Consider the following 45,180-nt stretch of genomic DNA (forward strand, 5'->3'; position numbering starts at 1 on the left):
GCCCTTGTGTAGCGACACAACGCTTCCCACTTTCAATTTTGAGTGGAAGTCTAGAAAATGCATGAACAAATGCCTCGAAGACAATAGCTGCCCACGTGACTCATGAGAGAAGGCTAGTGGATCACCATACTGCGAAGCGCGTCGTTGAAAACCTCAACAAGGCCATCGTTTCCCTGAACGAAGGTATACAGGTTCTCATGAGTCAAGGTTCTGAAAGCGAAGTGCGTGCTTTCAGACGAGGTGTTGGTCATACGATGGCCGAGATCTACGATAGGCTTGCCGATCCAATATTTCGGGAACACCCGGCTCTTGTTCCAGATGATGCTGACTACGAACCGGAGCCAGGACCAATTCTCGCCGAACTTGGTAGCGACATTGGTGAGCCCTAGCCCCGTGTGACCACGCACCGCCTGTCCAGACGCCCGACGTGGCGGTCGCCTACAGCCGCGATCTGCTCGGTCGCATCGTCGAGAGCTGGGCAGACGGCGATGGAGCTGCCGGATGGGCGGATGATGCGCTGGTCGCTGGCGGCGGATCCGGTGTTCGGGATGCTCGCGCCTTACCGGAAGCAAGAGAGCGTCACCACGCCAGGGGGTCGGACGCTCACGGTGACGCGCTCGCACAGTGCCACGCTGTCGAACCCTGCCGATCCATCGAGCGTCATTGCCCTTCAGGACATGACGAACATCAACGGAAAGTCGTTCGTCGACGTATATGCACGAGGCACACGGACGACGACACGCACGACACCGGCAGGTCGGAGCTTCGTCACGACGACGGATCTGTAAGGCCGGGTCGAGCAGATCGTGGTAGCAGGAATGCATCCCGTACAGCTCACCTACGGGCCCCACGGACGCCTCGACGCCATGACACAGGGGATGCGCACGATCTCGCATGCCTACTTTCCGCACGGGTTTCGACGCAGCACGACCGAATCCGCGACCGTGCCAGCTTCGCAATCGCCTCGCACCCCGAGCCCCTGGTGGCTCCGTACCGCCCCGCGCGCGCACCTCCTCGCACAGGTGTCACGCTTCCACCGGGCCATCTTTGCCGCCCGGTGGGTGTCGACCGTGCCTGGACGCGGCAGCGCCGACCTGTCCCAATAGCTCGCTTGGACTCCCCCCTCTCCTTCCAGGAACTGCACCGTGACGAGAACCGACACCGCTGTCTCGACCTCGTCGCAGACCTCGCGGGCGTGACACCCGACCGGCTGGACCCGACGCAGCCTTTCGAGGCGCTCGGGCTGCGGGTCGAGCGGGTGCTCCGCGCCGTCGAGGAGGGGCTCGGGGTGCTGTTCCAGGACGGCGTGGAGGCGTCCATCCCGACGGTGGGTGCGCTGCTCCAGGCGGTCGAGGTGCTCTCGACGGAGCGGCTGTTCCTGTGGCCGGACCCGGGCGCGAAGGGCGATGTGCCGGCGTGGCGGCGGTCGGTTCGAGGGTGCCTGGCGCAGCTCGATCGCAGTGGACGGGTGGCCGATGCGCTGGGGGCGCCGGAGACGACGTCTCCGCGCGTGGTGCTGTCGCACGGGAAGGCCGAGACGGTGCGCCTCGATGGCCCTTGCACGCACCAGGAGGGGGTGCCGACCGTCGAGGGGATCGCGTTGATCGGCTTGCCGGAAGAGGTCGTTCTGGAGGCAGGGGCGAGGTACGAGGTCGAGGGGTGGCTTCGCCTCGAGCCCGACCAGGTGCCGCGGCTGGAGGTGTTCTCGGTCGCGCGGCGGGACAGGGCCGAGCGCGCCTTCGGGGCGTGGCGGCTGTCGGCGTTCGCGTCGCTCGGGGCAACCGATCGGGACGCGCACGCGGGGTTCGAGGTGCTGAGCGCGACGCTGGGAGGGCATGCGGCGGTGTCCATGGTCCGGAGCGTCGGGAAGCGGGCGGAGCTCACGCAAGCCGAGCTGCGGGGGCTCTGGACGCGGCTCGGAGAGACGGAGGGGGATGGGTCGATCTTCGACGTGTGGGACGAGGTGAAGCGGAACGTGGCGGCGATGGACGCGGACGCGCTGTCCGAGCTGCCACGCGAGCGCACGGCGTTGCTCGTGGAGCTGGAGCGGCGGATGACGCGCGCGTCCGATCCGCGGGACAAGGGGCTGTTCACCGGGGGCTGCACGCTGGTGCTCGCGGAAGGGAGCGCGCGGGGGTCCATCGTGGGGCTGCACCGGGTGGTGCTGGTGCACGAAGGGCGGGCGGCGATCGTCGGGTGGGAGCACAGTGCGCGCCGGGAGGCGGCGCGGACGCACGGGGAGGAGATGGCGCAGGGGGTCCCCGGGAACATCTCGTGCTCGTCGTTCGAGCAAGGGTACGAGGAGAAGCCGCCGCCGTTCGAGGTCGCGATCCCGGAAGGGGCGCGGCTCTTGCTCGTGTCGGGGGGATGCCTGGAGGCCGAGCTGGGCGCCTTCGAGGCGGCCGTGGTGCTGGGTGAGCCGCAGCGGATCGCCGAGGCGCTGGCGTCGCTGTCCGCGCCCGTGGGGCGGCCTTCGGGGCTGGTCTGCATCGAGGCGGCGGCGGTGCCGCGTCCACTCGTGGCCGTGGCGCGAGGGGCGCGGGCGTACGGAGCTGGGTGCGCGGGAGGGCTGCGCGATCGGTACGTGCGGGAAGGGCTCTTGCCGCGCTGGGCGAAGCCGACGCCCTCGCACGTGGCGCGAAGGCTCCCCCTGCCGGGCTGGGTCACGGTCGATGCGCGCCACGCTGAAGGAGCCCACTTCGAGGATCCGCGCTTCGATGGGATGTTCCTGCGGGGTCCAGGCAGCGCGGCGTGCGAGGAGGGGGAGCTCTACCGGGTCGAGGGCTGGATCGAGGCGTCGTTCCCGTCGAGGCGGGTGAACGAGCTGCATCCCGTGGCGGTGGAGGCGCGGCGGGCAGGGCCGGTGCGCGTCACGCCGCACGTGTCGGTGCGGGCCCATCGAGGCCGGATGCGGCGCCGGACGCACCTCGACGAGACGCTGGTGGCGCCGCCCATCGCGCGCTTCGATGCGCTGCTCGTCGGGGACGCGCGGTCGACGACGCTGCTGGGCGTGGCCACGGACGAGGAGGACACGCCGGTGCTGGAGCGCTTGCGGGACGCGTTCCGGTCGCGGGGGCGAGGGGCGAGGCCGCCGTCGCTGTTCACCGTGCTCGATGACGCCGACGCGCCGTGCGCAGGGGGGCCGATGGATCTGGGCTCACCGGGCGCGCCGAGGCGGCGGGCGCTGGCCGCCATGGCGCTGCAGGAGGCAGCGGCGCTCGCGGTGGTGCGCTTCCAGGGGGGTGGGGTGCGCGCGTCGTGCGGGCCGGACATGCGGCTCGGGCGCGTCGGCGGCAGCGAGATCACGTGGCTCGATGCGGATCCCGAGCGCGCGCCCGAGACGCCGCTCGACCCTGGCGCGGTGCTGGTGCTGGCCTGGGGCGGGGTGCTGGCGCTGCCTTCGAGCGTGCTGGCGGAGAGCGCGGCACGCGGGGAATCCGCGCTCGCGCACGTCTGCGAGACGTGGCCGGCACTCGACACGGGGGACTGGGGGTTCGTCTGGATCGTGGTTGGTGGCTCAGGCTGAGGGAGCAGAAGGCGAGGTGTGCGGTGCGTCGTTCGCGCACGCTGTGGGGCGCACCTCATCTCACTCACGAATCGCAGGCGGAGAGGCTCTTCCGAACATGCAGATGTATGGGCCTCCGTTACGCGACGTACTCCGGGGACTTTCCGAGGCAGGCCCAGGCCTAGGGGCTCCCGAGCTGTAACAGCGTCTTTTGCGCCCCTCGTGCGTTTGTGGGGATGGGTCCGCCCGGGGAGGACTTGCGGACCAACTCGGACGCACGATGCACGACGAGCACGTCCAACCAGCAACGCCTTGACCCATCACTGAACAGGCGATACCGCATGCGCATGCGTGCGAAGCCAACGCGACAGGTGTCGCTGCCCTACGCCGACGGCGACGGCAGTGTGACGCCTTGGACGCGCGGTCCGATGAAGACCGTTGGTCTTTTCGCAGGGGTGGGCGGGCTGGAACGCGGCCTTGCACGCTCAGGGCACACGACCGAACTCCTGTGTGAGATCGAGGTCGGGGCTCAGGCCGTACTCCGAGAGAAGTTTCGTGACGTGAAACTGCACGACGACGTCACGACATTGCGCAAGCTACCGCGCGACGTCGATCTGGTCGTCGGAGGCTTCCCCTGCCAGGATCTCTCACAAGCCGGCAAGACTGCAGGCATCGAGGGAGCGAGGTCTGGCCTCGTCGGCGAGGTGTTCCGCCTCCTGAAGCGTCACGACGTGCCCTGGGTCGTGCTCGAGAACGTCCCGTTCATGCTCCAGCTGTCGAAGGGCCGTGCGATGGAGGTCATCGTCACCGCGATCGAGGCGTTGGGTTACAAGTGGGCCTATCGCGTCGTGGATTCCCGAGCGTTCGGAGTACCCCAGCGACGTGAGCGCGTGTACCTCGTGGCGACGCGCGACGGAGATCCGCGGGATGTGCTCTTCGTCGACGACGTCGGCGAACCTCCGACGGAGGTCGTCTCCTGGCGCCGTGCGAACGGCTTCTATTGGACGGAAGGAATCCGCGGGCTCGGGTGGGCCAACGATGCGGTACCGACCTTGAAGGGAGGCTCCACCCTCGGCATCCCGTCCCCCCCTGCGATCATCTTGCCGAACCGCGACCGCGACATCGTCACGCCGCACATTCGAGACGCGGAGCGGATGCAGGGATTCGAAGCCGGTTGGACCGAGGCATCGGAGAACGTCATGAAACGCGGCCACCGATGGAAGCTCGTCGGCAACGCCGTCACGGTCGACGCGGCGGAGTGGTTGGGCCGCCGCCTCCGCGCTCCGGAGAGCAGAGGACGAGACGTTGCGAGCAAACCGCTGATGCGTACCGGTGCATGGCCACGGGCGGCTTTCAACGTCGGTGAAGGCCGACATTGCGCCGAGATTTCGGCTTGGCCCGAGAGACGCGAACGGGAGCCGATGCACACCTTCCTCCAGCATCCGCCAAAGCTGCTTTCAGAGAAGGCGACGGGGGGATTTTTCAGTCGCACGGCAAGGAGCGCATTGAAATTCCCCGATGGGTTTCTCGAGCGCATTGAACACCACTACGAACGAATGAAGAGTGGTCACACGTCGCTCGAACAGGCAGCGGTATGAGTCGAAGGTGCCAAAGCCGAGACTGAAGGTCGACGCAAAGACGTCTGCACGCCTCGGGGCCATCCGCCAGCATGGGACGGCGGCAGAGCTCGCGGTACGGGCAGCATTGAATGGTCTGGGCATTCGCTTCCGGGTCCAGAACCGCGACCTTCCCGGGTCGCCCGACATCGCCAACCGCAGTCGCAGATGGGCGATCTTCGTGCACGGCTGCTTCTGGCACCGGCACGAAGGCTGTAAGCGCACGACGACGCCCACGAGAAACCGCGAGTTCTGGTTGGCCAAGTTCGAGACGAACGTCGCCCGGGATGCCCGAGTCGTCGATGAACTCAGGCAGCGCGCCTACGCCGTCCTCGTCGTATGGGAGTGCGAAACACGCCAATCGGATGCGCTTCAGGAGATCCTGGCAGAGTTCTTCGCATCTCAGGTCGTAAGCGCCGAAAGCCGATCTCCGAGGTCGCGCAGTCGATCACGCACCTGATTCGGCTCGCCGTCTGGATCGAGCGCGAAGACGTGGATCTCCGGTCCACCGTTCCTGACGATGAACGTCTCCTCGTGCACGGACGCATACACGAGAGCCCCCCGCCGAAGCCCGAGCGCCTGACAATACGCAGCAGCCTGATAGACGTCGTCGTGTCGCGCCGTGGGCACCCTCTTGTACTTCACGTCGAACACCACCCGATTTCCATGAGCCGGCTCCCAGACGACGTCTGGAAGCAGTCGAAGGCGCGCCCCCTCGTCGAGCCAGACATCTCGAGGCTGGCGGACCCACCGCTCTCGTGGCTGACCCATCGCCTCGCGCAGTCCTTCGGTGACGAAGTCCTCGAACAGGACGTTCATGTCGACCAGCATTCCGACGCTGTCGGTCAAGCCGTCTCGCAGCTCGATCGAGGAGTTGCGTAGGATGATCTCGGCCAAACTGAGAGCCGGCTTGTAACGATCGAAGCGAGGATCGAGTCGAGGGAGACGAGTATCCCACCTCGTGTCGCGGAGTTCCGTGACGTCCGCGAGGTGCTGGCAGAGTGCTGCGAGCCGCCATCCGGCTGGACCAGCGGCAGCACCAGCCCGAACCAACACAACTGCAGCCGCGAGCAGGCGTCGGTTCGCTTCGTTGTCTGGTGTGAACTCGTCGAATTCGCACACCAAAGGAGGAAAAACGCCAAATCGCCGCGTCACGAGATCGGCGTAATCGATACGACCCCGGGGCGCGCGGAGATGGTCACGCCGACGTTCGTACATGTTCAGCGCACCATCACGGAGGGCGCGCTCGAGCGCATCCGTATAGACGAGCGCCATCGCACTCAACGTATCGGGTGCGACGTCGAGCTCCGTCGGAGCCGTGAAGGCTGGCGAACTCATTGCATGGCCGAGTAGGAACAGGAGGCGCCGGATCGGAATCTTTGGCTCGATGACGACACGCAGCCCGTGCGCAACGACCGTACCCACGACCTGCGCAGCCTCGATGTCGTACGTCCCATCGGTTCGCGCGATCGTCACCAGGCGCGCACGTGGCTCTGTGAGCGTCACCAGATCCTGATGCGTCAGAGACACGCCTTGGAGCCGTCCGTGTTCACGGAGGCGCAGAGTTCTATGTGCGGTTGCCACTGGGAGCCCTGCCACGCAGACGCTCCATGTCGAGCTCCTCCAGCTCGCGCTCGCGTCCCAGGAATTGGTCCTCGATGCTCGGCAGCACCGATGTACGCCAGATCCGCCTGACAGCGGCCTCGTCGAGATCGGCTCGCATGAAGTAGCTCGGCCCGATCTGCACATTGCGGTCGAGACGCTCATTGGCACGGTCGACGACGTCGGCGACCCACGTCAACCTCCCGTCAGGGTAGTGCGCAGCGAGATACCGGCGAAGCATGCCAGCCACGGGGGGTCGATCAGGGAACATTCCCACGAACTCGAACCGCCGCCTCAGAGCCTGGTCGAGGGCGATCACGGAACGGTCCGCGGTATTCATCGTGGCAATGAACAAGAGGTTCGGCGGCAAGGAAAACTTCTCATCTGCCGAGTACATCAAGCTGATCGCCTCATCACGGTACTCGAGCAGGAAGTAAAGCTCGCCGAAGACGCGAGGCAGGTTCCCACGGTTGGCCTCGTCCATGACCAGCACGGCAAGCTCCCCAGGAGCCATCCGTGCGTGATCGGCGATACGGCGGAGCGGCCCCGCCCTTTTCTCGAGTGCGAGCCCTTCGGTTGCCACCGCGGGTCGATAACCCTCGAAGAAGTCCTCGTATCCGTAGCTCGGGTGAAGCTGTACGAAACCGCTCATCTCTGCACGCATCGCCAGATATCGCGCCAACCGACGAGCCAGAAATGTCTTGCCTGTACCTGGTGGACCATAGAACACGATGGATCGGGGTCGTGGATTCCCTTCACGATCTCGGCGCAGTACGGACGCCATGACGTCGTGCAGCCAGTCCGCCGGCTCGATGAGGAGTTCACGCGCGAGGGCGTCGATGTCGAGGCCCGAGGGTGGTGGAACCGATTTCGGCTGTTCGACGCGTGCGCGAGGGAGCGGCGGCACGTCGACGGGTCGATGGCTGGCGTGCGGGAACGTCGCACAGCAGCGCGCGAAGACCTCGGAGTCAGCTGGACCGATTACATACTCGACGCGCCAGTTTTCCTTGCTACCGACACACGCGACGACGACCTGGAGCCGTGGCGCCCACTCCACGACCGAGGCCAGCTTGTCGACGTAGGAAGAGCCATCACGCGTCGTCAGTTCGAAGGACTCGGGCGAAAGCAGAAGCAAACCGTCGGGACGTTGAACGAGCGCCTGACCGACGCGCGCCGTGTACTGCTTCCCGAGTGAGCTGAGATAAGTCGTCTGGACCTTGATGCCGAGCGCCTGCTCGAACCACTCCTCGGAGGGGCCGTAGTTTCCGGCGTCAGTCCGCTCCTGAAGGCGGAGGATGAACTGGTTTCCGTCGACGATGGGGTAATCCGCCACGTGGCGAGCTTCGCTCGAAACGGTGCCATTGGCCCAGATTCTGCCATTTGCGGTGGCAGGAGGCGCGCGCTCGGCGACGACCCCCTTTGACGTCGCCCCATCGGAACCGATGACACGCCCGACTCGCCCATTCCCGTTCACACCGATGCATGTCCGGCCGACCAGCAGCATGGCAGCCAGACAGCTCACAAATCAACACGAGGTTCGACGTCAGGCGTCCGCGGCGGGGCCTCCCTCCGCGGCGAGCGCGCGGATCGGGCGTAGCTCGGTGGTGCCGTACAGCTTCGCGTAGCCGCGGCGGATGCCGAAGCACTGGGCGGTGAGTGCGCAGGTGCCGCAGGTGTCGTCGGGCTTCAGGAACTCACCCGGGGCGACCTCGGTGGAGGCCTGGGCGAGGGCGAAGTAGCGGGCCAGATCCGCAGGGACGAGGCACAAGGGGATGCCGCACATGGACTCGAAGCCGGTGAGGGTGACGCCGCGCTCCCGGGCGAGGTGGACGCCTTCGGCGAGGTAGGGGAGCACGTCGCCGTAGCGGGGGAGGATGTCGGGGGTGAGCGGGACGAGGTCGGTCGAGGCGGCGACGAAGGAGACGGTGATCTCGGCGCGGGGCCAGCGGTCGGCGGTCAGGGCGACGAGGGCGGGGAACTCTTCCTGGTTCTGCTCGCAGAAGACGAAGTTGATGCGCACGAGGACGGAGGTCTTGGCCAGCTCGTCGAGGCCGCGGACGGTCTTGTCGAAGGTGCCTGGAGCGCCGGTGATGCGGTCGGAGACGGCGGCCTGGGCGGCGTGGAGGGAGACGAAGGCGACGTCGAGGCCAGCGTCGGCGAGGGCCCGGGTGAGCGCGGGATCGGCGAGGCGGGTGGCGTTGGTCTGGAGCTCGATCTCGCGGGCGCCGAGCTGCTTGCCGAGGGTGACGTAGTCGACGACGCGGGGGTTCAAGGTGGGCTCGCCGCCGGAGAGGGTGAGGACGCCGCCGGCGCGGGCGATCTCGGTGATGGCGTCCTCGATGAGGGGCTCGGGGGCCATGGGGAGGTGGGTGGAGACGAAGCAGAAGCGGCAGACCTGGTTGCAGTGAAAGTTGATGCGGACGATGTGCTCGCGGACGGTGGTGCCGTCGGCGAGGCGGCGGACGTCGCGGGTGCAGAGTTCGCGGCGGATCTGGTCGTCGATGCTGGAGACGACGGTGAGGCGGCGGCGGGTGCGCTCGTCGCGGATGGGGCGCAGGGCGAGCTGGGGGTCGCGGCGGAGGGCTTCGCGGGGGACGCCAGGGCAGATGGAGCGGGCCTGGCAGGTGGTGCAGGCGTCGGGGTGGTCGAAGTCGGGGCGCGCGGCGCCGCCCGGGGTGAAGGTGTAGAGGTGCGCGGCGCGGTTGGGGTGCTGGAAGAGGCAGGGGGGGATGAGGGCGCCGACGTCGAAGCGGGCGGGGATGCCAGCGCGGCGGGCGGCAGCGTCGACGGCCTCGGCAGCGCGCGCGACGTCCGGGAGCGTGGCGAGATCGGCGGGGTCGGGGGCCGTGACGGGAACGGTGAGGACGAGGGCGCGAACGGGGAGGCCGGCGGCATGGAGGGCCGTGGGGATCTCGGGGGCGGTGGCGAGGGTGCGGAGGACGAGGGGGATGGAGACTTCGAGGGCGACGCCCGCGGCGGCGAGGGCGTGGAGGCCCGCGAGGGTGCGGGCGAAGCCGCCGTCGTCGCGGGTGATGGTGTCGAGGGCGTCGCCCCAGCGCGGGAGGTGAACGCGGGCGACGTCGAGGCCCGCGCGACGGAGGGCGTCGGCGCGCGCAGGGGTGATGAGGGCTCCGTTGGTCTCGAGGAGGACCTGCGCAGGCTGGGCGCGGGGGTCGTCGGGGAGGAAGTCGCCAGGGCGTGCGCTCGCGTCGAGGGCTCTGCGGGCGCGGGTGACGAGGGCGGGCAGGTCGCGGCGGAGGGCGGGCTCGCCGCCGGTGAGCACGAGGGTGCGGGCGCCTCCGCGAGCCGCCGCGTCGATGCGGGCGAGGACGGCGCCGGCAGCGGCGACGTCGGGGCGCTCGGCGGGGCGGCGGGCGTGGCAGAAGGCGCAGTTGTGGTTGCAGGTCTCGTTGGTCATGACCTGCACCACGGAGTGCGTGGACCCGCCAGGGGACATGCGCGGAGACTACCGCAGAACGGGGAGCGGGGTGGCCGCGGTGCCAGGGACGTGGAAGCCGCGCTGCGACGCCGCGTCAGGCGGGCCGGTGTGCCCGGTGTGCAGTGGACGGGCTGGCCGGGCCGCGTAGGATGGGCGGGGATGGCGTTCGGCTTCCCTGTGCGGGCGTGGATCCTGGCCAGCGTGTGCTTCGCTGCGGGGTGCGCGTCCTCCACGCCGCACCACGGCGACGGCTTCCGTCAGCGCCTCGTCCAGGGGTGCGGCGATGCGGTGACGTGCGAGCAGCTCCTGGTGATCGCCGAGTCGCGGGCCGCTGCGTGCGCGGCGCAGGGGGGCGAGGAGGCTCGGTGCCAGGCGCTCGCGGAAGACGTCGTGCTCGCGCGGCTGATGCTCGCGCGGGCCGCGGACACGGAGCGGCACGCCCAGGAGCGACGGCTGCAGATCGCCCGGGAACAGGATGTCGCGCAAGCGCTACGGGATCAGGCCACGGAAGCGCGACGGCGTCAGGAGCAGCAGGGCCTCGGGGTCACCGAGCAGGACCGCGAGGCGGCCGAGGAAGCAGCCCGTGAAGAGGCAGCATGGCAGGCCCTCGATCTGCCGGCATGCGTCGGGGGCGCCGATGGGATCGCGTGTGGCCAGATCGAGCGGTTCGTCCGGGAGCATCCGCAGAGTCGGCACCTCGAGGCGGGACTCCAGGCGCTGCAACGAGGACGCGACGCGATGCGCGCTCGTGCGCACCGCGAGCCGCCTGGTGAGGAGGAGCCAGCGGAAGCGCCGGGCGGACGAGGAGGGAGGCCGACGTCTCCCGGTCCTGCCAGCGCGGGCGTCGTGTGCTGCTGCGATGGGACGATCTCGCCGACCTGCAAGCAGGTGAAGCGGGGGTGCTGTTCCCATCACGGTGGGGTCTGCGCCTGCGAGTAACCTGGCGCTGCGCCTGCAGGTGGCGCTGCGTCTGCGAGGTAGCGCTGCGCCTGCGGATAGCGCTGCGCCTGCGGGTAACGCAGCGCTGCATCTGCGAGAAGCCACGATGTTCGGGCGTGCGTGCTGGGGCGAGGATGTGCTCGGGCGAGGGACGAAGGGCGCCTCACAGAGCATGGTGCGCTCGATCGGCGCTCCTTTCGTACCCTCGGCGCTCCAAGGAGACGGTTCACGACCCGAGGAGACCGTCGGCCGAGCCGATCCCCTTTTCCCGGGCCGCAGGGGGCCGTATACAGCTCCCCGCCATGGACTTCGCCTTCACTGCGGACCAGCAGCGCGTGCGGGATGCAGCGCGCAGCTTCGCCGAGCGCGCGCTCGCCCCGATCGCTCAGGAAGTGGATCGTTCGGCGCGCTTCCCCGAGGAGATCGTGCCGGCCCTCGCCGAGCAAGGGTGGCTCGCACCGACGGCGCAGCGCAGCGAGGGCGGAGCCGAGCTGGACACGGTGGGGTTCGCGGTGCTCGTGGAAGAGCTGAGCCGTGTCTGCGCGACCGCAGGCACGCTCGTGCGCGCCCACGGGGCGCTGTTCTCCGAGATGGTGCTGCGGTTCGGGGAGCCGGCGCTCCGGCGAGAGGTGCTCGCCGAGGCGGCCGCGGGTCGCGCGCTCGGGGCGTCGGCGCTGGGCTTCGTGCCCGAGGTGCCGGGCGCAGGGGTGACGGCGACGCCGCTGGGAGACGGTGGTTACCAGCTCCAGGGGGCGACGTCGGTGGTGCTGCTCGGGCCAGTGGCCGCGCAAGCGATCGTGGTCGCGGCCGAGGGGGGCGATCCGTCGCGCACCACGGCGCTCGTGGTGAAGCGCGACGAGGGGCTCTCGGTGGAGGCCGGCGAGGCGCGGCTGGGGCTGCGCGGGGTGCCGGTGGGGGTGCTCCGGCTGGAGGGAGCGCGGGTGCCTCCGGGGCGGGTGCTGGGGGAGGTCGGTGAGGGGGACCGGGTGATCGCGTCGGCGCGGGCGCTGTCGTGCATCGGGGTGGCGGCACAGGCCCTGGGGATCGCGCGGGCCGCGTGTGACGAGGCGGTGAGCTTCGCGAAGGCGCCCCGGCAAGCGGTGGGTGGAGCAAGCGCCGGGGCTCCAGGGGCGCCGCTCTCGGAGCAGCAAGGGGTGCAGTTCCTCGTTGCCGACATGGTCACCGAGCTCAACGCGGCCCGGATGCTCTTGCTCAGGGCGGCGGCGCTGAGGGACGGAGGGAAGCCGTGCCTCCCGGAGGCGGCCGCGGCGAAGCTGTACGCAGCGGGCATGGCGAGCCGCGCGGCGCAGCGGGCGCTCCAGGTGCTCGGGGCGGCTGGCTGGGCCGCCGGTGCAGGGCCGGATCGGCACGCGCGGGATGCTCGGCTGATCGAGATCGATGAGGGTTCGGACGACGAGCAGCGCAAGATCGTCGCTGGAGGGATGCTGTGATCACCAAGGTGCAGGGGTCTCTGGGGTGGATGCTCGTGGTCGCCGCGTTCGCGGGTTGCGGGGGGACGCAGCCGCCGGCGGAGGTGCCGGAGGCGGAGGGGTCCTCGTCGACGGCGCGGCGCGGTGGCTCGGGCATGGGCATCTCGGCCGAGATCGGGGCGCTCGACGAGGCCGACACGCAGGCGGTCTTCGAGAAGGCGGCCGGGAAGCTGATGCGCTGCTTCGAGCAGGGGATGCGGCGGGTGCCGTACCTGGGCGGCGAGGTGCGGCTGGCGGCGCGGGTGACGGAGTCGGGCGGGGCGCGGTGGGTCTACGTGAAAGACTCGACGCTCGGGGATCGACAGGCCGAGACTTGCATGGTGGAGACGCTGCGCGGGGTGAGCTGGCCGAAGCCGGTGGGCGGTGAGGGGCTCGCCGAGAACTCGTACCACTTCGACCCGAGCGCCGACGAGCGGCCGCCGGTCTCGTGGTCGGCCGACGCGCTGGGCGCGCCGTTCCAGGATGCGCTGCCTCGGCTCACGTCCTGCCGGAAAGACGCCGGTACCGGGGTGATGAAAGCCACGCTGTACGTGGACCCCGACGGCAAGGTGGTGAGCGCAGGGGTTTCGGGCTCGGACGATCGCGCCGAGGCCGCAGCGAGCTGTGTGGTCGACGCGCTGCGCGGGGTGACGTTCCCCTCCCCGGGGAGCTACGACGCCAAGGTCAGCGTGACCATCGACTGACCGGCGCGCGTCGATTCGCTCGACGCGCGGAGCTGCCATCGCACGCGAGCGAACTCGGTCGATTTCGATTCGCTCACTCCCAGTTCCCCATTCAGCGATTTCCATTCGAGCGACAGCGGCGCCGCGTTCCATTGATCCCGCATTCGAGGCCTCCTTGAATCCGGGCGCGCCGAGAAGGCCTTGCCGTTGCTCTGACACGCACGTCACCTGCGTTCTCTGGCCATCCACGGTCCACGCTCGTCCGACAACGATGTTCATTCGTCATGCCCAATGAGTGGCTCGCGTGTCCTGAGCCTCCGCCCTCCTGTCGAAGTCCGAGGGATGGGTCCGGATCCAGGGCCGAGCGTGGGCTTCGGATCGAAAACGCAGGAGTCGAGGGGCCAAGGGTGCGACGAATCACATCAGCTGAATCCGTGAAAACAGATGCCCTGAACGGCATCAATTCCTCTCCCGCCCGAACGTCTGCCGTGATAGCAGCGTCGAAGCTGGCCTCCCGCATGGCGCGCGGCGCTGGCGACGTTGGCTTTACGCATGCGAAAGGACGCGCGAATGCACCGAGTTCTCCTCTGTCTCCCCTTGATGATGGCCTCTTCGCTTCTGGGCTGCGCAGGCCCCGAAGGCGAGCCGGGAGCCCCCGGTGCCGACGGGGTGAACGGAGCGGAGGGAGCAACCGGTCCGACCGGCCCCGAAGGTCCCGAGGGCCCCGAGGGCGCTGAAGGTCCTGCGGGTCCCGAGGGCCCTGAAGGCCCCGAGGGTCCCACGGGTCCCACCGGCGCTGATGGCAATGGGAATGGTGGCGGTGCCACGGGTCCCACTGGTCCCATGGGCCCTGCAGGTCCCCCCGGCGCTGCTGGCCCTGCTGGCCCTGCCGGCCCTGCCGGAGCCATGGGTCCCGCGGGTCCCACGGGTCCTGCTGGCGCGGCGGGCGCTGCGGGTCCGACCGGTCCTGCGGGTCCCGCGGGCGCGGCGGGTGCCGCTGGCCCCACGGGTCCTGCGGGCGCTGCGGGCGCCGCGGGTCCTGCCGGCCCCACCGGCCCCACCGGCCCTGCCGGGAGCGGTGGCGTCCTCGCCATCCGTGATTTCGATGGTGACTGGTCGGGCACCACGATGGTCAACCAGCAGTACAGCGTCCCGACCGTGTGCCGGACGGCGACCTACACGCCGACGAGCGCCAACGAGGTCGCGATCATCACCATGAACGGGCTCGCGTCGCCGACCACCGCCAGCGAGGTCCTCTACCTCGACGTGATGTCCTCGCAGAACGGGGGCGCCTTCACCTACATCACCACCAACTCCAGCGCGAGCGAGCTGGTGACGGGCATCGGCACCGTGTCCATCACCAAGCGCGTCAACCTCGTCCAGGGGACGTCGTACGTGTTCGCTACCGGCTTCGTGACGGTCCCCGTCGCGAACATCGACGTCGGCACCTGCCACGGCACCGTGCTGATCGTTCGCCCCTGAGCGTCTCCCCTCGCCTCTCGGGCGCTTGATGCCAGGCGCCCTCCCTCCCCTCCACAACACCTTCGACCCACCACCTCCGGTCCTCTCGGGGACGAGCGGCGCTGCACGCGCGTCACCTCGGCGTCGAGTTCACCAAGCTCGGTCGGCCACCGCCTGGAGCGCCGGCGTTCGGCGCGTCGGTCCACGTCATTCCGTCGTGTCTGCACCCGCAGCGCGCGCGCCATCGGCACGCAGCCCGTCTGCACGCGGTCTCCCCGGGATCACCACGGTCTCGCCCTGTGCGTCGCCCCACGCTCCGGGTTAGATGGGGGCATGCCGAAGCCGAAGTCGAAGGTCGCCATCCTCCGCACCTCCCCCGCGACGGTCCTCGAGGACTACCACCGCCTCATGAACCTGGCCGGCTACCAGGACGTCGTGGCGAAGGACGCGGACACCGCGCTCAAGGTCAACATCTCCTGGCACTTCTTCTATCCGAGCGCGTCGACGACGCCCTGGCAGCTCGACGGGGTGATCCGGGCGATGAAGCAGGATGGCTACGCGAGCGACCTGATTCACGCTTGCCACAACCGGACGGTGGTGATCGACGCACACCTCGGGGAGCGCGAGAACAAGCAGATCGACGTGGTCGAGGCGCACGGGCTGCGGAACGTCCACCTCTACGAGGGGGAGGAGTGGCTGCACATCCAGGACGCGGTCGGCGATCTGACGAAGAAGTTCCTGTGCTTGAACGAGGTGTACCCGAAGGGGTTCTCGATCCCGAAGCGGTTCATCGGCGAGAACATCATCCACCTGCCCACGGTGAAGACGCACATCTTCACGACGACGACGGGGGCGATGAAGAACGCCTTCGGCGGGCTCTTGAACGAGCACCGGCACTGGACGCACCCGGTGATCCACGAGACGCTGGTCGATCTGCTGATGATCCAGAAGAAGATCCACCGCGGGGTCTTCGCGGTGATGGACGGGACCTTCGCCGGAGACGGGCCAGGGCCGCGCTGCATGGTGCCGCACGTGAAGAACGTGATCCTGGCGTCGGCGGATCAGGTGGCCATCGACGCGGTGGCGGCGAAGCTGATGGGCTTCGATCCGCTGGCCGATCTGAAGTTCGTGCGGCTGGCGCACGATCTGGGGTTGGGCTGCGGGGACGTGCGCGACATCGAGATCGTGGGCGATGTGGACGCGGCGAGCGAGCGCTGGAACTTCGACGGGCCGTTCAAGGAGATGACGTTCGCGTCACGGAACCAGCACCGGATCTACTGGGGGCCGCTGAAGAAGCCGGTGGAGTGGTCGCTGAAGACGTGGCTTGCGCCGTGGGCCTACGTGGCGTCGGTGACCTACCACGATCTGTTCTGGTACCCGCGCTATGCGCGGGCGAAGATGGCGCCGGTCCTGGAGAGCGACTGGGGGCGGCTGTTCGCGAACTGGGGCAAGGTGCAGCCGGATGCGGCTGGCCGGGGCTATCCGGAGGTGGGGGAGCCGAGCGCGGAGCTGGTGCGCTCGGGGGCAAAGCACTTCCTGGAGGGGGCTCGGCTGGTGGGGATGGCCATCGCAGAATCGCCAGAGGTGCTGTCCCGGAAGCGAGGTCGCGGGCCCCAGTCGACACACGCTGGCTAGTCCTGCGTACCCCAGATCAGGGGCCTATCGGCCCCCACGCTCCCGATGGTCGCTACCCCTGCTTTCTTCGCAGATCGCTTGGCCAAGGACCCAGGACGAACTTGGGGAACCGAGTACTGGTTCTGCGTCCCCCTCGTCGGGCGCCGGTCGCGGCGGGGTGGGCGGCGCATGGCTGGATGGCCCCGTTTCGAGCACGGCCAGCTCGCTGGATTCCGTCGACGTTCGCCACGATCTTGCCCCCGGAGCGCCACCGTGCGACCCACGGGCTCGTGAAGCTGGCGAGACATCTCTCTGCCCTGTCGTTCCTGGCCTTCCTCGTGCTCGTCGCGGGCGGGCCGCTGGGGTGCAATTACCTCGGCATGCTCGGGGTGCCTCCGCCGCCCACGATCCCCGACATGCCGCAGCTGCCGCCGCCCCCGGAAATCCCCGAGGTGCCGAAGCCGCCGGATCCGCCCCAGTCTCCCCAGATGCCTGCGGTGGACGTGCCGGAGGATCACGATGGCGGGGTCTGCTGCGTCCGCACGGGTGCCGTGGAGACGATGTGCGGCGTAGGCGCCAAGCGCTGCTGCACGCTGAAGCTCGACGGCGCAGGGGCCTGCGAAAGCGCCGGTCACCTCTGGTTCCACAGCGTCGACGGCTGCCGCGGCGCCTGCTGAGGCGGTGACGGGCGCGCTCGCTCGGCGCGCCTCGTGACTCGTGAACGGATCGCACCACCAGGACGGCGAACGGCCGGCGCGTCCTCGCGCGCCTTGCTGGAGCGTGGGGCGTGGTCGGGGCCGTCGTGCCGGTCATGCCGTCAGCCCTGCTCCACCGGCCGGCGCCTGGTGAGGTGCTCCGAGCTTTGCTACCCTCGGGGGGTGCGCAAGATCATCCGCGAGATCATGGTCCTTCTGTGGAAGGTCCTCCGCCTCTTTCTCTGGAAGTGGCTGAGGCCTCGGCTCGGCAAGATCGTGATGGGTGTGTTCGTCTTCGTCGGGCTGATCGTGCTCGCGTTCGTGGTGCTGTCGCGCCTGTAGCGCGCACCCCTCGGCTGGTTCGAGAGGCTGCGAGGTCGGTCGCTGGCTACAGGGAGGCGCCTCGACCCTGCGAGGGGGAGGCGCTGCTGCGAAGGGCACCACGGCCGATGACCTCGGCAAAGAGCGCTTCAGCGAAGGGCGCTGCGGCCGATGACTTCAGCGAAGGGCGCTGCGGCCGATGACCGTGCGCTGGATCTCGCTGGTGCCTTCGTAGATCGTGGTGACACGGACGTCGCGCAGGTGGCGCTCGGCGGCGAAGTCGCGCACGTAGCCGTAGCCGCCGTGGATCTGCACGCAGCGCTGGCAGATGCGGTTCGCGGCTTCGCTGGCGAAGAGCTTGGCCATCGCCGCTTCGCTGCTGAAGGGGCGGCCAGATTCCTTGAGGGAGGCGGCGCGCAGGGTGAGGAGGCGGGCTGCATCGAGCTCGACCTTGGCGTCGGCGAGCTGGGCCTGGAGGGCGGGGAAGTCGGCGATGGGGCGGCCGAACTGGCGGCGCTGCTTGGCGTAGTCGGTGGCCTCTTCGAGGGCGCCGGTGGCGATGCCGACGGCCTGGGAGGCGATGCCGATGCGGCCGCCGTCGAGGGCCATCATGGCGATGCGGAAGCCGCCCTCGCGCTCGCCGAGGAGGGCGTCCTCGGGGATGCGGCAGTCGTCGAAGGTGAGGGGGACGGTGGTGGAGGCGCGCAGGCCGAGCTTGTCTTCGTGGGGGCCAGGGCGGAGGCCCGGGGTGCCGCCTTCGACGAGGAAGGCGGAGATGCCGCGGGTGCCAGGGCCGCCGGTGCGGGCCCAGACGATGAGGACGCCGGCGTGATCGCCGCTGGTGATCCACTGCTTCTCGCCGCGGAGCACCCAGCCCCCGGGGACCTTCTCGGCCGTGGTGCGCATGCCGCCCGGGTCGCTGCCCGCCTCGGGCTCGCTGAGGGCAAAGGAGCCAGCGACGTATTCGCCAGCGCAGATGCGAGGGACGTAGCGGGCGCGCTGGTCGGGGGTGCCGAAGGTGGTGATGACCTCGGCGACCATGTTGGTCACGGACATGGTGACGGCGGTGGAGGCGCAGGCGCGGGCGACCTCCATCATGGCGAGGGCATAGGCGACGACGCCAGCCTCGGCGCCGCCGAGCGCGCTGGGGATGTTGACGCCCATGAGGCCGAGCTCTGCAAGGCCATGGAGGATCTCGGTGGGGAAGCGGCTCTCGCGGTCGAGATCGGCAGCGGCGGGCCGGATCACGCGTTCGGCGTAATCACGGGCGGTGCGGGCGACGAGGAGCTGGGTCTCGGTAGGCTCGATCTGCATGGGGAGGCGCCCTCCCCTCTAGGTCAGGGGCACTTCTGCGTAAAGTCGCACTGATCGCCACCACGCGCGGTGACGGTGAGCGCGTACGGGGTGCAGGTGCCCGTGACGCCAGGTCTGCGAGAGACGCGCAGGTAGTACCGCGACGAGTGGTTGTTGCAGTGGACGGGGGCGGTGGGGCCGCAGTTGATCTCGCCCTGGTTGCCCGAGCTGCCGTCGACGCACCAGTCGTACGAGGTGATGCCGGCCGAGGGGCCGGTGGGGGTCTCGGAGCAGACGTTGCCACGCATCACGTCGACCACGAACTCGTTGTTCGGCATCGGCGCGGTGAAGTCGATGCTCACGTGGTACGTGTTCGTGTTGCCCTGGGGGGTGTCGACGGTCTCGACGATCCAGAAGTCGACATCGGCGTCGCTGGAGAGGGTGCCGTTGATGACGACGGAGTTGAGCGCGGCGTCGGTGACCGTCCCGGCGACCTTGGCGGTGCCGCAGCTGTTGTTGCCCTCTTCCGCCTCCAGGGCGCAGGGGCAGCCTTCGGAGGCGGCCTGTCCTGGGGGGTACTGGGTGTAGCCCGGGGCGCAGGAGTCGAGCACGCAGGCGCCCGTCTGGCAGCGGTAGGCGCCGTTCGGCGGGGGGGTGCCGCAGAGCTGGAGGATGTCGGCGTTGTCGGCCTGGCCGTCGCAGTCGTCGTCGAGGGCGTTGCAGACCTCGGCCTCCGGGACCTTGGCGTCGCAGCCCTCCCAGGTGCTGGCCTCGCCGTTGCAGCTCTCGGTGCCGCCGCAGCGGCCGAACGAGTTCTCGACGTAGCAGGTGTGCGAGACGCCGGCGCGCTGCTCGTTGCACGCGCAGGAGAGGCCTTCGTCCGGTACGCAGAACTTGTAGGGCACGCCCGAGGGAGGGGGCGGCTGGGGCGCTCCGCCCTCTCCGCTGCCACCGGCTCCGCCGACGCCGCCGCCGGCGCCGCCAGTCCCGCCAGCCCCACCTGCGCCGCTCGTCGGAGGAGGCCATCCGCCGTTCAGATACAGGCTGCCCTCGACACAGGAGAAGCCCGAGGGGCACTCGCCCATGGTGGTGCAGTCCGTCGCGCAGAACCTGTCGCCGAGCGGCGACCTGAGGCAGGCGTCGGAGGGGCTCTTGCAGTCGACCAGGGCCTTGCACTGCTCACACTGCTGGCCGAGGTCGGGGACGCAGATCGAGTCGCCTTCGATGATGGCGCAGTAGGTGCCCTGGGGGCACGCGGGCGGGCAGGGCACGGAGCAGTACTTCGTGCCGCCGATCGAGGTGCAGGTGCCCTCGGCGCAGTCGCTGTCCTCGTTGCAGGTCCCGCCGATCTGGCCCGGGGGGATGTTCGTGCCGCCGTCGGGCGTGACCGTCCCTCCCGTGGAGGAGGGAGGCTGAGGGATCGAGGATCCTTCGGCACAGGATGCAAAGATCACGGCCGGGATGGCGACGAGGAGCGCGATCCGAAGGAGAGAACGACGGTCGGCGTTCATGAGACGGCGCACCTCCACCAGGGAAAAGACCGGAATCTCCGCGAGAAAAGCCCGCGCGAGGATCCTTGTGGAGAATAAGGCGCAAGTGCGCCGGCCGTCAAATGAGAGGGGCGCGCTATCCCCTGCCCTGCTGCGAGTTTCACCCCCGGCACCTGCGCGGGGTACGCGATGCTTGTCCACGGCGCAGCGTCGCCACTAGAGTCGTGGAGAATTTTCGAGGCCCATGGCTACGCTGTACCCGCTGTCTCCGTCGCTGCGCCCGTTGCTCGTCCTCGCTGCTGGAGCATTCGCAGCAGGCTGTTCGGAGCCAGCGGCCTCCCTGTCTGCACCCTCACGGGGTGCAGGAGCGCCCGCCCTCCCGGAGCCTCGGCCGGCCCTGGAAGCCGCAGCGAACACCGCCGCTCCGTCAGTGACGGGAGCGCCGGCAGCCGCTGCGCAAGGGGTTACGCCGTCCGCAGCGCCCGAGGGCGTCGTCGCGGCGGGCAGCGTCCTTGCTGCACCGCCAGCGATGGCGGACGCGGCCGGCGAGGCCCCCGCGGGCGATGCGGCAGGCACGGCGGCAGCGGATGCGACGCCCCGGATCTACTCGAAGGCGCGGTTCGCCTGGATCGCGCCTGCCCCGCGGCCGAGCAAGGGGTGGCTGGGGTATCTGGGACTCGGGGGTTCGGTGGCGGTGCGCGGCGCAAGCCTGGAGGCGGCGCGGGTCCACGGGTCGGGCTGCGATGCGTGGTACGCGGTGGAGCCCGTCGGCTATGTCTGCGCGGGGAGCGGGGCCAGCGTCGATCCGAACGATCCCGCGGTGGTGGCGCTGCGTGACGAAGCGCCGAAGCTCGACTCGCCCTGGCCCTACCAGTACGCCGAGTCCCTGGGGGCGCCTCGCTACGTGACGGTGCCGAGCGCGGAGGAGCAGCGCCGGAAGGAATGGGATCTCGCGGCGCATCTGGAGAAGACCGCCAGGGCGCGCGAGGCGAAGAGCGAGGAGGAGATCCGGGCGATCGACAAGCATCTGGTGGGGGTGGATCTGCGCCCGACCGGGGTGCCGCAGCCAGAGCTGTTCTCGTTCGGTGGGCTGGTGCGCGAGGCGCGACCGCGCGTGGTCGATGGTTCGACCGTGGCCTACACGCAGAGCTTCGATGCCGATGGTCGCTCGTGGGTGGTCACGTCGGACCAGGCGATCATGCCGCGGGATCGGCTGAGGCCGTATCCGCGCTCGGAGTTCCAGGGGGTCTGGCTGCGTGACGGGGTGGCGTTGCCGATCGCATACATCCGCAAGTCGGCGCGGCCGACCTACCGTCGCACGGAGGCCGGGGCGTTCGAGCCGACGGGCGAGGAGCTGGCGCGGCTCTCCTGGGTGGGGCTGACCGGGCGCACCGAGGGCGAGGGGAAGGCGCGCTACGTCGAGACGAAGCAGGCCGGGGTGTGGCTGCTGGAGAGCGACACGACGGTGCTCGAGCAGGCCGAAAAGATCCCCTTCACGAAGGCAGCGGAGCCCGGAGCGCCGCCGCGCAAGTGGCTCGAGGTGAGCGTGCTCGGGGGGTGGCTGATCGCCTACGAGGAGGCGACGCCGGTCTTCGCGACGCTGATCTCTCCAGGCCGCGGTGGGATCCCGACGAAAGGGGTGGCGGCGATCGAGACGGCAGCGACGCCGACGGGGACGTTCCGTGTCGACGGCAAGTTCCGTACGGCGACCATGGTCTCCAGCACGAACGACCTGATCGTGCACTCGGAGGTGCAGTACGTGCTGAACTTCAGCGGTCCGCACGCGCTGCACGGCGCCTACTGGCACGACGCCTGGGGCGAGCCGAAGAGCGGCGGCTGCGTGAACCTGGCGCCCATCGACGCGAAGCAGATCTTCGCGTGGACCGATCCTCCCGTGCCCGAGGGCTGGCACGGGATGCGCGCGGTCTCCGAGATGGGTCGCTCGACGGTCGTGAAGATCCACCGCTGAAGCCCCCGCCTCGCGAGGTGGTTCACGCGGTGTGGCGTGAAGGGGCATGCCGACGGCAGGGGACGGGTCAGCGAGGTAGCTCACGCTGCGTGGCGTGAGGGCTCGCCCACGCCAGGAGAACCGCTTCGTGTGCCCACCGATTGTTGGCGGCCCCGCGCGAGGTGCTGCACGATCGCGGCAAACCCTGGAGGTATCATGACCCGAAGTACCATCACGTTGGCCCTGCTCGCCGCGCTCGTGGGCGGCTGTGGCAGCGACGATCCGATCACGAGCGACCTCGACGAAGTGGGGTCGAGCGAGGAAGCGCTCAGCTCCTCGTCACGTCCTGGCATGGGGGCGATCCCCTACAACGGCGGGACGATGTTCCGCGTCTGGGCTCCGGGCGCGCAGCGCGTGTGGGTCGCCGGGGAGTGGAACGGCTGGAGCACGACGGCCCACGAGCTGGGCAACGAGTTCAACGGGAACTTCTCGGGCGACATCTCGGGGGCGAACCGCTGGCAGAAGTACCAGTACGTCATCCAGACGGCCTGGGGTGACAAGATCTGGAAGTCGGATCCGCGCGCGACGCGGGTGGAGCGCTCGAACGGCGCGAGCATCATCCACGATTCCGGTCACTACCAGTGGTCGGACGGGGGCTACCAGATCCCGCCGTGGAACGAGATGGTCATCTACGAGATGCACGTGGGCACGTTCCACGACTCTCCTGGAGGCGGCCCCGGGCACTGGCACAGCGCCATCGCGAAGCTGCCGCACTTGCAGAACCTTGGCGTGAACGTGATCGAGTTGCTGCCGGTCAGCGAGTTCCCCGGGGACTTCAGCTGGGGCTACAACCCGTCGTTCCCGTACGCGCCAGAGACAGCCTACGGGACGCCGGACGACATGAAGGCGTTCGTGAACGAGGCGCACCGGCGCGGGATCTCGGTGATCCTCGACGTGGTCCACAACCACTACGGGCCGAGCGATCTGCCGATGTGGTGCTTCACGGGCGACTGTCTCGGGAACGGGGGGCACTACTTCTACACAGACTGGCGCGCGAACACGCCCTGGGGCGATACCCGCCCCGACTACGGGCGCAACGAGGTGCGCGACTACATCAAGGACAGCATTCACTGGTGGCTGAACGAGTACCACCTCGACGGGATCCGCTTCGATGCCACGAAGTACATCCGGACGACGAACGGGTCGACCGCGCTGCCGCCCGGGTTCAGCCTGCTGCAGTACGTGAACAACTCGATCGATGGGACGCAGCCCTGGAAGATCTCGATCGCCGAGGACTTCGGTGGCGGCGACAGCATCACGAAGCCGACGTCGCAAGGGGGTGCCGGCTTCGATGCGCAGTGGGATGGGTCGTTCGTCCACCCGATCCGGGACGCGGTCATCGCGCAGACCGACGCCGGGCGTGACATGAACGCGGTGAAGAACGCGATCACGCACGGGTTCAACGGGCAGGCGTTCCAGCGGGTGATCTACACGGAGAGCCACGACGAGGTGGCGAACGGCAAGACGCGTGTGCCCGAGGCCATCTGGCCAGGGAACGCGGGCGGCTGGCACGCGAAGAAGCGGTCGACGCTGGGCGCGGCGCTGGTGATGACGGCGCCGGGCATCCCGATGATCTTCCAGGGGCAAGAGGTGCTCGAGGACGGCTGGTGGGCCGACTCCGATCCGGTGGACTGGAACAAGGCGGGCTATTTCCCGGGCATCGTGACGATGTACCGCGACATGATCCGGCTGCGCCGCAACTGGTTCAACAACACGCGCGGTCTCCAGGGGGGCGGCGTGAACGTGCACCACGTGAACAACAGCGGGAAGGTGATTGGCTTCCACCGCTGGAAGAACGGCGGGGCGGGCGACGACGTGGTGGTGGTCGCGAACTTCAGCGGGACGACCTACCACAACTACAACCTCGGCATGCCGCGCTGGGGGATGTGGCGGGTGCGGTTCAACAGCGACTGGAACGGGTACTCGCCCGACTTCGCGAACACGACGACGGTCGACACGGACGCCAACGGGGCGCCGCGCGACGGGATGGGTCAGAGCGCGAACGTGACGATCGGGGCGTACTCGGTGGTCATTCTCTCGCAGTAGGCCCTGAGGGGGCTGCAAGCCCAGGAGGGGGGGCTGCACGTCCAGGAGGGGGGGCTGCAAGTCCAGTGGCCTGCGAGCTTCGGCGAGGTCGCTGCGCCAGACCTTCATGCGCGCTCGCTCAGCGCGGCAGCCGTGGGGCGCGTGGGGCGCGCTCGGTCAGCGGGACAGCCGCGCCGCGAGTCGATGGGCCGCGTCGGCGAAGGGGGTCGCCTCGGGCAGGAGGCTCACGACGAGGAAGCCGTCCCGGGGCATGTCGAAGAAGTAGCCTGGATGCACGATCAGGCCTTCGTCGCGGACCAGGAGCTCGACCCAGCCGTCCTCGTCATGCCAGCGGGGGACCTGGAGGACGGCGTACCAGCCGCCGTCGACCGGGAGGCGCCGCGTCGCGCCGCCCGCAGCCGCGAGGGCCGCGTCGAGCACGGCGAGGTTCTGCCGTACGCGCTCGAGGATGGCTCGCTGGACGGGGCCACGGGCCGCGAGGATGCGGGGAAGCGCGAGCTGCACCGGGGTGGCGACGGAGAGGTAGGTATCGGCGATGACCTCGAGGCGCTGCATGGCCTCGCGGGCGAGGGCATCCGGGCCCGAGACGGCAACCCAGCCGAGCTTGAGCTGCGGCATGGCCACGACCTTGGACAGGCCGCTGAGCACGAAGGTGAGCGCGCCATCGCGGCCCGCGAAGCTCGGAAGGCGGTCCGGAGGGAGGGGGCCGTGCGCGTAGTCACCGAAGACCTCGTCGACGATCAGGGCGAGGCCACGCTCGGCGGCGAAGCGCGTGAGGGCGTCGGCCTCCTCTCGGCGCACGAAGGTGCCGGTGGGGTTGTTGGGATGGACGAGGATGATGGCGCGGGCCTTCGGGCCGGCGGCGCGCTCGAGCGCGTCGAGATCCACGCGGTAGCCCTCTTCGCGCACGAGGGGGTACGGGGTGAGGGTGATGTCTTCGAGGCAGGCGAGGAACTCGAAGAGGGGGTACGAGGGCGCGGGGATGAGTACCTCGTCGCCGCGCTCGGCGAGGAGCTTGAACAGCCAGCCATACGCTTCGCTGGTGCTGGCGGAGAGCACCACGCGGGCGGGGTCGATGGGGATGCCGCGGGCTTCGTAGTAGCCGGCCACCGCGGCGCGAGCGGACGGGTGCCCGAGGGCCGAGGGTTCGTACCGGGCTCCCGCTGGGTCGCCGAGCAGCGCCACGAGAGGGGTCGCGTCGGCGAGGCCGCAGCGGGTCGGGTTCGACTCGGTGAGATCGGTCAGGGGCTTGCCCGTCGCGCGCGCCTCCGCGAGCACCTGCGTGAGGTGATTCTCGGTGAGATCCCAGCCTGTTCGGGCGGCGAAGTGGACCATGGCCCCGTATAACGCGCGCGACGCCGTGCGGGTGGTAGGATCGCTGGGTGGTGGTGATCGAGCTGTACGGCGTGGCCCGGCTGCGCGCGGGACACGACCACGTCGAGGTGGAGGCCAGCTCGCTGGGAGAGGCGATCCAGGCGCTCGGTGCACGCTGTCCGGCGCTCTCACCGCACGTGGTGGAGGGGCCGCGTCTGTCTCCGAGCTACCTGGTGGCGGTCAACGGGCGGCACCTGACAGCCGATCCCGACACGCCGCTCGCCGAGGGCGATGTGGTCGTCCTGCTGTCCGCCGATGCAGGTGGGTAGGCGGTGGCTCGCTCCGGGGCGCTCAGGGCGTCTCCGGAGCGGGGAGCGCCGGGCAGGTGGTCTCGCAAAGCACGGCGTTCGCGGCATGGGCGCAGGGAATGTCGTTCCAGGTGCCGGTCGCCTTCATCATCTCCACGCAGTGCTCGCCGAAGCCGCTGTTGTTCGGCTCGCCAGGGGCCCAGCGGGTGAAGCTCGGGGCGGATCCGTCGACCCACACGAAGTCGTCGGTCTGGCGGGTCTCGAACTCGTCCCAGAGGCCCAGGAAGACGTTGGCGGGGATGATCCGACGGACGGCCATGTTCTCGTCGGGGGAAGAGATGATCGCCAGATCGGTGCCGATGCCCTGGCACAGCGCTCGCCCCACGTGGAAAGAGGCCTCGACAGCGCACGTGTAGTAAGCGTTGCCGACACCGGGCAAGCCTTCCCAGAGTTCGCAGCCCTCCGGGGGTTCCAGGATCCAGTTGGTTCCGCCAGTGCAGCCGCAGGTGTTGGGAGCGACGCCTCCGGCGTTGCAGGCAAACGGGGGTGTGCAGGTGCTGGGGCAGAGCACCGGCTCGCCGCAGTTGTTGACCACTTCGCCGCAAGCGACACCGGCGCACGTCGTGGATTCGGGCTCGGCGAAGCACGAGAACGTCAGCTCCGACAGGCCCGAGACCTGCTCGCACCCCGTGAGCAGGAGCGCGGTCGTCAGCACCAGGGCCGAGCGCACAGGACCTCGGAAGCGGAGCACGGGTCAGAATCTCCCGCCGACGCCGTGAGGGCCAACGACCAGCGACGAGGTAGGCGGGCTCCCGCCAGGACGAACGATGAGCAGCACGATCCCGGCCGCAAGGCCCACGCCACCGACGGCGAACCCCACGTTCGACGCGAAGGCCAGGGGTCTGATGGCGTCGGCGTCGCCGCGGATGGTGTCCGGGCAGCGGGCGCCGTTGCACTGCTCTCGGATCTCGCTCATCCGCGCCAGGGTGAGCCCACCCGTGATGGCTCCAACGGCGAGGCCTGCGAGGCCCACACCGAGGACCGTCGCTCCCGGCACGATGGATCCTGGTGTCGGTGGCGGTGGTGGGGGCGGTGGAGGTGGAATCGGCTTCAACTCCAGGCGGACACGCCGTCGCTCGCGCTCGACGACGTCGAGGGTCATGTCGAGCGGCTCGACGCCCCGTGCGGCCGCATGGATCCTGTGCCGCCCAGGATCCAGCTCGATGTCGGCCGGATGCAAGGCGACCACCGGGCCCCCATCGAGCAGCACCAGCAAGGCGTCAGAAGACTGGCCAGGGACGTCGATGGAGATCCGAGGGATGCGTTCGTCGAGCTCCTTCAGATGCTCGGTCGCGATCTCGTGCGCTCGGTGAAACGCATCGGGCGCCTCCTCGGGGGGCTTCTCCTCCGCAACCTTTCGGTAGAGAGCGCGCGCCGCGAGCAGGCGTCCCAGCTCTCGCTGGCAGTGGGCCATGTGGAGCACGAGGGTCGGTGCGTGGAACAGGTCCTCCGCGATGCGAAACCGCTCGTAGGCCTCCTGCCAGCGGCCTTCGGCGAACAGCGAGAGCCCCTCTTCGGCTTTCGCGCGGGCGACGTCCTGGATCTCCGAGAACGGGACCTGCGCGCTGGCGGAGAGCGGGGCCGAGACCAGCCAGGCAAGGGAGAGGGCGAACAGGAGCGAGCGGGGCACCATCATCGCTTCAGAAGCCGAGGATCTCGTTCCTCGGTTTGGCGCTCGGGGAGGTGGGCGCGTGGGTGGCGGGTGCCGAGGGAGGTCGAGCGCTCGCAGGAGGTGGCGTCGAGGCCGAGGTGGCCGATGGACGCGTCACTTTGCCTCGGCCGTTCGCTGAAGGTTCACCCGGCGTCGTCACCGCTGCCGGTGGTGCGGCCTCTGTACCTGCGATCGAGGGACTGGCGCCCTCCATCTGCGTGGAGGGAGCCGCCGAAGGAGACCCTGCTGGCACGGCTGACCCCTCGGTGGTCGACGGTTCGCTCGGTACCGCGGTCGGCATCAGATCCGCAGGAGGGCGAGCAGGAGACCCCACCGATCCCACCATGGCCTCGCCATCGACGCGCTCTCCGCCATTCACGCGCCCCGCCAGCGCTCCGATCCCAGCACCGACACCAGCCACCAGGAGGACACTGCCCAGCACCAGCGCCGTACGGCGCGCACCTGGGGAGCGCTGGCCCGGCCCCGTCGCGTGCATCGAGGGAGGACCAGGCGCGAAGGGCACCGGCGAGCTCACCGCTGGCTGCGATGAGGTGTCGGGCGGTACGACCCTGGGATTCGAGCCGGTATCCGTGAAGGGGGGCGGAGGCACCAAGGAGGTGCCCGCCGTCATGATGCCCGATCGGAACATGCCGGCGCTCGCCTGGAGGCGATCCACGTCGGCGAGCAGTTCGCGACAGCTCGCGTAGCGATCCTCGGGCCGCTTGGTGAGGCATCGCTCGAGCACGGCGTCCACCTCGCGCGGGAGATCCGGGCGCAGGGAGGAGACCGGGACCATCGGGTCGCGGCTGATGGCGATGATGATGTCTTGCCAGGTTTCTCCGAGGAACGGTCTGCGCCCCGAGAGAAGCTCGTAGAGCACCACCCCCAAGCTGAAGATGTCGGAGCGCGCGTCCACGTTCTTGCCCGTCGCTTGCTCGGGCGACATGTACGCAGGCGTGCCGACCATGGCGCCATGCTGGGTGCGCAGGTCGGTGAAGTTCGCGTCGATGTCCTCGGTCGGCTTGGCGACGCCGAAATCGAGGATCTTCACGATGCCGTCCCCCTCGACCATTACGTTGTCGGGCTTGAGATCGCGGTGAATGATTCCCGCCTCATGCGCTTTGCGGAGCCCGCGCGTGATCTCGCGGAAGAGGTGGAGCGCTTCGGTGTAGGGCAGGATCGGCTGCTCGCTCAGGACGTGCTTGAGGCTCTTGCCTTCGCACAGCTCCATGGCGATGAAGATGCGGCCGTCGGCCTCGCCGACCTGGTAGACGGCGGCAATGCAGGGGTGGGTGAGGTGCGCCGCGAGCCTGCCTTCCCGAAGGAACCGGCGCCTCTTCTCGGGATCCTGCGCGACGTTGGGGTGCAGCAGCTTGAGGGCCACCATGCGCCGGAGCTTGGTGTCCTCGGCCTTGAACACCACGCCCATGCCGCCTTCGCCGAGCCGCGCGACGAGGAGGTAGTCCGCGATGGTCGAGCCCTCGATCAAGGACGAGCGCTCGCTGGCGGAGGCGGTGTTCATGAGCAAGAAGACCCGGCACGCCAGGGTGGGCGGGTCGTGAGAACGTACCACCGGAGCGCTCCTCCGGCGAGCCCCGAGCTACACGGCGCCGGGCCACATTTCGCCGTGATATCCTCGTGAGGGCTTCCTGCCTGGTGCCGCTCGACGATGCCCCCCTCGCTCCCTGCAGCGCACACACCGCACCTGCCGACCGGCGGGTGGTTCGGTCGGTACCTTCGCATCGACCTCAGCCGGAGGAGCACCGAGGTGGTCGAGATCGAGCCTCGGGTGTCGCGGCAGCTCATCGGTGGGGTGGGCCTCGGGACGTGGCTCCTCACCCAGGAGACGAAAGCTGGCTTCGATCCGCTCGGAGAGGAGGCCGCCCTGGTCGTCGCGTTCGGGCCGCTGGTCGGGACGCCGCTCACGACGTCGGCCAAGGTCGCGTTCGTGGCGAAGTCGCCACTCACCGGGAGGCTGAACGACGCGCTGTCGTCCTCGGGGTTCGCGATCGCCGGCAAGCGCACGGGGTTTGATGCGCTCGTCCTGAGGGGTCGCGCGGCCGAGCCTTCGGTGGTGCTGACGGATGGAGACGCGCTGGAGGTGGTCCCCTGCCCTGCACTGTGGGGTCAGGCACTTCGGCTGGGGGAGCTCGAGGCGCGCCTCGCGGCGCAGTTTCCTGGGTACGAGCTGACCATCGCAGGGATCGCCGCGGAGCATCGGGTGCGGTACGCGAGCCTCGCCAACAACGGTCGCCACGCCGGGCGAGGAGGGCTCGGGGCAGTGCTGGCTGCCAAGCAGATCAAAGCGGTGGGGGTGCGGGGGTGTCATGCGGTGCCCTTGGCACATGCCGAGCGCGCCGTGACACTCGCTCGCGACCTCGCGCGGCGATCGCTGGGCCCCGCGACGGAGAAATACCGTGAGCTAGGGACGGTCGCGAACCTCGCGACGTTCAACCGGCTGGCTGCGCTGCCCACACGAAATTTCCAGGAGAGCACGTTCGAGGGGGCCACGGCGCTCTCCGGGGAGAGCCTGCGCGAGACGCGGGCGCGAGGACGCAGCGCATGCTCGGGTTGCACCATCGGGTGTGAGCATTTCTTCGAGGTCACACCAGGGGCGCCGCCCGTGAAGGCCGAGTACGAGAACGTGTTCGCGCTGGGTCCGCTGTGTGGCGTCTCGAGCCCGGAGCTGGTGCTGCGCGCGTCCCGCCTGTGCGATGAGCTGGGGCTCGACACGATCTCTGCCGGCGGTTCCATCGCGTTCGCGATGGAGTGCGCGGAGCGAGGGGTGTTCGCGGGGACGCAGTGGGAGGCGGAGGCGAAGGGGCTCCGCTTCGGAGACGGGGCGAGGATGCTCGAGCTGCTGGAGGCCATCGCTCATCGACGCGCAGGGCTCGGCGCTCTGCTGGCGGAAGGCTCTCGTCGGGCCGCTGAGATACTCGGCCCTCCTGCGCCTGGCTTCGCTGCCCACGTGAAGGGGCTGGAGATTCCTGGCTATGAGCCGAGGGCACTCCAGACGATGGCGCTGGGGTTCGCGGTGTCGTCACGCGGCGCCGATCACAACCGGAGCGGCGCTTACGAGGTGGATTTCTCGGGGAGGGTAGATCGGCTCGCGGGTTCGCCGGAAGCGGCGCGCCTCGCCGTCGAGACCGAGGACCGGGCGGCGGTCCTGGACTCGTTGATCCTGTGCAAGTTCTTGCGACGCGCACTCCGCGATGTCCATGAGGAGGCTGCGGAAATGTTGACGGCCGTGACTGGAGCGCCGGTCGACATGCCGGAGGTACAGTCCGCGGCGAAGCGGATCGTGCTGCTGAAGCGACTGTTCAACGAGCGGGAGGGCTGGAGGCCCGAGGAGGACACGTTGCCAGCCCGGTTCTTCGAGGAGCTTCTGCCAGGTGGAGCAGCACGTGGCGCTGGGCTGACGCGGGAGCAGTTCGAGGAGATGAAAAGGGCTTACCATGAGGCGCGAGGGCTCAACGCCGACGGGAGCCTCCCCCGGGCGACGATCGAGGAGTTCGGGCTGGATGCGCTGCTGACGGGTCGCAACGCCGACACCCTCGATGCGCCTGGCATGCATCCAGCGAGAGGCGCCCGGGGAGAGCCCGAGGACAGATGAAAGTTCAGGTTGGATTCGAGGATGGCGCGAGCAGCTCGGCCAGGACCCGCAGCGCGTCGGTGGTCGTGAACAAGCCCACCACCTTGTCGCCATCGACCACGATGGCCGAGCCCACCTTGCGCTGGCTCATGGTGAGCGCGACGTCATGAACTGGCGTCTCGGGGCCAACGGCGTACGGCGGCTCCAGGATGAAATCACCCACGGTGACGAAGGCGGAGTCGATGCCCTTCATGTTCTCGACGACGCGAAGCTCGCGTTCCGAGACGAGGCCCACCAGTCGGTCGCCGTCCACCACGGGGAGATGGCGAAAGCCATGCTCCACCATGATCTTGAAGGCGTGTGCCATCGTGGCAGAGCGCTCGACAGTGATGGGACTCCGGGTCATGCACGCGCCGATGGTTCGAGCAGGAGGCATGCGCTTCCGCTATCCTGATGAGGCGAGGATCGCAAGCGATGCCAGGAGCGTGAGTCAGCGCTTGATCGCGCTGCAGGCGATACGACCCCCGGCATCGCCGGAAGGCTGGGTGCCCTTGTCCTCTTTGGCGTGGAGGATGATTGCACGCCCCACGAGGGACTTGGGGTCTCCCTCCTTGAGGTTGGCGCCTTTGAGGACGAACTCGAAGTTCACGTTGCCGTCCTTCTCGGCGGTGAGGTTACCCATGTCGCCCAGATGGTGCTCCGCCTGGTCGGGGAAGCCGTGCTTGTTGTGATCTGGAGCGAAGTGGTCACCCGCGCTCTTGGCCTCCGGATCGCTGCAGTCGGCCGTCTGATGAATGTGGATGCCATGCTTCCCCGCGGGGACCGCAGTGAGCTTGAGGGTGAGCTTGACGCCCTCCGCGACCTCTTCGAGCTGCCCAGTTCCCTGGACCTTGGAGCCGCTCGCAGGGTTGACGGTGACCTCGATGGGCTTCGGAGGCGCAGGAGCTTCGGCGGCGAGCGGAGGTTCGGGTTCCGCAGCAGGCGGCGGGGGCTCGGGCGGCGGGGCCAGATCGGATGGCGTCGTTTGCTCCGCACCGACCGGGCGGGGCTCGCTGCAGCCGAGCGAGGCAATCCCGAGGACGAACAGCGCGATGCAGGTCTTCACAGCCACAAGCATGCTCCTTTGTTTGTTCAACAGTCGAACCATCGGTTCGCACTCCAGCTGTTGGAGAGATATCGGGCAGTGCCTGAATTTGGGCGAGGCACCTCACCGGGGGAACGCGGCAGGAACGAGGGTTCTCGATTCTTCACGCAAGATCCGAGAGCCATCAAAGGGGGCAAACGTCGGTGGTAGCATCGGGCTCGATGCGCATTTCGAGGCCCAGCGGAGGGGCTTCGCTCACGCTGGCGGAAGCTCGGTTCGAGGTTCTGCTCCCCATCGCGAGCGGTGGGATGGGCACGGTGTACCTGGCCAGGCGCCGCTGTGATGGGCTGGAGGTCGCGCTGAAGATCCCTCACGCGTTTCTCCGAGACATCTCGGAGTTTCGGCGAGAGATGGAGGAGGAAGCTCGGCTCGCCGCGCAGATCCGACACCCCCATGTAGTCGCCCTGGTCGAAGCGGGGAAGGCAGAGGACGGGCTCTACCTTGCGATGGAATATGTCGAGGGAGAAACGCTCGCGATGCTCGGTGGCATCGCCGGGCCGCTGCAGTCGCTGCCGCTAGGAATCGGGGTGAGGATGTTGCTGGATGCCCTCGCAGGGTTGCATGCAGCGCATGAGCTGAAGGATCCAGAAGGTCGCGCTGCCAACGTGGTCCACTGCGATGTCTGCCCGCAGAACCTGCTGGTGGGTCTGGACGGCCGGACGCGGGTGATCGATTTCGGGGTGGCCAGGTCGAACGCACATGCGACCGGAGCGATCCGCGGCAGAAGCGCGTACATGGCACCGGAACAGGCGCAGGGGCGCGCGGTGGACCGGCGGTGTGATGTGTGGGCCGCCGGGGTCGTCGGATGGGAGCTGGTCGCTGGACGGAGGCTCCACGAGGGGGATGGGCGTGGAGGGGCGCTGGGGGAGGAGCCAGGGGAACCGCCGCCTCTTCAAAGCGTGCGGCCGGATGTGCCGCGAGGGCTGGCGAGGGCACTCGAGGCGGCGCTGCGGGTGGACGTCGCCGGGCGATGTGCGGATGCAGCGACCTTGGCGGGGTTGATCCTGGAGGGGTGCCGCGAGGACGGGCTGGCTGTCGCAGCTCATGCAGAAGTGGCTGCACACGTGGGAGCGCTGGTTGGAGAGCGCATCGCGCGTCGGCGCGCGGAGGTGGCTGAACTTGTCACCCCGCAAGGATGCGAGGGGTGACCCAGGAGGGCGCGAGAGGCGGGAAGGGGGTCTAACGAGTGCACTTCGTCCCCGAGGGACGACGGCGGAGGCGGCGCCCGCCCAGGAGCGCGGCACCGAGAGCAGCGAGGGTCCAGGGAGGGGGCGATGAGGGAGGTGCTCCAGCGGAACAAGCGCACCCCGCACTCGTGGCCGAGATGTCGCCGCTGGACGTCCAGAGGTCCATTCCCACAGGGAGCTCGCGTGTGCCGAGGGAGACGTCGTCGTACAGCACGTCGATGGAGATGGACGTGCCGTAGACTCCCTTCGGAGCGGCCACGGCGAAGCGCCACATCCCATGGCTGACGGCGGTGAGTGGGTCGACGAGGAGGCCGTTGATCACCTGAACGCGAAGCTTGGATTCGTCGACGGTCGTGGCGACCGTCCCGTCAGCACGACGCAGTTCGACATGGCCCCACACCGGCCAGGTGGGATCAGGGCGTGCGTAACTGCTCGATAGAACGTACCAGCTACGATCGACCGCAGGGGGGATGGGTTCTTCGTTTCCTGAAGGGCTGTCGGACTCGTTGGTCTCACGGGACAGCCTTTCCAGGTACACCTCGAGGACCTGCATCGCGCCTTCGACGTCGAGGGTGCCAGGACCGAGCTGGGTCTCGTGAGGGACGAGACCTTCGGGATCGCGCGGTGTTTCGCGGGGGACGACGCCTCCAGGGTAGCGGGCGCCTGCCTGGAGGATCTCCGTGACGCGCCTCTGCGTCAGGGTGGGGTTGCATGCCCCGGCCTCGGAAGGGGTGCAGTCACGCTTCTTGTCGCGCTCGAGCAGAAGGGCAACCGCTCCAGCAACCTGGGGTGCCGACATCGAGGTGCCGCTGGTGATCGCATGGTGGTCGTCGACGACGAAGCACGGTGTAGAATCGGGGCAGCCTTGCGGGTCGAACAGGCCGCCGCGGTCCTCCCGTGGGTCCGAACTGGCGGCCATGGCCCCCACGACGAAACCTCCTGGTGCGCTGAGCTCGGGCTTGGGAGCGCCGAAGGGGGTGGGGCCTGCAGAGCTGAAGAAGCAGGCACCGTCGGGCCGAACCACAGCACCACCCAGCTCGGAAATCGTGAGGGGCTGGGTGCTGTCGAATGGCGTCCACTCGACTCGGTTGATGGTGCACCCAACAGCGAGCAGCCCAGGATGGCTCGCGGGGACGGTGATGGTTCCCTGCTTGAGGGCTCTTACGAACAGCAGGCCTAGACCCGAGCTGGTGGAGACGTCACCGAGGCCAGCCATCCAGAGCTGAGCGTCGCCTTTGCCTTCGAGAACGATGTTGAGCTCCCCGGCCTCCCAGGTCCCGTCCCAGGCAACGACAGCGCTGTTGGTAGCCTCGGTGATGGGAGACTTGCCGTTTGCGATGCGATTGATGACGGCGGCCGAGATCTTCTCATCTCCGCCACCGTAGCCTGCGTCTTCCCCTGGGTCGGTGAGCCCGACCCAGGTGCTGCCGTCAGGCCCCTCCAGGCCGACGGAGACTTCGTCGTCAGGGCGGAAGGTGATCCAGACGAAGCCTTGGCCTTGCTTCGACCTGGAAGAACGGATGGGAACACGGACGGTGGAACTCGGAGACACGCGCGCTTCGGTGTGGATGCCGAAGGGGCCATCTTCGCCGAGAGCGTAAAGGGTGCCACTGTTGCCAGCCGCGACGACGATGACCCGGCCAGGTTTGTCCTCGCCGACCATCCCGGCAAGCCCCTGTTCGAGTGGGCTGGAGCCGTCGTGTGGGCCAAAATCGCCCCCTACGCTGAGGTTGACGACCGCCGGCATGCCGAGGGCTTCGGCTCGATCGAAGACGAAGCGGGTGGCATTGAGGAGGTCAGCGTCGCGGAAGCCGGCGCCCGGAAGCGATGGGGCGACCACCACGAGCGTCGCGCCCGGGGCGACGCCGACATAGCGAGGGGTCCCTTCGCCCATGACGCCGCCATTGCCCGCAGCGATGGAGAGGACGTGGGTCCCGTGTGCGGAGCGTCTGTCGGAGAGGCTCTCTTCCCCCGAGGCGATGAGGGCGTCGATGTCGCTGGCGGCGAGTATGGCGCACGGTGTCTGGTTGGGGTCGGTGCAGCCGAACTCGTCCTCCAGCGCGGGATGGAGTCCGCGTGGGGTTCCCGCCTGGAGCATCCATGCGATGCGCGTCTTCCCGGTTGCGTCGCGTAGATCCGGATGTGCGAGATCGAAGCCTGTATCGATGACGCCAACAACGACGCCCTCGCCTGTCGACTGCGTGTTCGCGCGGTAGGACGCGGCGCGGGTGAGTTCACCGGATACATCGAGGAGGGCCTGTCGCGGGGGACCGGCGAGGAGCGAGAGCTTGGCATTACCCCCCGTGAACAGGTCCACGTCCGAGGGAGCGAGACGGATGGAGCCAAACCCTGGCGCCACAGGCAGCAGGCCCAGGGAGCGAGCGTCGGTGCCCACGGGGAGCGGGACGAGGATTGGGATGCGCCCGCTGGAATCCGCGAGAGGATGTGGGTGGCCTCGACGCCCGAGATGGCGGGCGAGGGGCGCCGCCGGGGCATCGGCCCACGCGTCGGAGGTGGGAGCGGTCAGCAAGGCCGCGAGACTGGTGAGGATCAACGCCAGACGACGGGGGCGCACACGCAGAGACTACACGAGCGAGGGAGTCCGCCGTCGGGTGCCGTGCTCAGACAGGGGGGACGAGATGCTTTTTGCGCGGCCGGTCGGCCACCTTGTCGGCATGGCGAGCAAGGCGCTGAGCCACCTCGCGGCGAAGCTCGGAGGAGGCAATGACGGAGTCGATCACCAGCTCACTCGCCAGCTTGGTGAGATCGATGTCGTTTCGGTACTCGTCTCTCAGCCGCTGGACCAAGGCATCACGCTCAGGGCCTTCAGGAACAGCCTGGATCTTGTTGTAATAGACCGCGTTGACGGCAGCATTCGGCCCCATGACGGCGATGGACGCAGAGGGGAGCGCGATGCACTCGTCCGGAGAGAAGGCTGGGCCACACATGGCGTAAAGGCCTGCACCATAAGCCTTGCGGACGATGATCGAGAGCTTGGGGACGGTCGCCTCACTGACTGCCGCGATCATCTTCGCGCCAGCTCGGATGATTCCTTGGCGCTCGACGACGGTGCCGATCATGAAGCCGGGGACGTCCGCCAGGTAGATGAGGGGAATGTTGTATGCGTCGCACAGCCAGATGAAGCGCGCCGCCTTGTCCGCAGAGTCGACGAAAAGGACGCCGCCCTTATACTTGGGCTGATTGGCCACGATCCCCACGACGCGACCGTCGATGCGGGCGAGGCCGGTGATGACCTCCTTCGCAAAGAGCTTTTTGATCTCGACGAAGCTGCCCTCGTCGATCATGGCGTCGATGACGGCCATCATGTCGAAGGGTTTGTTCTCGTCGACAGGGATGATCTCTTCGAGGGTCTTCGACGCGGCGCGAGGAGGACGCGGCTCGGCTGCCGGAGGTGCCACGTCGCAGTGGCTGGGCATCAGGGCGATGTAGCGCTTGGCAAACGCGAGGGCATCAGCCTCGGTCTTCACGAGGACGTCACCACAGCCAGACACGGAACAGTGCATCCGCGCTCCCCCGAGATCTTCGAGGGACACCTTCTCGCCGATGACCATCTCCGCCATGCGCGGAGAGCCGAGGTACATGCTGGCATTGCCGTCGACCATGACCACGATGTCACAGAACGCCGGGATGTAGGCGCCTCCGGCTGCCGAGGGTCCGAAGAGGAGGCAGATCTGTGGGACCATGCCGGAGAGTTCGACCTGGTTGTAGAAGATCCGGCCCGCGCCTCGACGGCCGGGAAACATCTCGATCTGATCGGTGATGCGCGCGCCAGCAGAGTCGACGAGGTAGAAGAGAGGGCAGCGGAGCCGCTTGGCGATCTCCTGGATACGAAGGATCTTCTCGACGGTACGACGCCCCCACGAACCTGCCTTTACCGTGGAGTCGTTCGCCATGATGGCCACGGTACGGCCCTGGATGGTGCCGGTTCCCGTGATCACACCGTCGGCGGGCAGTTCGGGCTCGAGAGCGTTGGCGAGAGCAGCGTCTTCAATGAAGCTGCCTTCGTCGAGGAGAAGGTTGACCCGCTCGCGGGCAAAGAGCTTGCCCTGCTCGCGATTCTTGTCGTGGTACTTGGGGCCCCCCCCTTTTTCCACCCTCGCAAGGGTGTCCTTCAGCTTCTGGTCGAGGCTCATGACGAGGTTCCCATACTCTTAAGCGCGTCGGGCGGCCACCTCCCGTGCCGCGACCTCGAGTTCTCGTCCTGTTCGCGCGACGAGCACCTTCGAGACGGCCGCTGCGTAGCGGGGCATGGCGCTGTCTCCAGTCCACGCCGAGGGCCCCTCGGGGCACAGCCAGAGGACCGAACGCGCCCGTTCGCGGAGTCGCCGGACGACGGCAGCTTCGTCCGGTAGGTAGTTGGTGCGACCGTCACCGAGGATGACCAGGGTTGTGCGACGGTCCATGTCGCGGCCGAAGCGGTTCTCGAAATCCTTCAAGGCACGCCCATAGTTGGAATTGTGCGTGCGATTGACTGCAGCTCCAGCTTCGATGCGCGCAAGGGCACGCTCCGGACCGAGCTCATCGAGAAGCCCCGTGACCTCACCGATCTCGCTGACGAAAACGAACGAGCGGGTCCTTTCGAAGAGTTCCTGGGTAGCCACCAGAAACTCGAGAAAAAAGCGTGATGCTACCCGTACCGACTCGGAGATGTCGCAGAGAACCCAAAGGCGAGGGCGCGCACGACGACGCACTCGTCGTCCAGGCACCAGTGGAATGCCGCCGGTACGCAGGCTGCGTCTCAGTGTGAGATGAGGGTCGATATGACCCCGTGCGGCTTTCCTTCGCCGTACTTGTGCCGCGCCTCTCAATCGCTCCGTGAGGCGACGCACGCCACGCCGGACCTCCTCGAGCTGAGCTTCGGAGAGCGCGGCAAATGGAACATCCATCGGGCCCCCCTGCCCTCCTGCTTCAGCTTCGATTCGCTTCGCCGTGGCTTCGACATGCGCCCGGACGCGACGGCGAACACGCTCCATTTCGGCAGTAAGAGCATCCGCGAGCGCATCACCACGCTCTCGTCCGAGCGCGTCGTGGAGGGCCTGGCGAATTCGGGTGAGGGCGCTGGCAGCTCGCGAAACTCCCAGCTGTTCAAGGAGGCGCTGCGTGAAAAAGCCTGTCTGCCGAGAGCTGGTCAGAGGGGAGAGCGCTCGTATGGCACCGGCCGTGAGAAGCAGCTGATCGAGTTCGTTTTCCGTTGCGACCGCCGCGCGAAAGGCGCTTTCACCACTGCCCTCCCGCTTTGTGGCGACGGCTTGCACCAGGTCTCGAACAGCCCCCACCTCCGTCGCCGAGAATCCCAGATCACGCAATCGTGACCACAGATCGCCCACGTGACCGTGTCCCAGCGTGAAAAACCTCTCAAAACTCGCAGTGTAGCGTGCGAGATCTCCTGCTCGTTCGACGACGACTGAAGCGATTGCATCACGGAGTGTGTCACGGTCTGCCACGCCAACCAGGTCGCATGCACGAGCGGCATCGATGGCCTGGACGGTGGAAATGGTAAAGCCTTCCCGACGTAGAAACCACAGCAGCTGTTCGACGAGCAGGAGCATGAGGGAAAGCGCGGGCGGCTCTCAGGGAGTCGGGGCAGGCTCAGCAAGAAGTGATTGCAATAGCTTGTCGATCTCCGCGTGCCGCATGGGGTCGTAGCCGACCAAGACCTCGCGAATGACGCCCTTCTTGTCGATGATGAACATCGCCGGGAGGGCTCGAACCCCATAGCTGGTCATGGTGGAGGCCTGTGGATCCGAGGCGACTGCATACTTCATCGAGAGGGCCTGTGCGGTCCGCGTTGCGGTCTCCACGTCATCCGTGGTGACGCCCAGAACCGCCAAGCCTTGCTGTTCATAGGTGGACTGCCACTTGGAAAGCTGCGGTGACATCATGCGGCACGGCTGGCACCAGGTCGCCCAGAAGTCGAGCAGCACCACCTTTCCTCGAAGCCCCGAGATGGTTGCTGGGACTGTCCCTGCGACCGCTTCCATCGGTTGCTTCCATGAAGGAGCGAATGTGCCGATCTTGTCGAGTCGCAGGAGCTGCTCTTCACCAGGGAACTGAATCAACGTTGCTTTGACGTGCTTGTCAGTCGTCCCGCGCCGCAGCTTGAGCTGGATGCTGTTCCCAGGCCCGAGCAGTGCCACTCTCGCAACCAGCTGCCTGGGCTCTCCGAGGGAGATACCATCGGCCGCGACGATGGTATCTCCGTCCGCCAGCCCCGCTTTACCAGCCGGGGAGTTTGGTACGACGTGTTTGGCGATGACGCCGCCATCCGACCCCTGCGCGAGCTCCACGCCGAGCCACGCACGTCGCGTCGAAGGCTGGGCCCAGGCGTCGGTGTCCCCGCTCGCCACGACCGCGCAGGCGACCGAGAGGCAGGCAGCGATGAGGCCGGCGTACCGCGAGCACCTGGAAGCACGCAACTTCATCGTCGTACGCTAGCATCACGCGCCGATGTCGTCCCGAGCTGCCCTCGCAAGCTCTCTGGTTTTGCTGCTCGCCTGTTCCGCATCCAGCCCGTCCCCTCTCCAGCGGTCGGAGGGGGAGTGGCTCAGCGCCTCCGATCCGACGACAGCCCCCGATGGCGTCATACCGCAGGCGTTCATCGCCTCCGAGTCTTCGACTGAGGCCTGGGAACACGCCAGAGAGGCGCTCTCCTTCAGCGCCGTTTCGCCCCGTAGACGGTCTCAGCACTTCGCAGGGAATCTCGAAGGGGTCATCAGCGTCAATGCCAAGGCGGAAGGCTACCCGAGGCTGGGCCCAGCGCTGCGTCTGCCGCCTGGCAGCATCTTGGTGGAAGCCCACTACGACGCCGCAGCCCAGGACCCCACCACGTTCCTGGCCATGGAGAAGCGTGCTCCTGGGTACGATCCCGGGTTCGGCGACTGGGAGTACTTCATCCTCTCATCGACGGGCGAGGTCGCCGCACGAGGCAAGCTGCTCGCCTGTCGACGGTGCCACGCAGAGGCCCCTCACGATGGCGTCTTCGGTGTGTGGCAGTAAACACGTCCGTCCGGGACCTGCAAATATTGCGGACCCCTACCCGAGACGTGACACCGACGCCTGAGCGCTACGCACAGCCACGGCCCAAGGACCGCGGAAAGCAGGGCGGCCACCGTGCGGATGCGAAGGCTGGCCAGCAGGGGTGTGCGAAGAAGGATGGGCAACGGAACCGAGAGAATCGACCTTGGCACGCATCATGCTCCAGTCGATGACCACTACTTAACGAGACTTCACTGTGGGCTGCAGTGACGTTCGGCACGCTTCCTCCAAAAAGTAACAACGACTCGCCTGCTTTGCTTCCCCTTCAACCTTACGGTTCCTTCGCTTCCGTCACTTAAAGCTTCGTGAGCCCTTCGAACGCAGCGACGTTCCAATGTGCTCCCCTTAACTTCTCTTCGAGACTTCCTTAAGTAGACGCCTTCTTGGCATTGCTTACTGCCCTTGGGTGAGCGGCTCGAGATTTTGGAGTTCCCCGGGCGGCACGGGGGTTCCTCTCGAACAACAGACGAGCCAGTTCGTTTGTATCCCACGACGTCTTCCGACTTGAGCGCGCGGCGGCTCCGTTCCACGGACTGCCGCGCGCAGCATTTTGTCACTTCTGCAGGCGGAATTTACGACATCGATGTCCTTCCGAGATTTTTCGGTTGACATCTGGCCCCAAGTCACCTAAACGCCCGTCCTGCACTTCGCAGCACCGAACGTGAAGCAGCAGATGGCCGACGGCCATTGTCATTGGTTTGAAAATTCAAAAGCGTCCATAGCTCAGCTGGATAGAGCATCGGCCTACGAAGCCGGGGGTCGGAAGTTCGAATCTTCCTGGACGCGCAAAGCCATCGATATTCGAGTAAGACGACCGTACGACGGGCGTCACGACGGAATACGACGCTCACGGTAGCTGTGAACAACGCCTTGGTAGACCAGTCGTGGATGCTGGTAGCCATTAACGAGGCGAAGTCAGCAGCGCAGAGTGGGGACGTTCCGGTTGGCGCCGTTCTCGTCGATGCTTCGGGGAAGCAACTCGGCACTGGTCGAAATCGACGCGAAGTCGACCAGGATCCGACGGCTCATGCCGAACTCGAAGCGCTACGCGCGGCCACGCGAGCCTTGGGGCATTGGAGGCTGGCGGGGGCAACGCTCTACGTGACCCTCGAGCCTTGTCCGATGTGCGCAGGAGCATTGGTCAACGCGAGGATCGCTCGGCTCGTCTATGGCTGCACCGACCCCAAGGCTGGAGCGGTGGACACCCTGTTCGCCATCGGACGGGACCTCCGGCTCAACCACCGCTTCACCACGACAGGCGGAGTGCTTGCGGATGAGTGTCAGGCGCTCCTGAGAGATTTCTTCGCTCAATTGCGACACAGGAATCGCTCTGCTGGCTCACCCCACGACGTCCAAGGGTCATGACCGCTACGAAGCGGTAGGGACCATCAGCGGCGATGCGAAGGACCGCGAAGCCAGCCCCTCCTCTAGCCCTCTCCCATCCGTCTGTCCCGTCCGTTACGAACCGCTTGGGCTCGCAGAGCGTCAACGAACGCTCCCCTGCCGAAGCCCATCATCATAGCGCCCTTCCTGGACTTCAGCGGCGGCTCATCTGGCTCTCTCTGAAAAGAGCACACCCGCGGAAAGCGGCTATTCCCCATCAGGCGCGACGTCAGGCTCATCAGCACCTGCAAAGTCGCCGTGGGAAGGTCGAGACGCAGGACCCCGCAAGGGCATCGGGTGCCCTCTCACCGCCGTTTCCGTCAAGCCCTCCTCGAGCTCTTCCTCCGTGATCCACTTCCGCTTGGCGGCGGTTTCCATCAGCTTGCGGAGGTAACGAGTCCACCCCTGAGACACGGCGCCACCCGCTGCGAAATGCTGGATACGGGGGTTCGGAAGGATCGATGCCAGGTACAGACACTGGCTCAACGAGAGGTGCGCGGCCGAAGTATTGAAATAGTGCTGTGCGGCCGAACCGATTCCGTAAACCATCGGACCGAACTCTGCCACATTGAGGTAGAGTTCCATGATCTGGTCCTTGGTCAGCTCCTGCTCCAGATAGCTGGTGAGCACAGCCTCCTGAAGCTTCCTCGAGAGCGTCTTGGATCGCTCGAGGTACAGGTTCTTCGCGAGCTGCATGCTGATCGTACTGGCTCCGCGTACGAATCGCCGCTGCTTGAGGTTCTCTCGAATGGAGTTCTTGATCGCTTCCTGATCGAATCCACCGTGACGACGGAACCCGCTATCCTCCGTCGTCATCACCGCGACCTCCATGAATCGAGAGATCGAGCCGTAGGAGACCCATTGCGAGGTCCCAGGCCCGATGTTCAGAGAGGTAGCTCGCCCGTTAGGGTCCGTAACCTTATGCTTGAACGGGGCCCGAAAGCGCTCCACCGAGAGTTCTCGAGGGACCTCGATTAGTTTGCATGTATTCGAGACTCTCCAGTCGATATGGAAGTCACGCTCCAGCCGGGAAGTGTCGAAGCGCAACTGCCCCTTGATCCCCAGGGTCCCGCCCAGCCTCATGGGCTTTACCTTTTCGACGATACCCTCGGGAAGCGAGTCGAGCATCGCCTGGCAGGAGGTCAATGGGACCTCCGCGTCCCCCTTCATCTGAAAGTGCTTACCAGTCCTGTGGTATTCGCCCTTCGCCAGAAGCCGAAGGTCATCGAGAGCAAACTCTCCCTCCTTGACCTCCACGTGGGAGCCATCGAGGAGAGCGCTCGCGTCCGCGCGCCAAGCGACGTTCATTCCCTCAATGGGCACTGCCGAAAGCCCTGAATTCCGGACGGAGAGGTTCTTCAGCGTTCCGCTCCCGCCGAGCTGCAAGGAGCGACCGTCCTCGGAGAGAACCAGGCGAGCGCGCGTGGTCAGTGTGGTTTTGGCTACATCGAAGAGGCCAAGGTCGCCTTCTCGTACACCAAGAACCGATAGCTTGATCGGGCCACCATCGAGTTCGGCCGAGATCTCTTGCGAAATGCCGGCGCCGGTGCGGATGGGAATACGAAGCCGGAAGAGCAGTGGCTGGATCGCAGCACCAGCGCCGCCGTCATCCGGCCGCCCTTCAGCGATCTCTGACTTCTCCGGGGCCAACTCAGCGACCAATGCTTCATTGGTGCGCTGGATCGTGAGTCTTCCGGGCCCCAGACCGAGTTGCCCAGCATTCATATGAAGCTGGCCACGGACTCCCCCCATATTGATGACTGCGTCACCGGCGAGCAGCCCATCCACGGACCCCGCAATGGCCACCAGCGCAGAACGCAACGCGATTCCCACATCGTCAGAGGCTCGAGAGCGCTCCTCTTTGCCATCGACTGGTGTATTGCCCTCTGTCGAGACGGCAATATCGGCTTCGACCCCCGTGGTTTCGATTGCGGCAATCCGGGGAGGCTGAGTACCCCGGAGTAGAACGATGCGCCCATTGCGAACGGCGAGGCTCGACCCGCGTACGCCAAGGCGAGCTTCGTCTGCGGTAAGGGTGACCTGCGCCTCATCCTCGGAAAACTGGACTCCAGTCGCCCACAGGGACTCTCGAGGCGCCTCTGCCTGGTCTTTCCAGTCCAGATTCACCCCGGTCACTTCGGAGGAGAGCCGACGGCCGCCTCCCCCTGCCCTGGAGCTGCCCCTGGAGCGAGCTCGCCACGCCTGAAGCTCACGGAGAACCGTTTCCCGCGCCCCGACGACGGACACGGTGCCGCCCCGGAGTGTCACGTGGGGGCCGGAGGTTCGCAGAGCGACCTCTATCTCCGGGAGATGGACCGTCGCGCTCGGCACGTCTTCGAGCCTGAGCGTCGTGTCGAGCAGACGGAATCCACGCCACGTCAGCCGGACGGCGCGAATCTCTGCCTGCGAATGGTACGCAGTCGCCGCAGTTCTAGCCCGATAACGAACATAGGGTTCGACACCGATAGCGAGGGCCAAGATGAGCCCGATGCCGATGAGCGCCGCGACCTTGAAGCGAGTCCTCACGCCGTCCCGAAGCGTCGATGCGCGATTTCGCACGCGTAGTGCGCGTGAGTAGGAATACGACTCACATGACGAGTCTAGACCAAAAAAAAAGCCTGCATCAAGAAGACTTGATGCAGGCAAAAGAAACCCCGGCGGCGTCCTACTCTCCCACTAAGTCGCCCTAGCAGTACCATCGGCTCCGAAGAGCTTAACTTCCGAGTTCGGGATGGGATCGGGTGTGGCCTCTTCGATTTCACCACCGAGAAATTGTGGGTGCGTCCATCGCACCTGGAGACCGACTCGCGTCGACGTGGCCTAACCACTTTCTCCAGTGCGTCCAGCTGCTGCGTTCTCGCGCTCGCTAGCGTTCTTCGCCACCCGAACTCCGGGCACGATGCTCAATGATTGCCTTAGAAGCACGGCCAAGCCGCACGACCGATTAGTACCGGTTAGCTCCGCCAGTTACTTGGCTTCCACACCCGGCCTATCAACCTCGTCGTCTTCGAGGGGTCTTTAGGAGCCCGAAGGCTCGGGACACCTTGTCTTGAGGCCGGCTTCCCGCTTAGATGCTTTCAGCGGTTATCCGTTCCGCACATGGCTACCCGGCTATGCCCTTGGCAGGACAACCGGCACACCAGAGGTGCGTCCACCCAGGTCCTCTCGTACTATGGGCAGCTCCTCTCAAGTGTCCTACGCCCACGGCAGATAGGGACCAAACTGTCTCACGACGTTTTAAACCCAGCTCGCGTACCGCTTTAATCGGCGAACAGCCGAACCCTTGGGACCTGCTCCAGCCCCA

Annotated in this window: 36 protein-coding genes, 1 tRNA gene and 2 rRNA genes (1 of these 39 only partly in view); 20 read left to right on the plus strand and 19 right to left on the minus strand. The window is 67.5% G+C overall.

The features are described from left to right. Window positions 1-116 precede the first annotated feature (116 nt). From CMC5_RS45100 to CMC5_RS49015, 5 genes are all read left to right on the plus strand, one after another. Complete coding sequence (locus CMC5_RS45100; protein ID WP_156338943.1) at window positions 117-389, plus strand: hypothetical protein; 273 nt, start codon at window positions 117-119, stop codon at window positions 387-389. Window positions 390-488: 99 nt separating this feature from the next. Further along, window positions 489-788: a hypothetical protein gene (locus CMC5_RS29595; protein ID WP_050433544.1), complete on the plus strand. Its 300-nt coding sequence runs from the start codon at window positions 489-491 to the stop codon at window positions 786-788. A gap of 323 nt (window positions 789-1,111) precedes the next feature. After that, window positions 1,112-3,526, plus strand: coding sequence for an acyl carrier protein (locus CMC5_RS29605; protein ID WP_050433546.1), 2,415 nt, complete (start codon window positions 1,112-1,114; stop codon window positions 3,524-3,526). Between the two features lie 407 nt (window positions 3,527-3,933). Beyond that, window positions 3,934-5,103: a DNA (cytosine-5-)-methyltransferase gene (locus CMC5_RS29610; RefSeq protein ID WP_050436202.1), complete on the plus strand. Its 1,170-nt coding sequence runs from the start codon at window positions 3,934-3,936 to the stop codon at window positions 5,101-5,103. A 7-nt stretch (window positions 5,104-5,110) separates the two neighbouring features. Then, window positions 5,111-5,581: a DNA mismatch endonuclease Vsr gene (locus CMC5_RS49015; RefSeq protein WP_082362916.1), complete on the plus strand. Its 471-nt coding sequence runs from the start codon at window positions 5,111-5,113 to the stop codon at window positions 5,579-5,581. On the opposite strand, the gene CMC5_RS29615 is transcribed toward CMC5_RS49015, so the two are convergent. The 3 genes from CMC5_RS29615 to CMC5_RS29625 form a co-directional block, all read right to left on the minus strand. After that, window positions 5,524-6,720 (minus strand): McrC family protein, encoded by a 1,197-nt coding sequence (locus tag CMC5_RS29615; protein ID WP_169796704.1) that lies wholly within the window; start codon window positions 6,718-6,720, stop codon window positions 5,524-5,526. The two genes, CMC5_RS49015 and CMC5_RS29615, sit on opposite strands and share 58 nt — an antisense overlap. Beyond that, window positions 6,689-8,056 (minus strand): McrB family protein, encoded by a 1,368-nt coding sequence (locus tag CMC5_RS29620; protein ID WP_169796705.1) that lies wholly within the window; start codon window positions 8,054-8,056, stop codon window positions 6,689-6,691. The genes CMC5_RS29615 and CMC5_RS29620 overlap by 32 nt, the downstream gene beginning before the upstream one ends. Window positions 8,057-8,266: 210 nt before the next feature. Further along, the gene (locus CMC5_RS29625) at window positions 8,267-10,141 is read right to left on the minus strand and encodes a radical SAM protein (protein ID WP_179955484.1); all 1,875 of its coding nucleotides are present in this window, start codon (window positions 10,139-10,141) and stop codon (window positions 8,267-8,269) included. A 180-nt stretch (window positions 10,142-10,321) separates the two neighbouring features. Between CMC5_RS29625 and CMC5_RS29630 the strand changes: the two genes are divergently transcribed. The 3 genes from CMC5_RS29630 to CMC5_RS29640 all read left to right on the plus strand — a co-directional run bounded on the left by CMC5_RS29630 (window position 10,322) and on the right by CMC5_RS29640 (window position 13,274). Then, window positions 10,322-11,101, plus strand: coding sequence for a hypothetical protein (locus CMC5_RS29630; protein ID WP_050433550.1), 780 nt, complete (start codon window positions 10,322-10,324; stop codon window positions 11,099-11,101). A gap of 302 nt (window positions 11,102-11,403) precedes the next feature. After that, window positions 11,404-12,552 (plus strand): acyl-CoA dehydrogenase family protein, encoded by a 1,149-nt coding sequence (locus tag CMC5_RS29635; RefSeq protein ID WP_050433551.1) that lies wholly within the window; start codon window positions 11,404-11,406, stop codon window positions 12,550-12,552. After that, window positions 12,549-13,274 (plus strand): AgmX/PglI C-terminal domain-containing protein, encoded by a 726-nt coding sequence (locus tag CMC5_RS29640; RefSeq protein WP_245677820.1) that lies wholly within the window; start codon window positions 12,549-12,551, stop codon window positions 13,272-13,274. Before CMC5_RS29635 ends, CMC5_RS29640 begins: the two co-directional genes overlap by 4 nt. Here the strand turns inward: CMC5_RS29640 and CMC5_RS45105 are convergent. After that, the gene (locus CMC5_RS45105) at window positions 13,241-13,417 is read right to left on the minus strand and encodes a hypothetical protein (protein ID WP_156338944.1); all 177 of its coding nucleotides are present in this window, start codon (window positions 13,415-13,417) and stop codon (window positions 13,241-13,243) included. The two genes, CMC5_RS29640 and CMC5_RS45105, sit on opposite strands and share 34 nt — an antisense overlap. A 742-nt stretch (window positions 13,418-14,159) precedes the next feature. On the opposite strand from CMC5_RS45105, the gene CMC5_RS47045 reads away from it, so the two are divergent. From CMC5_RS47045 to CMC5_RS45115, 4 genes are all read left to right on the plus strand, one after another. Continuing rightward, window positions 14,160-14,735 carry a hypothetical protein gene (locus CMC5_RS47045; RefSeq protein ID WP_218920090.1) on the plus strand — a complete coding sequence of 192 codons (576 nt, stop codon included), beginning with the start codon at window positions 14,160-14,162 and terminating at the stop codon, window positions 14,733-14,735. A 312-nt stretch (window positions 14,736-15,047) separates the two neighbouring features. Further along, window positions 15,048-16,349 carry a DUF362 domain-containing protein gene (locus CMC5_RS29650; RefSeq protein ID WP_050433553.1) on the plus strand — a complete coding sequence of 434 codons (1,302 nt, stop codon included), beginning with the start codon at window positions 15,048-15,050 and terminating at the stop codon, window positions 16,347-16,349. Between the two features lie 176 nt (window positions 16,350-16,525). Continuing rightward, a complete protein-coding gene (locus tag CMC5_RS29655) occupies window positions 16,526-17,005 on the plus strand; it encodes a hypothetical protein (protein ID WP_050433554.1) in 480 nt (159 codons plus the stop codon). Between the two features lie 201 nt (window positions 17,006-17,206). Further along, a complete protein-coding gene (locus tag CMC5_RS45115) occupies window positions 17,207-17,365 on the plus strand; it encodes a hypothetical protein (protein ID WP_156338946.1) in 159 nt (52 codons plus the stop codon). 156 nt (window positions 17,366-17,521) lie between these two features. Here CMC5_RS45115 and CMC5_RS29660 read toward each other — a convergent pair whose 3' ends face one another. Together CMC5_RS29660 and CMC5_RS29665 are read right to left on the minus strand one after the other, a co-directional pair. After that, window positions 17,522-18,658, minus strand: a complete 1,137-nt coding sequence (locus CMC5_RS29660) for an acyl-CoA dehydrogenase family protein (protein WP_050433555.1) — start codon at window positions 18,656-18,658, stop codon at window positions 17,522-17,524. A gap of 23 nt (window positions 18,659-18,681) precedes the next feature. After that, complete coding sequence (locus CMC5_RS29665) at window positions 18,682-20,148, minus strand: LolA-like protein (RefSeq protein ID WP_050433556.1); 1,467 nt, start codon at window positions 20,146-20,148, stop codon at window positions 18,682-18,684. A 223-nt stretch (window positions 20,149-20,371) separates the two neighbouring features. Here CMC5_RS29665 and CMC5_RS29670 point away from each other — a divergent pair, with 223 nt between their 5' ends. Together CMC5_RS29670 and CMC5_RS29675 are read left to right on the plus strand one after the other, a co-directional pair. Continuing rightward, the gene (locus tag CMC5_RS29670; RefSeq protein WP_082362920.1) at window positions 20,372-22,096 is read left to right on the plus strand and encodes a L,D-transpeptidase; all 1,725 of its coding nucleotides are present in this window, start codon (window positions 20,372-20,374) and stop codon (window positions 22,094-22,096) included. Between the two features lie 195 nt (window positions 22,097-22,291). After that, window positions 22,292-24,181 carry an alpha-amylase family glycosyl hydrolase gene (locus CMC5_RS29675; RefSeq protein ID WP_050433557.1) on the plus strand — a complete coding sequence of 630 codons (1,890 nt, stop codon included), beginning with the start codon at window positions 22,292-22,294 and terminating at the stop codon, window positions 24,179-24,181. Between the two features lie 156 nt (window positions 24,182-24,337). Here CMC5_RS29675 and CMC5_RS29680 read toward each other — a convergent pair whose 3' ends face one another. Further along, window positions 24,338-25,516, minus strand: coding sequence for a pyridoxal phosphate-dependent aminotransferase (locus CMC5_RS29680; RefSeq protein WP_050433558.1), 1,179 nt, complete (start codon window positions 25,514-25,516; stop codon window positions 24,338-24,340). Window positions 25,517-25,563: 47 nt separating this feature from the next. Between CMC5_RS29680 and CMC5_RS29685 the strand changes: the two genes are divergently transcribed. Continuing rightward, window positions 25,564-25,824, plus strand: a complete 261-nt coding sequence (locus CMC5_RS29685; protein ID WP_050433559.1) for a MoaD/ThiS family protein — start codon at window positions 25,564-25,566, stop codon at window positions 25,822-25,824. 22 nt (window positions 25,825-25,846) lie between these two features. On the opposite strand, the gene CMC5_RS29690 is transcribed toward CMC5_RS29685, so the two are convergent. The 3 genes from CMC5_RS29690 to CMC5_RS29700 are packed head-to-tail and all read right to left on the minus strand — an operon-like array spanning window position 25,847 to window position 29,087. After that, the gene (locus tag CMC5_RS29690) at window positions 25,847-26,554 is read right to left on the minus strand and encodes a lectin-like protein (RefSeq protein ID WP_050433560.1); all 708 of its coding nucleotides are present in this window, start codon (window positions 26,552-26,554) and stop codon (window positions 25,847-25,849) included. A 3-nt stretch (window positions 26,555-26,557) separates the two neighbouring features. Further along, window positions 26,558-27,499 carry a tetratricopeptide repeat protein gene (locus tag CMC5_RS29695; protein WP_050433561.1) on the minus strand — a complete coding sequence of 314 codons (942 nt, stop codon included), beginning with the start codon at window positions 27,497-27,499 and terminating at the stop codon, window positions 26,558-26,560. Between the two features lie 4 nt (window positions 27,500-27,503). Then, window positions 27,504-29,087 (minus strand): serine/threonine-protein kinase, encoded by a 1,584-nt coding sequence (locus CMC5_RS29700; RefSeq protein WP_156338947.1) that lies wholly within the window; start codon window positions 29,085-29,087, stop codon window positions 27,504-27,506. A gap of 96 nt (window positions 29,088-29,183) precedes the next feature. Here CMC5_RS29700 and CMC5_RS29705 point away from each other — a divergent pair, with 96 nt between their 5' ends. After that, window positions 29,184-31,127, plus strand: a complete 1,944-nt coding sequence (locus tag CMC5_RS29705) for an aldehyde ferredoxin oxidoreductase family protein (protein WP_063796372.1) — start codon at window positions 29,184-29,186, stop codon at window positions 31,125-31,127. A 4-nt stretch (window positions 31,128-31,131) separates the two neighbouring features. Here CMC5_RS29705 and CMC5_RS29710 read toward each other — a convergent pair whose 3' ends face one another. Together CMC5_RS29710 and CMC5_RS29715 are read right to left on the minus strand one after the other, a co-directional pair. Then, window positions 31,132-31,512 carry a CBS domain-containing protein gene (locus CMC5_RS29710; RefSeq protein WP_050433563.1) on the minus strand — a complete coding sequence of 127 codons (381 nt, stop codon included), beginning with the start codon at window positions 31,510-31,512 and terminating at the stop codon, window positions 31,132-31,134. Window positions 31,513-31,596: 84 nt separating this feature from the next. Then, window positions 31,597-32,217, minus strand: a complete 621-nt coding sequence (locus CMC5_RS29715; protein WP_156338948.1) for a superoxide dismutase family protein — start codon at window positions 32,215-32,217, stop codon at window positions 31,597-31,599. 194 nt (window positions 32,218-32,411) lie between these two features. On the opposite strand from CMC5_RS29715, the gene CMC5_RS29720 reads away from it, so the two are divergent. Continuing rightward, a complete protein-coding gene (locus CMC5_RS29720) occupies window positions 32,412-33,398 on the plus strand; it encodes a serine/threonine-protein kinase (RefSeq protein WP_050433565.1) in 987 nt (328 codons plus the stop codon). A gap of 31 nt (window positions 33,399-33,429) precedes the next feature. Here the strand turns inward: CMC5_RS29720 and CMC5_RS29725 are convergent, their stop codons facing one another. The 4 genes from CMC5_RS29725 to CMC5_RS29740 all read right to left on the minus strand — a co-directional run bounded on the left by CMC5_RS29725 (window position 33,430) and on the right by CMC5_RS29740 (window position 39,880). Continuing rightward, window positions 33,430-35,832 (minus strand): S8 family serine peptidase, encoded by a 2,403-nt coding sequence (locus tag CMC5_RS29725; RefSeq protein WP_245677822.1) that lies wholly within the window; start codon window positions 35,830-35,832, stop codon window positions 33,430-33,432. 226 nt (window positions 35,833-36,058) lie between these two features. Beyond that, on the minus strand, window positions 36,059-37,591 hold the full coding sequence (locus CMC5_RS29730; RefSeq protein ID WP_050433566.1) for an acyl-CoA carboxylase subunit beta: 1,533 nt from the start codon (window positions 37,589-37,591) through the stop codon (window positions 36,059-36,061). Between the two features lie 18 nt (window positions 37,592-37,609). Continuing rightward, window positions 37,610-39,007, minus strand: a complete 1,398-nt coding sequence (locus CMC5_RS29735) for a VWA domain-containing protein (RefSeq protein ID WP_050433567.1) — start codon at window positions 39,005-39,007, stop codon at window positions 37,610-37,612. Between the two features lie 21 nt (window positions 39,008-39,028). Then, complete coding sequence (locus tag CMC5_RS29740; protein WP_050433568.1) at window positions 39,029-39,880, minus strand: TlpA disulfide reductase family protein; 852 nt, start codon at window positions 39,878-39,880, stop codon at window positions 39,029-39,031. A 25-nt stretch (window positions 39,881-39,905) separates the two neighbouring features. Here CMC5_RS29740 and CMC5_RS29745 point away from each other — a divergent pair, with 25 nt between their 5' ends. The 3 genes from CMC5_RS29745 to tadA all read left to right on the plus strand — a co-directional run bounded on the left by CMC5_RS29745 (window position 39,906) and on the right by tadA (window position 41,858). Beyond that, a complete protein-coding gene (locus CMC5_RS29745; RefSeq protein ID WP_156338949.1) occupies window positions 39,906-40,454 on the plus strand; it encodes a hypothetical protein in 549 nt (182 codons plus the stop codon). Window positions 40,455-41,205: 751 nt separating this feature from the next. Continuing rightward, window positions 41,206-41,279: transfer RNA gene (locus CMC5_RS29750), tRNA-Arg, on the plus strand. 72 nt (window positions 41,280-41,351) lie between these two features. Further along, complete coding sequence (gene tadA, locus CMC5_RS29755; RefSeq protein WP_281180741.1) at window positions 41,352-41,858, plus strand: tRNA adenosine(34) deaminase TadA; 507 nt, start codon at window positions 41,352-41,354, stop codon at window positions 41,856-41,858. 225 nt (window positions 41,859-42,083) lie between these two features. On the opposite strand, the gene CMC5_RS29760 is transcribed toward tadA, so the two are convergent. From CMC5_RS29760 to CMC5_RS29770, 3 genes are all read right to left on the minus strand, one after another. After that, window positions 42,084-44,402, minus strand: coding sequence for a biosynthetic peptidoglycan transglycosylase (locus CMC5_RS29760; RefSeq protein ID WP_050433570.1), 2,319 nt, complete (start codon window positions 44,400-44,402; stop codon window positions 42,084-42,086). A gap of 126 nt (window positions 44,403-44,528) precedes the next feature. After that, window positions 44,529-44,645, minus strand: a 5S ribosomal RNA gene (gene rrf, locus CMC5_RS29765). A 154-nt stretch (window positions 44,646-44,799) separates the two neighbouring features. Further along, window positions 44,800-45,180, minus strand: a 23S ribosomal RNA gene (locus CMC5_RS29770) (it continues 2,631 nt past the right edge of the window).

This window comes from Chondromyces crocatus (assembly GCF_001189295.1).
GTDB classification, from domain to species: Bacteria; Myxococcota_A; Polyangia; order Polyangiales; family Polyangiaceae; genus Chondromyces; species Chondromyces crocatus.

Coding starts and splice junctions, on each gene's coding strand:
- CMC5_RS29595 (WP_050433544.1), top strand. CDS start 489: ATGGAGCTGCCGGATGGGCGGATGATGCGCTGGTCGCTGGCGGCGGAT.
- CMC5_RS29610 (WP_050436202.1), top strand. CDS start 3,934: ATGAAGACCGTTGGTCTTTTCGCAGGGGTGGGCGGGCTGGAACGCGGC.
- CMC5_RS29625 (WP_179955484.1), bottom strand. CDS start 10,141: ATGACCAACGAGACCTGCAACCACAACTGCGCCTTCTGCCACGCCCGC.
- CMC5_RS29630 (WP_050433550.1), top strand. CDS start 10,322: ATGGCGTTCGGCTTCCCTGTGCGGGCGTGGATCCTGGCCAGCGTGTGC.
- CMC5_RS29635 (WP_050433551.1), top strand. CDS start 11,404: ATGGACTTCGCCTTCACTGCGGACCAGCAGCGCGTGCGGGATGCAGCG.
- CMC5_RS45105 (WP_156338944.1), bottom strand. CDS start 13,417: ATGCGGGATCAATGGAACGCGGCGCCGCTGTCGCTCGAATGGAAATCG.
- CMC5_RS47045 (WP_218920090.1), top strand. CDS start 14,160: ATGGGTCCCGCGGGTCCCACGGGTCCTGCTGGCGCGGCGGGCGCTGCG.
- CMC5_RS29650 (WP_050433553.1), top strand. CDS start 15,048: ATGCCGAAGCCGAAGTCGAAGGTCGCCATCCTCCGCACCTCCCCCGCG.
- CMC5_RS29655 (WP_050433554.1), top strand. CDS start 16,526: ATGGCCCCGTTTCGAGCACGGCCAGCTCGCTGGATTCCGTCGACGTTC.
- CMC5_RS29660 (WP_050433555.1), bottom strand. CDS start 18,658: ATGCAGATCGAGCCTACCGAGACCCAGCTCCTCGTCGCCCGCACCGCC.
- CMC5_RS29665 (WP_050433556.1), bottom strand. CDS start 20,148: ATGAACGCCGACCGTCGTTCTCTCCTTCGGATCGCGCTCCTCGTCGCC.
- CMC5_RS29670 (WP_082362920.1), top strand. CDS start 20,372: ATGGCTACGCTGTACCCGCTGTCTCCGTCGCTGCGCCCGTTGCTCGTC.
- CMC5_RS29675 (WP_050433557.1), top strand. CDS start 22,292: ATGACCCGAAGTACCATCACGTTGGCCCTGCTCGCCGCGCTCGTGGGC.
- CMC5_RS29680 (WP_050433558.1), bottom strand. CDS start 25,516: ATGGTCCACTTCGCCGCCCGAACAGGCTGGGATCTCACCGAGAATCAC.
- CMC5_RS29695 (WP_050433561.1), bottom strand. CDS start 27,499: ATGATGGTGCCCCGCTCGCTCCTGTTCGCCCTCTCCCTTGCCTGGCTG.
- CMC5_RS29705 (WP_063796372.1), top strand. CDS start 29,184: ATGCCCCCCTCGCTCCCTGCAGCGCACACACCGCACCTGCCGACCGGC.
- CMC5_RS29710 (WP_050433563.1), bottom strand. CDS start 31,512: ATGACCCGGAGTCCCATCACTGTCGAGCGCTCTGCCACGATGGCACAC.
- CMC5_RS29720 (WP_050433565.1), top strand. CDS start 32,412: ATGCGCATTTCGAGGCCCAGCGGAGGGGCTTCGCTCACGCTGGCGGAA.
- CMC5_RS29730 (WP_050433566.1), bottom strand. CDS start 37,591: ATGAGCCTCGACCAGAAGCTGAAGGACACCCTTGCGAGGGTGGAAAAA.
- CMC5_RS29735 (WP_050433567.1), bottom strand. CDS start 39,007: ATGCTCCTGCTCGTCGAACAGCTGCTGTGGTTTCTACGTCGGGAAGGC.
- CMC5_RS29740 (WP_050433568.1), bottom strand. CDS start 39,880: ATGAAGTTGCGTGCTTCCAGGTGCTCGCGGTACGCCGGCCTCATCGCT.
- CMC5_RS29745 (WP_156338949.1), top strand. CDS start 39,906: ATGTCGTCCCGAGCTGCCCTCGCAAGCTCTCTGGTTTTGCTGCTCGCC.